Origin of the sequence: Streptomyces sp. NBC_00005, assembly GCF_045160215.1 — a bacterium.
GTDB lineage: Bacteria > Actinomycetota > Actinomycetes > Streptomycetales > Streptomycetaceae > Streptomyces.
On sequence record NZ_CP108316.1, the window covers coordinates 450955 to 507360 of the forward strand.

Consider the following 56406-nt stretch of genomic DNA (forward strand, 5'->3'; position numbering starts at 1 on the left):
TGAGGCTCGGAACCAACGTGGTCCTGGATTTCGGATGCTGGTCTCGTGATGAGAGGTCCGCGATCCGCTGGTTGGTCAAGTCTGTGGGCGCGTCCTGTCAACTTGTCTACGCGCCGGTGGACCATGAGACCCAACGTGCTCGGATCGCCTATCGCCAGTCGACCACCCCGGATCAGACCTTCGCGATGAGCCAGGCGGACCTCTTGCGCTGGAGGACTCTGTTCGAGGAGCCCGACGCCGCGGAACTCGGTGGTCATGAGATGGGCGGTCCGCCTCCTGGATCGTCGGGTTGGCTGGAGTGGGCCGCCGATCGGTGGCCGTCGCTCGCGTGACTGTCCGCCCCAACCAGCTGGCCAGCGGCAGGTTCGTCAACGAGCTGTTTTCCTTGACACACTGCCGCGACACTCCGCTGCCTGGCTGTTCACGGCAAGCCCCGCTCGCCTCTTCAACGATGCGGCGAATGCCGGCCTGGCCGCCGGCCTCGTGTTCGGACTCGTCAGCGGTCTCGCAGCCGGGGTTCACCACTGGTTGGTCCGACCGGTCGACACCGCACATGCCTCAAGCCCCTTGGCCACCCTCCCACCGACGGGTCATCCACCATCACCCGAGGCATCATCGTGACCGCCTTCGGACTCGTGGTCTTCGCCCCGCTGAACTACGCGTCCGCCTCACAGACCAGCAACTGGGAAAGCGTCTACGACCTGACCCTCCTGTGGATTCTCGTCGGGCCCCTCTCGATCTGCCTCAGCGCCTGGGGCTGGCTCAGAACGCCCCTGCGGTGAACCGTTCCGGGTTCGATAGGGACTCGATCATTTGAGAGGATCGAGTCATGGCACGCCCTTCCCCTTACCCCCTTGAGCTGCGCAAACGTGCGGTCCGCATGGTCGCCGAGGTGCGGCCCGAGTACGACACCGAGTGGTCCGCGATGAAGGCGGTCGCCGCCAAGCTGGGGATCGGGACGACCGAGACGCTGCGCAAGTGGGTCCGCCAGGACCAGATCGACAACGGAGCCCGGCCGGGGACGACGACAGAGGAGTCCGCGCAGGTCAAGGCGATGAAGAAGGAAATCGCCGAACTCAGGCGGGCGAACGAGATCTTGAAGGCGGCGGCGAGTTTCTTCGCGGCCGAGCTCGACCGGCCACACACGCGCTCGTAGCGTTCATCGACGAGCACCGGGACCGCTTCGGCGGTGTCGAGCCGATCTGCCGCGTGCTCACCCAGCACGGCTGCAAGATCGCCCCTTCCACCTACTACGCCTGCAAGAAACGCCAGTTGGCGCCCTCGCCGCGGTCCGTGCGGGACGAGGGGCTCAAGGAACAGATCAAGGAGTGGGCTGCCCCGGGTTCTCAGAAGTGGCCCGCGTTGAGCGCCTTCTGTAGCCCTTCCGTGGTCTGCTTCCCCCACTGCCCGTCCTGGGTGACTCCGACGTGTGCCTGGAGGGCCTTGATCGTCTGTGGACCGATCTGGCCGTCGACGGGCACATGGAGGTGGCTCTGGAGAGCCTTCCTGCTGTTCGGTCCGAACTGACCGTCGGGGGTCACGCCCAGCACCCACTGGAGCGCCTTGGTCGTCAGCGGCCCGAAGTCGCCGTCCACGGTGAGCGGGCAGTACGGGTTGTGGTTCGAGGGCGGCGGAGTCGGCGAGCCAGTGCCGCCGCCGGGCAGCCGGAGATAGGTGAGGGGCTCGCCCCGGTGCGAGTTCGCCTCGTCCGCCAGGGTGGTGCGGATCGGGTCGGCCTCCTGGCCGTGGGACACGCACAGTGCCCCGAGGCCCTTGGCCGCACTCTCGACGAGGATAACGACGTGCGTACCGGTGCCCGCGCCGAAGACCACGAAGTCGCCGGGCTGGGTCTCGGCAGCGGTGATGTGCTCGCAGTGGTCGAGCATCGTGCCGGTGTAGCCCTGCCCGTTGAACCCGGAGCCGTTCGGGTCCCCGGCCCCGCTCCACTTCGCCATGATCGTGGCGAAGCCCGAGCAGTCGGTCGAGAAGGGAAGCGCGTGCACGGCTATTCCGATGGGCATCGGCCGGGCCTGGGAGTAGTGGATGTCCGCGTTGTGCTGGACCCCCCAGAGACAGTTGCTCACCATCGCCTGCCGGACCTGTGCCGTGGTTGCCTGAGCGGTAGTACTCATCCTGCACTCCTGTTCGTGAACCTGTTGGACACGGTGTCAGTGCGCAGGGGGTGACGTCGTTGGCCCAGCGTCACCCGTTCATTGACGCTGTGTCCACTGCCGTACCGCCCGCCTTCAGGGCCTGGCGGCGGTAGTCGCCCGGGGGCACGCCGTGCACGGTACGGAAGGCGCGGCTGAAGTCGGCGGCGTGGTGGAAGCCCCAGCGTGCGCCGAGGGCGTGGACCGGGTGGTGACGCAGCCGCGGGTCGGCGAGGTCGGCCCGGGCACGCTCCAGGCGCAGGTGGCGTATCCAGGCCGCGACGGTATGTTCGCGGTGCTGGAAAAGCCGGTGCAGATAGCTGAGGGATATGTGGTGGTGGGCGGCGACCGCGGCGGGCGTCAACTCCGGGTCCGCGAGGTTGTGCTCGACGAACGCCTCGATCCGGGCGAGTAGCGCCTGGCGTCGGGTCTCCAGGGGCAGTCGGTCCTCGGCGTCGATGTACGAGGCCAGGGTCGCGGCGGCCAGGTCGAGGGCCACCTCGCCCAGCCGTCGGACCTCGCGCTCGCCGACCTCTCGCCGCCCGACGGCCCCGGCGACGCCGACGAGGTAGTGGGCGAAGACGGCGCTTATCCCGGTGGCGCTGGACATGCCTCGCGCGAGCAGTGGGTTCAGCCGCTCCGGGCGTAACGGCAGCGCGTTCCTGGGCAGTTGCAGCATCACCATCTCCCCCTGGCCGGCCCCGGGCAGGGCGCGGGTCTCGAAAGGCTGGGAGGTGTCGTGGAGCAGCAACTGGCCTGGGGTCAGCCGGGCCTCGTTGTCCCCCTGGGCGAAGCACAGCTCGTTCGCCATGACGACGCTGAGCCCGTACCGCTCGGGGTCCGAGCGGCGCACCAGCGCCGACGAGCGCACGGACCGCATCTCGGGGTAGTCCAGCGCCGTCAGCAGGACCGGGCCCAGCTCTGCCACTGTCACCACGGACCGGAAGTCGTCGGCGTGCGGGCTGCTGACCATCGACGGCACGATGTCCTGGGCCATCTGCTCGCACCACCACGGAAACCGGTCGGCGGCCGGCAGATCCTCACTGCGCATGGTCACGATCACGTGCTGTCCTCCCCCGGAAAGTTGCCGAAAACAGGACAGCACAGCAGATTCAACGCACCGTCATGGAAGCCCCAAACGGGTCCTTCACTCTCGCAACCACTGGGTCAACTTGCCAGCGTCTTACGTCCCGAGGGTGACCAGGATCGCTGTCTGAACTTGATCGGGTGATGTAGGTCCTGTTTGCCTGACGGTGGTCGGTTGGCAGCCGAAAGCGGCGACCCGCTCAGGCTGATACTCCTGTTAGACAAGTCCCGGATGGCGCGGCCCTGGGTCAGACCGTGCACTGCGAGGCCGATCTCGTCCTTGGGGGCGGGGCGTTCGGGGCGGGTCGACACCACGTCCCGGCCGACCATGGCGCGGACGAGCGAGGCGTCGTCCATCTCCGAGGCGGGCGCCGTCCGTACCACTTCTCCGTCCCGCAGGACGGTGAGGCGGTCGGCGACGGCCATGACCTCGTCGATGTAGTGCGAGATGTAGACGCCGGCGACGCCCTCGTCCCGCAGGGTGCGCACCAGGGCCCGTATCTGGTTCGCGGCCTCGGCGCTGAGACAGGCGGTCGGCTCGTCGAGGATGAGGATCCGTCCGCCGCGGCGGACCTCGCGGGCCACCTCCACCATGGTCTGCTCGGCGACACTGAGCGAACCCGCGGTCCGCTCCACGTCGATGTCGATGCCGAGCCCGTGCAGTGCCTCGCGCGCTTCGTCCCGGACCGCCTTCCAGCGCACGGTACGGCCCCGGGTGGGCAGGTCGCCGAGCATTACGTTCTCGGCCACCGTCAGCCCCATCGCCAGTTCGCGGCGCTGCGGGACCGTGGCGATGCCGAGGCGGCGGGCCTTGCGCACGGTCAGCCCGTGCTGGGTGTGCCCACCGATTTCGACGGTGCCGCCGTCGGGCTGGTGGACCCCGGAGAGGATCTGCACCAGAGTCGACTTGCCGGCGCCGTTCATGCCCATCAGGGCGTGGATCTCGCCGGGGTACAGGTCCAGGTCGACGCCTTTGAGGGCTGCCGCCCCGCCGAAGGTCTTGGTGACGCCCCGGACGCGGAGCACGGCGGCGGACTTCCCTTCGGTGGCCGGTGTCCCGGGGGTCACGGCTGCACCTCCCTTCGTGCCCGAGTCGGTGAGGGGAGTCACGGCTGCGGCCGGTCGTCGCCGTCCGCGGTCACGCGCGCGTAGCCGCGAACGTCCGGGAACGGCGGCTCCTTGTCGGCCTGCAGGTCCACCTGGAAGGTGTTCAGGCACATGCCGAGCATGGTGAAGTTGCCGAGCGCGCCGATGGTGTCGACCAGCCCCTTGGGGCCGAAGTGCGCCAGCGCACGGGCGAAGGTCTCGTCGGTGACGAAGTGCTCCTCCAGGACCTCGCGGCAGAATTGGTAGAAGGCCTGGTCGACTTGGTTGTCGAAGACCGCCTCGCGCTTCTCCGCGATTGCCTTGACCGCGGCCTCGGGGATGCCGGCCTCGATGGCCTGGTGCACATGCGCGTTCCACGAGTACTGCGTGTCCCAGTTCCGGGCGGCCATCAGCAGCGTCAGCTCACGCAGATGCTTCGGCAGGCTGCAGTCGAAGCGGGCGAACGCACCGAGGGATTCGGCGCGTTCACACATCTCGGGGCTGTGCAGCCAGACGCGGAACGGACCGCGGACGGCGCCGCGCCGGCCTGCGATGCGGGCGGCCAACTCCTGCTGCCGCGGGTCCATTTCCTCTTCGTCGAGAACGGGGAGCCTCATCTGGCCGATACCTGCCTTTTCTTTCCGGCGCGATTCGGGCACGGACGGGAAGCCGTGCGACGCCAGGTGACGGTACAGCCGGGTTCGAGCAGCTCAGCCCCTCTCGGATTGCAAGGTAAAGCTGCACGCTGGAGGGCACCCATTTGGGGAGACGCGACCTAACGTCGACCGACGCATCGCCTGTGAATTCCGAAAGATCGAAGAAGGATCGAAAGAGGGCTCCGGATGACCACGATCATCAAGGTCGCGTCGGTATCGCTGCTGGACCGAGGGGGTGCCGTCGTCACGACGCCGCTCATCACCACGCCGTCGGCCGGCGGGGAGAACAGGATCACCAGCGGGATGAGCGTCTATCCGGTCGGCTCCGGCGCACCACTGCACTCGCACAACTGCGACGAGCACGTGACGGTCCTCGAGGGCGAGGCGGAGGTGTGGGTCGACGGCGAGGTGACGAAGCTGGAGCAGTTCGACACCACCTATATCCCGTCACCGGTCCCCCACCTGTTCCGCAACATCGGCGACCGCCCGCTGCGCATCCTGTGGGTGTACTCCTCGGGCCATGTGACACGGACCTTCACCGAGACCGGCAGGACGGTGGAACATCTGTCGGCCGAGGACCAGATGGGTTCGGACGACTAGAAGATGTATGACCCGACCTCCCCCGGTCGAAGGTCGGCAAGGTCCTCAAGACAGAGGTGAGATCGCGTCTGCTGCCCGAACCTTCCCCCCGGCCACCCGCAGGAGATCTCATGACGGCGAAGGTGCGTGTCGCCGGAGTCGGCATGATCCCCTTCACCAAGCCGGGCAGCAGCGACAGCTATCCCGTGATGGCCGAACGCGCCGCGAGAGCCGCTCTCGACGATGCCGGGGCTTCCCTACGAAGTCCGTCCAGCAGGCCTGCGCGGGATACGTCTACGGAGACTCGACGGCAGGTCAGTCGGGCCTGTACTCCCTCGGTCTGTCCGGAATATGGGGTCTCGGTCAGATGCGGGTCGCGGGCTGGACTGCCGCTACCTGTGCCGTCCGGGCGGCGCGTCCTGCTCCTTCCGCGGGCGTACGAGGAAGACGAGGCAGACAGCGGAAGACAGAAGAGCACCCAGCATGGTGGCCGCCATCGGCAGGGCTCTGCTGGTGCCGAACGCGCCGACGAGCGGTGAGGCGAGGGCACCGAACAGGAACTGGGTCCCGCCGAGCAGCGCGGACGCGGCTCCAGACGCCTCCCGCCCGAGGGACTGTCCGAGGCTCATGCTGGCCGGGAAGATGCCGCCGATGCCGAAGGCGGCGAAGAACAGGCAGACCCACGTGCCGGTCAGACTGCCGCCGACCGTGAGTAGAAGTACCACCTGGAGCAGTGCGGCGACCAACGCGACCGCGACCGATGCGCTCAGCAGCGTTCCCAGCGTCAGGCGGCTTGAGAGTGTGCCGAACACCGCGCCGGCGAGCAGCATGCCGCCCGCGTTCGTCGCGAAGATCAGGCTGTACTGCGTTGCGGACGCCCCGTACACGTCCTGGAAGACGAAGCTGGACCCGGCGATGTAGGCGAAGAGCGCGGCGGCGGCGAACGCCAGGGTGAGCGTGCAGCCGAGGAAGGCTCGACGGCCGAGCAGTCCGCCCATGGCCCGGAATGCGCCCGCCATGCCTGCCTGGTGGCGGCGCTCCGCGGGGAGTGACTCGGGGACGCCCGGCAGGACCGCCAGGAAGAGCAGCACCCCGAAGAGAGCGAGCGCCACGAAGACGCCCCGCCAGTTTCCGGCAGACAGGATCGCGCCGCCGACCACCGGGGCCACGACCGGCGCGACACCCAGCACCATGGACAGCAGTGAGAAGTAGCGCGGTAGCTCGGGACCGTGGAACCGGTCGGTGAGAACCGCCCGCGCCAGCACCATCCCGGCAGCTCCCGCGACGCCCTGCAGGAACCGGGCGGCGGTCAGTATCTGGATGGTGGGAGCGGCGGCGCAGGCCAGCGACAGCACGGCGAACAGCGCGGTGCCGGGGATGAGAAGACGGCGGCGCCCGAGGCGGTCGCTGAGCGGCCCGATGAGCAACTGGCCCATGACGAGCCCGGCCAGGAACGCGGTCATGGACAGTTGCACGGCCGAGCCGCTCACGTGCAGCGCGCGGGCCATCTCCGGGAAGCCGGGCACGTACATGTCCGTGGCGAGCGGCGCCACGGCGGTCAGCGCCCCGAGGAGGGCAATGAGGCCGGCGGCCCGCCGCGGCGGATCCGTCGACGGGATGGAGACGGCCGCCGGCAAAGAGCCGGGGTGAGAAGTCCGGGGCGTGGATACCATGAACAAGAACGGTAACAATTAGTCTACTGGTTAACAATAGGCGGCGGCAATGACTTATTCCTCGACCTCCGTTGACTCCCGTACGGCGTGGGCAGCCGCACGCCCGGACATTGACACTTCCGCGATGGAAGTCGTGGGCCCCATCAAACGCATCGAGCGGCTGCTCGCCACTTCCGTTGAGGCGCTGTACGAGGGTGCCCCGCTGACCGCGCCCGAGCTCGACGTGCTGGTGCAGCTCCGGCACGCCGAGGGCCCGGTGATCGCGCGGCGGCTCGCCGAGAACATGCGCTGCTCCCGAGCAGCCGTCAGCAAGACGCTGGCCAAGCTGGAGAAGCACGGATTCATCGAACGCCGCCCAAGTCCTGCGGACCGCCGCGCCGCACTCGTCACCGTCACGACAGCAGGGCGCGATGCGGTCGATGCCATGTTCCCTCGCCAGCTCGCGGTCGAGGCAGCGTTGCTCAAGGGTCTCGGTGCCGACCGCGACCGGGTGGTGAAGGCGCTGAACCTGCTCGAACAAGTCCTGGAACAGCGCGCAGGAGGCCAGCACGCATGAAGGTCACTCGCACGCCCCTGACCCTTCCCACGCGCAGGCCACACGGGCGGCCTGGACTCTGCACGAGCAGCCGCCGCACTGTGCAGCGTGGCGTCCGCCCGCCGCAATCGTCAGGTGACTCGGGCAACCACCGTTGGCCCTGTTGGGCCGGTCGTGCAGAGCAACGACGCAGGGGTCACTCCTCCCGAAATGCCGGATCTCCTTCGCCGTCCGCCCTGCGTCAGGAGCGGTCGGCCTGCGTGGCCGGACCCTGTTGGGTGAGGTCGGGCCGGCCGCCTCGCAGTGCCTGATCACGCTCGTACGGCGTCTGGCCGGCACGCCGCTCTTCGAACGTCTGACCGCCCTTCATCTTGTGGCTCCACTTCGCCTCAATGATTTGCACCGTGACGGACTCCGCCGTGCAGTCAAGGTTCTCCGTCAGGGCATTGGTGATGTCGCACATCATGTTCTTCTTCTGCTCGTCGGTCTTGCCCGCGGCCATGAAAACCTGGACTTCCGGCATCTTGGTTTCTCCTCAGTGGGTCATTGCTGTAGGGGTCGTGCACCTGCTCACTCCATGTGCGAGCTGTCCCGCAAGTGCGTGAGAACTTCAGCGAGTGGCAGGTCGTACTGGTCCTTGTCCTGCTCCCACCGACGCATCACCGCCGCCGCGGCTTCGGCCATCTGGGGCGGCAGCCCGGAGGCGCACAGAGTCTCGGCGACCTCGTGCATTTCGGGGGCCCAGCGCCAGGCTCGGGCGGCGACGCCGGCGAGAGCATCGGGGTCGGACAGGAAGTCCGACGGCATGCGCCGAGCCTCGGCGGTGAGGAGATCGGCGACGCCGTGGCTGTCCGCCAGGGCGTGTGACACGGCGGCGAGCGTGCGGGCGGCCTTCTGAAAGGCCGCGAAGGACATCTTCAGAGCCGATGCGGCACCCGCCTGGTCCCCTGCCGTTTCCACCTCGACGGAGGAACTTTGGAAGACGGAGCGGAGAAGATCCACCGATTGCCCGTCCCCCGCCAGGTAGAGACGGCACGTGCGCCGGTCGCCGGGCGGCGGGCCGATGACTGCACCGTCGAGTATCGAGGAAGCGGGCCGGACCTCGCTCGCGATGCGTTCCATGCGCTCGGGGCTGATGGCGTTGGCCTCGACGTACAGACCCGTGAACCCTTGCCCGGCGACGGATACGGCGACGTCCTCAGCCGCGTGCGGAGGACAGAGGGACAGCACGACCTCGCTGGCGTCAAGGGCTTCTTTCAGGGACGGGCAGGCTGTCAGTCCGGCCTTTCGCGCCCGTTCCCGCGTCGCGGCGCTTCGGTCAACCGGCACCCAGAGGACGTCATGACCCGACCGGGACGCCTCGGCGGCTACGGCCGCTCCCATCGCGCCGGGGTGCAGAACGGTCAGTGTGGTCACTGTGTACCTCCTGGTGGAATGGTGACAGCCGGGCGTCGCCGCGTTCCCGGAGTTTGTCAGCGGTTCGCCCCGGCCATGGCGGGAGCCGCCGCGTCGGTTGCGTCGAGGCTGCGCAGGATGTCCTCGACCCGTTGCTTGGCGTCGCCGAACAGCATCTGGCTGTTGTCCCGGAAGAACAGCGGATTCTGCACGCCCGCGTATCCGGTAGCCATGGAGCGCTTGAAGACGACGACGTGGGCCGCCTCCCAGACGTGCAGCACCGGCATTCCTGCGATGGGACTGGTCGGGTTCTCGGCGGCGGCGGGGTTGACGGTGTCGTTGGCTCCGATGACCAGGACGACCGACGTCGCGGCGAAGTCGTCGTTGATCTCGTCCATTTCCAGGACGATGTCGTAGGGCACGTTGGCCTCAGCGAGCAGCACGTTCATGTGACCGGGCAGCCGGCCGGCGACCGGGTGGATGCCGAAGCGCACCTCGACGCCGCGCTCGCGCAGCTTGCGCGCCAACTCCGCGACCGGGTACTGGGCTTGGGCGACCGCCATACCGTAGCCCGGGGTGATGACCACCGAAGAGGCGTCGCGCAGGAGTTCCGCGGTGTCCTCCGCACTGATCTCCCGGTGCTCGCCGTGGTCGGTGTCGTCGCTCGTCACTGCCGGGGCCCCGAATCCGCCCGCGATCACCGAGATGAAGGAGCGGTTCATCGCCTTGCACATGATGTACGAGAGGTAGGCGCCGGAGGAGCCGACAAGCGCGCCGGTGACGATCAGCAGGTTGTTGTCGAGGAGGAAGCCGGAAGCGGCCGCGGCCCAGCCGGAGTAGCTGTTGAGCATCGAGACGACCACCGGCATGTCGCCACCGCCGATGGAGGCGACCAGATGCGCGCCGAGGGCCAGCGCCACCACGGTGACCGCGATGAGCAGTCCCATGTGGGGCCGCGCCACGAACGCCACGGTGAGCACGACGAACGCGGCGAGCGCGCCGAGGTTGAGGGCGTTCTTGCCGGGGAGCATGAGCGGGCCGGACTTCACGCGCGCCGACAGCTTCAAGTAGGCGACGACCGAACCGGTGAAGGTGACGGCGCCGATGAACACGCCGATGAAGACCTCGGCGTGATGGATGCCGAGCAGCGAACCGGTGATCTCGTGCTGAGCGCCGCCTCGGGCTTCGACATCGAGGTAGCCGTTCCAGCCGACGAGCGCGGCGGCGAGGCCGACGAAGCTGTGCATGACGGCGATCAGCTCCGGCATGCCGGTCATCTCGACCACTCGGGCGCGCCACAGTCCGATGCCCGCGCCGAGAGCCGTGGCGACGGCGATCAGCACGAGGCCGGTGCCGGTGATGCTCTGCGAGGCGAGAGCAATGGTGGCGGCCAGCGCGATGACCATGCCCGCGATGCCCCAGACGATGCCCGAGCGGGAGGTCCGGTGTTGCGAGAGTCCGGCGAGGCTGAGGATGAACAGCAGCGCGGCGACGACGTAGGCGGCCTGTGCGGCCGTGGTGGTGGTCATCCGTGGTCAGCCTTTCGAGAACATGCCGAGCATGCGGCGGGTGACGGCGAATCCGCCGAAGATGTTGATGCTCGCCAGCAGGATCGCGGCGAACGACAGCACGGTGACGACGGTGTTCGCCTGCCCGATCTGCAGCAGCGCGCCGACCACGACGATCCCGGAGATCGCGTTGGTGACCGACATCAGCGGGGTGTGCAGCGCGTGGTGCACATGGCCGATGACGTAGAAGCCGATCACGATCGCCAGGACGAAGACCGTGAAATGGGCGATGAGTTGGGGCGGCGAGAAGGCGGTCACCAGGAAGAGCGCGAGTGCTCCGGCGCCGACGAGCGTGTACCCGGACGGTGCGGAGCGTGTGGGCTTCACCGGTACGTCGGGGGGCGTGGCGGGCTCCGGGGCCGCGGCGGGGGTGGGCGCGGCGGACACCTGAACCGGTGGCGGCGGCCAGGTCTTCTCGCCGTCACGGACCACGGTGATCGACCGCTGCACCACGTCGTCGAAGTCCAGGACGAGCCGGCCGTCCTTGCCGGGGGTGAGCAGTTTCATCAGGTTGACGAGGTTGGTGCCGTACAGCTGGGACGCCTGGGCGGGGAGTCTGCCGGGCAGGTCGGTGTAGCCGATGATCGTCACGTCGTTGTCGGTGACGATCGCCTTCCCGGCGACCGTTCCGTCGACGTTGCCGCCCTGTGCCGCGGCCATGTCGACGATCACGCTGCCGGGCTTCATGCGCGCGACGTCCTCGGCGGTGACCAGCTTCGGCGCCGGCCTGCCCGGGATGAGCGCGGTGGTGATGATGATGTCGACGTCGGCGGACTGCTCGGCGTACAGCTGCGCGGCGAGCCGGTTGTAGTCGTCCGACGTGGCCTTGGCGTAACCGTCGGTACCGGCCTCCTGTTCGGACTGCACGGCCAGGAACTCCCCGCCCAGCGAGCGCACTTGCTCGGCGACCTCGGGCCGGGGGTCGGTGGCGCGGACGACGGCGCCGAGGCTGCGCGCCGCGCCGACCGCAGCGAGTCCGGCAACACCGGCGCCGGCGACCAGCACCTTGGCCGGGGGCACCTTGCCGGCGGCGGTCACCTGGCCGGTGAAGAAGCGGCCGAAAGCGTGCGCGGCCTCGACCACGGCCCGGTATCCGGCGATGTTCGCCATGGAGCTGAGGACGTCCAGGGACTGGGCGCGCGAGATGCGCGGGACGGCGTCCATGGCGAGGACGGTGACCGGCCGCCGCGCCAGCTCCTCGACCAGTTCCGGGTGGAAAGCGGGGCCGATCAGCGCGATCAGCGTCGCTCCGTCACGCAGCCGGTCGATCTCCTCGCTCGAGGGGGCGTTGACCTTCAGTACGATCTCGGCCGGCCAGGGGTCGCCGAGGCGGGCTCCCGCCTCCTCGTAGGCCGCGTCGGAGAAGCGGGACGACTCTCCCGCTCCCGGTTCGACGACCACGTGGTACCCGAGCGCGACAAGTCTGGCCACGGTGGCGGGTGTCGCCGCCACCCTCGTCTCGCCCGCAGTGGACTCGGCGGGTATGCCTATCCGCTGGGATTCCGGTTCCGATGCGGCCATCGTCTTCCTCTCTCGTCGTGAATGTGTTGGTGCCGGGCCTGTGCGCCCGGCACGACATGTGTTTGTCCATCCATCGGTGCCCACACCCTTCGCGTTCGACCCTGCCGTTCCTGTCCGACTTGCTGAGCCATGCCTGTGGATACGAGCGGATACGTGGTGGTGAGTGCTCAATCGCTCGTCGGGAAGCCGAGGTTGATCCCCCCGTGCGACGGGTCGAGCCAGCGCTGGGTGACGGCCTTGGAACGGGTGAAGAACTTCACGCCGTCCTCGCCGTAGGCGTGGGTGTCGCCGAACAGCGACGCCTTCCAGCCGCCGAACGAGTGGTAGGCGACCGGCACCGGGATGGGCACGTTGATGCCGACCATGCCGACCTCGATCTCGTGCTGGAAGCGGCGGGCGGCGCCGCCGTCGTTGGTGAACAGCGCCGTGCCGTTGCCGTACGGATTGGCGTTGATCAGCTCCAGGCCCTCGTCGTACGAGCCCACCCGGACCACGGACAGCACCGGGCCGAAGATCTCGTCGTCGTAGACGGACATGCCGGGCTTGACGTGGTCGAAGAGCGTGGGGCCGAGCCAGAAGCCGCCGGCGGTGCTGCGGCCATCGGGGGCCTCGGCCGCGATGGTGTGCTCACGGCCGTCGACCGCCAGCTCGGCGCCGTCGGCCACTCCCGCTTCCAGGTACGACGTCACCCGGTCCCGGTGCACGCCGGTGACCAGCGGGCCCATCTCTGAAGCGGGTGCGCAGCCGGGGCCGACCTTCAGCCCGGCCATACGGTCCTTGATCTTCGCGACCAGTTCGTCGCCGACCGGGTCGACAGCCACCAGGACGGACACGGCCATGCAGCGCTCGCCGGCCGCGCCGAAGCCGGCGTTGACTGCGGCGTCGGCGGCCAGGTCGAGGTCCGCGTCGGGGAGGACCAGCATGTGGTTCTTGGCGCCGCCGAGGGCCTGCACCCGCTTGCCGTGCCGGGCCCCGGTCTCGTAGACGTACTGGGCGATGGGGGTGGAGCCGACGAAGGACACGGACTTGATGCCGGGGTGTTCCAGCAGCCGGTCGACGGCCGGCTTGTCGCCGTGCACGACGTTGAACACACCGTCCGGCAGCCCAGCCTCCTTCCACAGCGCGGCCAGCCAGTTCGCGGCCGACGGGTCCTTCTCCGACGGCTTGAGGACGACGGTGTTGCCGACGGCGATCGCGAGGGGGAAGAACCACATCGGCACCATGACGGGGAAGTTGAACGGCGAGATGACCGCGACCGGGCCGAGGGGCTGGCGGACCGAGTGGACGTCGACGCCGGTGGACGCCTGCTCGGTGAAGCCGCCCTTGAGCAACTGCGGGATGCCGCAGGCGAATTCGACGACCTCGATGCCGCGGGCCACCTCGGCGAGTGCGTCGGAGTGCACCTTGCCGTGCTCGGCGACGATGATCGCGGCCAGCTCCTCGCGGCGCGCGTTGAGCAGCTCGCGGAACGCGAACAGCACCTGCACGCGCTTGGCCACCGATGTCCTGCTCCAGTGCTTGAACGCGCCGGCAGCGGCGGCCACGGCCTGATCGACCTCGTCGGTGGACGCGAAGACCACGCGGCCGGTGATCCGGCCGGTCGCCGGGTCGTGGATGTCCCCGCCGCGCTCGGCGGCACCGCTCCACGGCTGTCCGCCGATCCAGTGCGTGATGTGGGCGACCATGATGTGTTCCTTGTCAGTCGAGTGGGGGGACGCCGGGCCCGCCCGGTGGGGCGGGCACTCGGCGTCGGTGAGGGTGGGCGTGCGTTCCGCGACCTGCGCGGGCGACAGCGACGGGGACTGCCGTAGGGGATTTGGGCAGGCGTCATCGACCGCGCATGCCTGGTCGGGGAGGGGGCGAGGCCTCGGGTGCGTTCGCCTCGCTGAACGGTGGTGCGGGGACGAGCGGTTGACGGTCGTACGATCCCTAGGGGGTCGCTGCCTGGTGAACCGTTCGGTGAAGGCCTTGTGGCCTGATCGACCGCGGTGCTGGATTACGGCCTCGGAAGGGCCTGGTCCCATGGGCGACGAGCCGGGACGCGAGCATCAAGAGCGCGGTCTGCGGTGGGAGTTGGGAGGGGGAAGGGGTGACTCGGCCGTCTTCACACGGTTGAGGAGTTGCCGGCCGGGGACTTGCTGGGTGTTGCGCTTGCGGGCGCCGCGTCGACACCCGGTGTGAGGTCCATGCCTTTCGTCTCGGGAAGCACCAGGGTGATCACGATCGCGACGCTGTAACCGAGCAGCGCGACCAGTCCGATGGCCTCGGCCAAGGAGATCGACTGGGCGAGGATGCCGATGCAGGAGACCGCGAGGGCGCCGGCCGCCTTGCCGAAGTTGTAGGCGAAGCTCTGCCCGCTGCCGCGGACCGCGGTGGGGAACAGTTCCGTGAAGAACGGGCCCAGCGTCGCGTAGTTGCCGATCGTGAAGAAGCCGAACGGCACACCCATGAGGATCAACGGCCAGCCCGACAGCGGCAGGAACATGTACGCGATGGTCACCAGCCAGGAGCAGGCCAGGAACAGCTGGAACGTCCGCCGTCGGCCGATTTTGTCGGCCAGATAGGCGCTCGCGAGGAAGCCGAAGAACGAACCGCCGGTCACCAGGAACAGGTAGTACCCCGAGGCGCTGGGCGACAGTTCCCGGACCGTCTTCATGAACGTCGGCAGCCAGTTGACGATCGCCCCACCGACACCGACGACGCCGAACGCCAGCAGCGACGCCTTGATGGTGACGCCCCGCACTCCCGGCTTGAAGATCGCCCCGAGACCGGGGCCGCGGCCTTCGGCCGCTATGGCGGCGCGCGTCTGCTTGTACAGCTCCGGCTCCTCGATGGTGCGTCTCAAGTACAGCACCAGCAGACCGGGCAGCACCCCGATCATCAGCAGCACACGCCAGCCGTACTCCGCCGGTACGTGGGCGAGGACCACACCGGCCAGCAGCGACGCCGCGCTCCATCCGATGCCGAAGCCGCTCTGGACGGAGCCCACCGCCTTGCCGCGATGGGCGGGCCGGATGATCTCACCCATCAGCACCGCGCCGGCGGCCCACTCGCCGCCGAAGCCCAGCCCTTGCAGCACACGCACAATGATGAGCTGGTCGAAGTTCTGCACGAAGCCCGCGATGAGAGTGAACACCGAGAACCAGAGAATGGTGAACTGCATGACGCGGGCACGGCCGAAGCGGTCCGCCAGAAAGCCACACGCCCAACCGCCGATGGCCGCCGAAAGGAGCGTCGCCGTGGCCAGATAACCTGCCTGCGCCGTCGTCAGGCCCCAGGTCGTGATGAGCACGGGGAGCACGAAGCTGAAGAGCTGCGCGTCCATCGCGTCAACAGCCCATCCGGCGAAGCATCCCCAGAATGTGTTGCGCTCACGCGTGGTGAGCTCGCCATACCAGGAGAACATCGTTGTTCCTCCTAATTGCTGGATTTTTTTTCGGCTCGCCGCTTACACGACGAGTGGGGTCAGCGCGCCGTCCATGGTCAGCGACGCGCCGGTCACGTAGGACGCCCGGGCGCTGGAGAGATACAGCGCCGCATCGGCGACCTCCTCCGGGGTGGCGTACCGGCCGAGCGGGATGCGCTGCTGGTTCAGACGCAGCAGCTCCTCCGGCGGCTTTCCGGTCATGCGCGACTCCGCGTCCAGGGACATCTGCACCCGGTCGGTCATGGTCGCGCCGGGGTTGATGACGTTGACGCGGACCCCGGCGGGGCCCCAGGCCGCCGCCAGGCCGGCGGAAGCCAGCATCAGTGCCGCGTTCGCCGCACCGCCGGGCAGATGGATCGGAGAGGCGATCTTGCCGCCGGTACCGATGATGTTGACGACCGAGCCGGCCTGCCGCTCCACCATCCGCGGCAGCACGTAGTCCATGACGTTCATGTAGGTGAAGAACTTCGCGTCCATCGCCACACGCCACTTCACCGACGACAGCTCGGCCGGGGGCACGCGCTTGGCGCCGCCGGCCGAGTTGACCAGCACGCCGATCGGTCCGACCTGCTCCTCGGTCGCGATGACCGCCCGTTCCGCCGCCGCCACATCGGACAAGTCGGCCGAGAACGTCGTGACCTCGATGCCGTCCTCCGCGAGGAATTCCTGGGCGGCGGACAGGTTGTCCTTGCTGCGCGACACGATGACCACGCGGGCGCCCTCCTGGCCGAAGGCGCGTGCACAGGCCAGGCCGATGCCCTTGCTGCCGCCGGTGATCAGTACGACTTCGCCGTCAAGTTCAAGGTTCATTACACGTGGTCCTTTTTCAGCACATCGGGGTTGTGGACGTTGATCGGGGAGCCCTCGGCGAAGGCCACGATCTGGTCGAAGGCGTTGCCGTACGCGAATTCGTAGTTGTCGCGCTCGACGAAGCCGAGGTGCGGCGTGCACAGGGCGTTCGGCAGCCGCAGCAGGGGATCGTTCGGGTCGGTCAGCGGCTCGTGCTCGAACACGTCGATCGCCGCCTTGCCCGGCCGGCCGGCCTCCAGCGCCTTGGCGAGCGCTCCGGGCTGGATCAGCTCCGCCCGGCTGGTGTTCACCAGCAGCGCGGTCGGCTTCATCAACGCCAGGTCCTCCGCACCGATCAACCCGGTGGTCCCCTGGTTCAGGCGCAGGTGCAGGCTGAGCACATCCGACTGCTCGAACAGGGCCTGCCTGCTCTCCGCGACCGCGAAGCCCTCGGCCTTCGCCCGGTCCAGGGAGCCCTCCCGGCCCCAGACCAGCAGCTCCATCCCGAACGCCACACCGATCCGCGCCACCATCGAGCCGAGCCGGCCGAAGCCGTAGATGCCCAGCGTCCGGCCGCGCAGCCCCAGGCCGACGGTGCTCTGCCAGCGGCCCTCGCGCAGTGCGGCGCTCTCCAGCGGGATGTTGCGCATCCCGGCCAGGATCAGCCCCCAGGTGAACTCCACCGTGGGGTACGACGGACGTGAGGTCAGGGCCGAGGCCGCGACCACCCCGTGCCGCGTGCAGGCGTCGAGGTCGATATGCGGGATGTGGCCGTTCTGGCTGATCAGCTTGAGGTTCGGCAGGCGGCTGAGCAGTGATTCGTCGATCTTGGTGCGCTCGCGCAGCAGGACCAGTACGTCGGCGTCGGCCAGGCGCTCGGCCAGCTCGTCCACGTCGGCCACGGAGTCGTTCCAGATCGTGACGTCATGGCCCTGCAGCTTGCTGAAACAGTCGAGGGTACGGACGACGTCCTGATAGTCGTCGAGGACGGAAACACGCAGTCTCCGCGAGGAATAGGTCATGGCCTCACGCATTCGTCGGGAGATCGGCTACGGCGGTGCCGGCGTCGATCGCGGCACACTTCAGTTCCTCGAAGTCGGCCTTCGCCACTGCCCGTTCCAACACCTCGGCCGCCCTGGCGAGCGGGATGAAGCACACCCCGGTCTCGTCCGCCACGACGATGTCGCCGGGCGAGACGCGGACGCCGAACATCTGGATGTCGCCGTTGATCTCCACCGTCTCGATGCGCCACTTTCCTGTCACCGGGGTGAATTCGGTGGCCCAGATCGGATAGCCGACCCGCCGAGAATGGCCGACATCGCGGATGCCGCCGGAAATGACGGCACCGGCCTCGCCCTGCCGCTTGCCCGTCTGCGCCGAAATCCCGCCCATATTCGAGATGCCTGCGACTCCGTCGATCACGATGACGTCGCCGGGCAGGGCCAGATTGTGCGCCTCGAACTCCGCCATGCGATTCACATGGTCGCGCGCCGTTTCGTAAGCCGGCTCGCGCTGCACGATGTTACGCACGGTGAGCGCCGAACCGACGATGCTCGCGGACGGCAGGGTCGGCTTGAGGACCGAGGCACCGATCACTCCCGTTATGCCCAGCTCGTCCATGATGTCGGAGACGACGCTGGTCGCGTCGGCGATGCGTTTGAAGCCCTCGATCAGTTCCTGCGGCGGCCGCGGGGTGCGCATGAGACGAATCCGTTCCGGGCTGATCTTTCCGGTCAGCTTCGGTAGCACGTCTCCGGCAGGGACGTCTATCATCGTGGCGAATATCCTTTCAACGTCTTACATCTCGGACGTCGGCCATCAACTGCGACCCGGTCAGCCACAGCCCTGCACGCCCGGCGCGTTCGTGCTGCTAGCGTTGCCCAGAGTTCCGAATGGGTCCAATTCACAGTCTGGGGGGATCGCCATAACCCAGGTGAATAACGCGCGGCTTGATCTCAACCTGCTCCTGGTCATCGAAGCCGTCATGCTGGAACGGAACGTGACGCGCGCCGCGACCAGCCTGTCCATGAGCCAGCCGGCCGTCAGCAATGCTCTTCGGCGTGCTCGCAAGCTGATGCAGGACCAGTTGTTCCTCAGAGTCTCCGACGGTGTTCAGCCGACGTCGCGGATGCTGGCCATCTGGCCCGAGCTCCATCGTTCACTGGCGACGATCCGCTCCTCGATCGCACCCCAGCACTTCGATCCCCGTACGGATCCGACTGGATTCCGTCTCTCGGTCACGGACAGCCTCGCGGCCGAAGCGGTCTGTGGCATCACGCTGAAGCTGAGGGACACGTCGCCCTATGCCCGCATCGCTTTCTCGTTCCACACCAATGCCACCTCTCTGGACGGAATCGAGCGCGGCACATTGGACTGCGCGGTCGGCATGTTTCCCGCCCTTCCTCGTGACATCCACGTGCGCGTCCTTCGCGCAGAGCACTACGTGTGCGTAATGCGCCACGGACATCCGTTGATGCGAGAAATGAGTCTGGATCAGTTCGCGACGGCTGACCACATCTTGGTGACGCCATCAGGTATGGATCTGGGTGTGATTGACGGCTGGCTCGGCCTGCAGGGTCACACTCGGACGATCGTGGCCGTCGTCAATCACTTCGCTGACGCTTTGCGGATCGTTGCTGAAAGCGACCTGCTGACGTGTGTGCCGAGCGGTTTCATCGACGGGCACGGCCGAGCACTCATCGCGCAGCACGAGTTGGCGACCTGCCCGTTGCCCTTCGAAACCGAGAAGCTGAGCTACAAACTCATTTGGCACGAACGGCTCCACAACCACCCCGCACACCAATGGTTCCGCTCACTCGTCGGTGATGTGTGTGGACCGCCGACCGACAAAGCGGAGCAACCGTAAATTCCACCTTTGAAGCTCGATCCTGCATGACGGCTTGTCAGGTCAACTCGCGGGCCCTATCCGCTTGTTGGGCCGGCGGTGGTCAGCGGGAGGGCCCGGCTGTCGCGCCGAGTGGGCGCCGGGCTCCACGGCCCCGGCCGGGTGGCGCGGGTTCGCAGGGGCGGGCAAGCCTGCTGATCAGCCTGGGGTCGGCAGGTTGGTGAGCCGGGCCGGGGGCTTCGGTGACCACAACTGCTCCAGAGCCAGTGCCGGGCGAGGTGGCGACCGAAAAGCTCAGCGCGGACGGCATCGACTTCGGCGCGGAGCCAGCTTTCCGGGCCCAGTACTCCAGTACGGTTTCGTGATCCATGGCTGGAGGGTGCGGCAAGTCGTTACGGCGACGTGTCCCTGGAGCGGCAGATGTTGTCGGATGCTGCTCGCGTCCACGCTTCCGCTGGCCTGCCGTTGATTGTGTGTCCCGGATATCGGAGAACTCCCTGCATGACCGCAGGAGTTGGGGAATCCTGGGTGCCCGTGACCGAAAATACGAGCGAAACGGCTCCGGATAATGAGGTCAGGGCGCTTCTTCGGGTCCTGGCCGGGCAGCGCCGCCACGTTCTCGGCATCCTTGACGGGCTCGACACGGAGGCTCTGCGACGGCCGGTGCTGCCATCCGGATGGCACTGCCTGGGGCTGGTCCAGCACCTTGCGCTGGACGTTGAACGTTTCTGGTTCCGTGCGGTTGTCGCCGGGGACGAGGAGATCATCCGCGGCCTGACGAGCGGCGACGAAGCTTGGAACGTGGCTCCGGAAGCGCGGGCCGACGACGTGCTCGACGGATACCGGCAGGAGGCAGAACTCTCCGACACCGTCATCACCACCACTCCTGCTGACGGCGTCCTGGCGTGGTGGCCTCACGACCTGTTCGGCGAACCGCATCTGCACACCCTGCGCGACGTCCTGTTGCACGTCATCACCGAGACTGCATGCCACGCCGGCCACCTCGATGCGGCACGAGAGCTCATCGACGGCCGACGCTGGTTGGTCCTGACCTAGCACTGCGGTCCAGCTTCATGATCTCGTGTCAAGGTCGGCCGGGAACGGGTACAACCACCGCGTGATCATCGGGGGTTGTGTGGACTCCTGAAGATCGTGCGGTGGCCGCGGGCCCGGTTCCTGCAGCAGATCCAAGCTGGTGCGGACGCGGCCGGCGACATCGACTCCCTTGCCTTCCTGACCGCCATCGCCGCCGACGCGGCACCACGGCGGCCTGCCGGGCCACTGCTGAGGCCCTCGCGAAGCTGCTGGCCGGTTCGGGCGCTACTCCGGGATCTCGCCGGAGCGGCCCTGCGTCAGGTGGTTGATGAGGTCACCGGGTGCCACGGCGAGCGCAGCGGCGATGTCGACGAGAGTCAAGGCACTGCACCCGCGCGTTCACGAACCTCGACCGGCTGCACCACTCGGCGGGGACACCATCGCAGCGACGACTGTCGGGCCCCGCAAGGAGCGCAACGCACGTGCCCCGCACCCGGCGGGAGTTGGCTTACTGCCGGACCCCTGTTGAGAACAGGCACCGCACTGTACGTTTCGGTCTGACCTTTGGCATGTTTCGGGTTCGTCGAGGACGCTCAGGCGTCTCGGAGGTGTACCGCACGTGGACTTCCAGCTGACCGAGGACCAGGAGACGATCCGCAAGGCCGTCGCGGGGCTGCTCCGCGACTTCGATGACGACTACTGGATGCGCAAGGACCAACAGCACGAGTTCCCGGCCGAGTTCTACGCCGCCGTCGCCGACGGCGGCTGGCTGGGTCTGACGATTCCGGAGGAGTACGGCGGCCACGGGCTCGGGATCACCGAGGCCACGCTCCTGCTGGAGGAGGTCGCCCGGTCGGGCGGCGGCATGAACGCGGCGAGCGCGATCCATCTGAGCATCTTCGGCATGCACCCCGTGGTCGTGCACGGCTCGCAGGAACTCAAGCAGCGCACGCTGCCGCGCATCGCCACCGGCGATCTGCACGTGTGCTTCGGCGTCACCGAGCCGGGAGCCGGTCTGGACACCACGCGGATCACCACCTTCGCGCGCCGCGACGGCGACCACTACGTCGTCGACGGGCGCAAGGTGTGGATCTCCAAGGCCATGGAGTCGGAGAAGATCCTGCTCCTCACCCGCACCACACGCGCCGACGACGTGAAGAAGAAGACCGACGGCATGACGCTGTTCCTCACCGACCTGGACCGCGCGCACATCGACGTCCGGCCCATAGCGAAGATGGGGCGCAACGCCGTGACCTCCAACGAACTGTTCATCGACGGGCTGCGCGTGCCCGTCGCCGACCGGGTCGGCGAGGAGGGTCAGGGCTTCAGGTACATCCTGGACGGGCTCAATCCGGAGCGGATGCTGATCGCCGCCGAGGCGCTGGGGATCGGGCGGGTCGCGCTGGAGCGAGCGGTGCGGTACGGCAACGAGCGGGAGGTCTTCGGCCGGCCGATCGGCATGAACCAGGGGCTGCAGTTCCCGCTCGCGGACTCCCTCGCCCGGCTCGACGCCGCCGAGTTGGTACTGCGCAAGGCGACCTGGCTGTACGACAACGGCCGCGCGTGCGGGCGCGAGGCGAACACCGCCAAGTACCTGTGCGCGGACGCCGGGTTCGACGCCACCGACCGGGCGCTGCAGACCCACGGCGGCATGGGGTACGCGGAGGAGTACGCCGTCGCCCGGTTCTTCCGGGAGGCCCGCCTGCTGAAGATCGCCCCGGTCAGCCAGGAGATGATCCTCAACTACCTCGGCTCGCACACCCTCGGCCTGCCGAGGAGTTACTGAGCCCCGCCCCGCATGCGACGCCTGGATGAACTGGATGGACTGGATGCCCGTGGCCCCCGAGAACAGCGCAACTCCCGTCGCCGGGCCGCGTTTCACCGCGCTCAGCGTCCCGAAGGCGGCCGACGTACTGGCGGCCGACATACGGGAACGCATCCTCGCCGGAGAGCTCGCCGAGGGCTCGGCGCTGCCTCCGGAGCGGGAGTTGGTGGAGCGGACGGGGCTGAGCCGCGCCACGGTTCGCGAGGCACTGCGCATCCTGCAGGTGGAGAAGCTGCTGCGGATCAGACCGGGCCGGGGCGGCGGCGCGTTCGTACACCGCCCGAACCACGAATCCCTCGCCGGTGCCGTCGAGTTGGTAATCCGGGGCCAACGCATCCGGCTCGACGCACTGCACGAGACACGCGAGGCCGTCGAACCCGCCTGCGCCGCACTCGCCGCCGCCCGCCGTACCGAGGACGACCTGTCCCAACTCGACTCGGCACACCAGGAGTTGGTGGGCGCCGGAGACGCCGGAGACGTCCCGAGGTTCCTGCGCGGCAACGTCCGGTGGCACACGGTCGTGGCCCGCGCGTCGGGCAACGAGCTGCTGATCGGCTTCATGAGCGCCCTGGCCAGTTCGATCTACTCGGCCACGGACATCGAGCACTTCCTGGACGACGACATCCGCCAGGTCACCGTCCGGGCCCACGCGCGGGTCACCAAGGCGATCCGGGAGCGGGACGAGGCGGGGGCGAAGCGCCGCATGGAGCGCCACGTGTGCGCTTTCGCACGCGCGGCGGCGCGGGTGGACCGGCGGGAACGGCTGGACCTCGACGGCCTCGACAGCTGACGCGTCAGACGGCCCGGCCGCCCACGAACGCCGCCCGTACGCAATCCGCGGACAACTCCTTGATCGCCTCTCGCAGGGGTACGTGGAGCAGGCACAGATCTGCTGCGGCGCCCGGCGCCACCGTGCGCGGCGGGCCGCCCGGAGCGAGCGCATCGCCCAGGAAGAGACCGAGCGCGGCACGCGGGGTCAGGCCTTCGGGCCCCTGCCGCCCGGCGGCCGCGTGCATCACCTCCCAGGGGTCCGCCGTCCCGTACGGGGCGTCCGTGCCGGCGGCGACGGGGATCCCGGCCGCGGCGAGCGTGCCGCAGCGATACAGGTGAGGCCTGTCGTCGGGGGCCACGTCCGTCTCGTACGCGGCCGCCCGCTCCACCGGAAAGTGCGGCTGGGTGACCACGGTGACGCCGAGCCGCCGCAGCCAGTCCAGGGCTTCGGCGGGGATCACGGCGCCGTGCTCGACGCGGTCGCCGGGCACGCTGCCCACCTCGTCGAGGGCGAGCAGGGTCACGAAGAGCTGGACGCGGGTGACGCAGTGGACGGCGACGGGGCGGGGCCGGGCCCGCATGACGCTCCCCGCCAGGTCGTCGGGGGTGGGCAGCGTGAGGTCGTCCAGGCGGATCTTCACGGGGGCGGCACGGTCCAGGCCCAGGACGGTGAGGCGTTGCGGCAGGGACCGCAGGAGTGCGCGCAGGCCGGCGGCGGGGTGGGGGTCGGCGTTGGTGAACCCGGTGACGCCGCGGGCGGCGGCCCGACGCCCGACTCCTTTCAGATCCAGGGGAGTTGGCGGGAGCCCGGCGCGCAGGCGCTCGTCCGACCGCCAGAACCTGCCGTCCCCTGTGTCGTCAAGGCCCGCGGCGCGCAGCGCGGCCCCGTTCCACACCCACAGCTCGCCGCTGCGGTGCTGCACCCGCACCGGCCGGTCGGCGACGAGAGCGTCGAGTGCCGCACGGTCCAGGGCGCCCGCGACGCTCTCGTGATAGCCGACGGCCCGCACCCACTCCCCCGGTGCCCCGGCCCCAAGCGCCTTCGCCAGTCCCTCGGATCCCGGCACGTCCGTCGGCCCGACCCGCACCGAAGCCGACTCGGCGGCCAGTGCGGCGAGGTGCACGTGGTGATCGTGCAGACCCGGCAGCAGCGCACCGCCCCGCCCGTCGATCCCCGTACGCCCGCCGAGGCGCGCGCCGACCTCCACCACGCGCCCGGCCGCCACCCGTACGTCGACCCGGCCCTGCGCCTCGACCTCCACATCCCTGATCAGCACGGGCACTTGCCACCCCGGCCCGTCGAGCCGCCCGGCACCGGAGAGTTCAGGCACCGCCCGGCCCCGGCGAGTTCCGCCGCGCACGCCGCCATGGCGACGTCCACGAGGTGCCCGCCCCCGTCCCGCAGCGACCGGACGGCGGCGCGGGCCGCGTAGAGCCCGGTGACAGGGTCGGCGAGAGCGTCGCCGAGGAACGCGGGGTCCCTGCCGCCGGACGGCCGCGCCACGAGCCCGCCCGCCACCGCCGCGTCGTCGCCGAAGGCGATCCGGTCGTCGTCGCGCCCGTATCCGGTGATGCTCACCCACACCCGGCCGGGCCGCGCGGCGAGGAACCGTTGCGCATCGAGTCCGGCGCGGCGCAGGGCGCGCGGCCGGGATGCCTCGATCACGACGTCGGCTTCGGCCACCGCGGCACGCATGGCGTCCGGGTCGGCGAAGTCGAGGACGACAGCGCGGTGGCCGTGATGCAGGTGCTGGTAGAAGGCGGGGTTGCCGCGACGCGCGCCGTCGGGCCGTGTCGCGCTCTCCGCCTTCAACACCTCGGCGCCCGCGAGGCCGAGCAGGCGCGCGCACAGCGGGCCTGCCCACAGCGCCGAGAAGTCCACGACGCGCACTCCGTCGGGCGTCCGCGCCTCGCCTGCGGGCCCGACCAGTGCGCGGTGGACGGGCGCACGGCGGTGCCGCTCGGATGCGAGGACGGCGGCGGCCACGCCCAGGAGTTGGGCATGCCGGACGGTCTCCGCCGCTGGGCGCGCGGCGACCGCGTCCGTCAACTCCCGCGCACCGCCCAGCAGGTTGAGGAGTGCGGGCAGGCACGCGTGGTCGTCGGGTCGTGCCAGGTTGACGGCCACCCAGCCGTCGGCGGCCCGCAGCAGACGGCAGGAACCACCGGCCGACGTGCGCCCCGGCGGCGCGAAACCCGCGAGCCGGGCCCGCAGGAACAGCTCGGTATCGAGGTCGACCGGAACGCCGGTGAGCGCGGCGAGTTCACTGGCGACGCCGACAAGGGGCCGCAGCGGACCGTCCAGGAGCCGCGCCCCTGTGCCGGCCCATCCGAGGCGATCGCTTCCTCCCCCGGGTACGTCGGCCCCGGGCGCGTCGGCCCCGGCAACGTCAGTCCCGGCAACGTCGGCCCCAGGTACATAAAGAGCAGCGTTCTCCAATCCGGCAACCGCCCTTCTGCGAAGTCGCTCGACAAATTACACTCGCGCCGACGCGAACGGGAGACCCTGACGGGAGGACCGCTCGGTGGATCTGAACGGCGAACGGAGCACCGGCCCGCATGGGGACTCCCTGTGAACTCGTCGACCTCGACCACACCCACGCCCACGACCGCGCCCTCAACCGCGCGGCGAGGGACACCCCCTTCGAGGCGCGGCCTTCCGTCGTCATCGGCTGCGCCGCACGGCCCGTCGACGTCGCGGCAAAGGCGTACGACGTGCTCCTGACCGGCGCACCGGACGCGCCGCGCCCCTGGGTGTCCTGCGCCGACCCCCGTAGGACCGCATCCCGCCTGTGTGAGCTGGTGGAGGAGCGCGCCGACGCGGCGCTCGCGCTGGTCCAAGTCCTGCGCCTGGGGCGGAACCTGAGCGTGCCGGAGCGCCTCGTCGCCGAGTCGCTCGCCTACTCCGTGCTGCAGGCCGGCGCGGTGTTCCGGCACTGGCTCGCGACGGCACCACGCGGCACCGCCCGACCCGCCGCGCGGCCGGTGCGCCTGGACCGCGACGGCGACCGGCTGACCGTCACCCTCGACCGCCCCTGGGTGCGCAACGCGGTCGACGCGGCGACCAGGGACGCCTTGTGCGAGGCCCTGACGGTCGCCGACGCCGACCCCTCGGTGGCCCGGGTCGACCTGCGGGGCAACGGTCCCGCCTTCTGCAGTGGCGGAGACCTCACCGAGTTCGGCACCTCGCGCGACCCCGCCCGCGCCCACCGGATCCGCGTCGAGCGCAGCCCGGCCGCCCTGGTGGCGCGCTGCGCGGACCGGGTCACCGCCCATCTGCACGGCGCGTGCGTGGGCGCGGGCATCGAACTCGCGTCGTTCGCCGGCCGGGTCGTGGCCGCCTCGGACACCCGCATCCAGCTGCCCGAGGTCGCCATGGGGCTGATCCCGGGCGCCGGCGGCACGGCCGGTCTCCCCCGCCGGATCGGCCGCCACAGGACCGCCTATCTCGCCCTGTCGGGCACGGTGTTGACGGCGCGTGAGGCCCGGGCGTGGGGGTTGGTGGACGAGGTCACCGCGCGCGTTTAAGGCAGTTGACTTCCCCTCGTGTCCATGCTTCGATTCCCGCTGAACGGAAATGCGATTCTCTTTCATGCGCAACTAACCTCTGCGCAACCTACCTCTGCGAGGGGGTGGTATGTCGTGACGTCCTCGACCGTCAAGGAACAGATCGCCCTGGCCGCGGAGCGGCTGTTCGCCGAGCGCGGGCTCGACGGGGCGTCCCTGCGACAGATCAGCGCGGCCGCCGGGAACGGCAACAACACTGCGGTGCAATATCACTTCGGCTCGAAGGAGCGTCTGGTCCAGGCGATCTTCGAGTACCGGCTTCGGGATCTCAACGCACGGCGTGACGCACTGGTCGCCGAGCGGTGCCCGAACGACCTCAGGTCCTGGGTGGAGTGTCATCTCGTGCCGGCGCTCGAACAGAGCGAGCGGGAGGGCAGCCGCTACCTGAGTTTCGTGGCGAAGCTGCAGCAGCACGGCCGCCGGGACGTTCTCGCTCACCTCTCCCCCGAGCTGCTTGCGCCCACCCACCGCTTCCGTGCCCGGGTGGGCGCGCTGCTCCCTGGTGTTCCCGAGCCACTGCGGGCGCACCGCATCGCCCAGGCAACGGCCTTCAGCGTGCACGTGGGGGCGGAGCGGGAGCAGAGCCGCGCCCGCGACGAGCGGGTGCTGCCGTACGCCGTCCATGTGGGCGATCTCCTCGACGGTGTCGTCGGGTTCCTCGCGGCCCCGGTGTCCGCGGCGACGCTGGGCGCACTCGACACGCCGATGCCGTACGAAGCTGCCCTGCCACTCCATCCGTAGTCACGAGGTTCGCCGGTTCCGGCGAGTCCCGCCAAGGTCACCTACCTCCCAAGTCCCGGCAAGGACACGTCCCTTCCAAGGATTGGTCGTTCGATGAGCGTGGATCTGCACGATGCCGTCGCCGTGGTCACCGGCGCGGGCAGCGGGATCGGGCGGGCCGCCGCGCACGCCTTCGCGCGACGCGGCACGCGGGTGGTGGTCACCGATCTCGACGCCGAGCGTGCGCGCGCCGTGGCCGGCGAACTCGGCGGCCCGGCTGTCGCGGCCCCTTGCGACGTCACCCGCGTCGAGGATCTCGTGGCTGTCCGGGATCTGGCCCTTGGCCGGTTCGGACGCGTCGACCTGGTGATGAACAACGTAGGGATCCTGGCCGTCGGTCCCGTCGAGGACATCCCGCTCGACGCGTGGCAGCGCGTGATCGACGTGAATCTGCTGGGCGTGGTGCGCAGCAACCTGGTGTTCCTGCCGCTGCTCCTGGAACAGGGCTCGGGGCACGTGGTCAACACCGCCTCCACGGCGGGCCTGTTGCCCTACGGCTTCGACCGGCTGCCGTACACGGCGACGAAGCACGCGCTCGTCGGCCTGTCCGAGGCGCTCGCCCTCTATCTGCGACCGCGCGGTGTCGGGGTCACGTGTCTGTGCCCGGCCGGGGTCGCCACGAACATCGTCGAGCAGATCGCCTTCTACGGAGAACCGGCGCCGCCGCAAGGGCCGGCGTTCCCCGTCGTGGACGCCGAGTCGGTGGGCGAGCTGCTCGCCGACGGCGTCAGCGAGGACCGGTTCCTGCTGCTCACCGCGCCCGAAGCCGCCGACGAACTGCGCGCCCTGGGCGCGGACGTCGACCTGTATCTGTCCCAGTTTCCGTCCAGGCATCCGTCCCGACCGACGTAGGACCCGCACTGAAGAAGGTAGGTCGCCATGAGCAACCCCCTCGACCGTATGCGTCTCGACGGCAAGGTGGCCGTCGTCACCGGTGGCGCCGGAGCCATCGGCCAGGTCTACGCCCGGGCTCTCGCCGAGGCCGGGGCGCAGGTCGTGATCGGCGACCTCGACGCCGAGGGCGCAGACCGGGCCGCCAAGTCCCTCGTCTCCGACGGGCTGCACGCACTGGGTGTGCCTGTCGACATCACGGATCGCGCCTCGGCCGCCGCCATGTCCGCGCGGGCCTGCGAGGCGTTCGGCGGGATCGACATCCTGGTCAACAACGCGGCGCTGATGGCGGACATCCCACAGGTGGATCTCCTCGAACTGCCGGGTGAGTGGTTCGATCGGGTCATGCGGGTCAATGTGTTCGGCGCGATCGTCTGCGCGAGCGCGGTGAAGGCGTCGATGGTGGAGCGCGGCGGCGGGCGGATCATCAACCAGGTGTCGGCCGGGGCGTTCATGGGCGGCGGCGTCTACGGGGCGAGCAAGCTGGCACTGGTCAACGTGACGGTGGGGCTTGCCCGTTCGCTGGGCCCGCTGGGCATCAACGTCAACGCGATCGCGCCGGGCCTCGTCGAGAACGAACCCGGGTTCAAGAGCCTGCCCGCCGACCATCCCGCACGCGCCGCGCTCGGCTCCGCCATCCCTGGCAAGAAGCAGGCACCCGCCGAGGACCTGCTCGGCACGCTGCTCCTGCTGGCCTCGCCCGCCGGTGAATGGATCAACGGCCAGACGATCAGCGTCGACGGCGGCTGGGTCACCCGGCTCTGAGAGCACTGCGGCGCCGTGCCCGAACCATTGCGGCGCCACGTCCGAACCGGCCCGGCACAGCGAGCGACCCCCCGGCCCGAGCACGCAAGGTGTTCGTCGTCCCGAGGCACGCCCCCGCCGAGTGCCCGACGCCCCCGCGCACCCGCCCCCAGAACCCGTACCAGACGAAGGCGGCTCCGACATGACCACGACCTCGACTCCCTCGCCCACGACCGCCGAACTCGGCCTCACCGGCCCCCTCATCGACGGCACCTGGCGCAACAAGACCTCCGTCGGCGCGGTGGACCACATCAACCCCGCGACAGGCCACGTCAACGGCTCCGTTCTGCTGAGCGGCCCGCAGGAGGTCGACGATGCCGTGGCCGCCGCACGGGCCGCCCACCCCGAGTGGCGGGCGATGTCCCCGGCGCTGCGCCGCCGCATCCTCCAGCGGATCGAGGAGCTGATGCTCGAGCACGTCCCGGACCTCGGCCGGCTCACCACCCTGGAGATCGGCGCGCCGCTGACGCTGTCGTCGGCGCTCGCCCATCTGTGCGCCGGCTGGTTCGGCTACTACGCGGGCTGGGCCGACAAGATCGAGGGCCTGACGAGCCCGTCGAACCCGGTCATGGTGCCGGGCCTCGGCTACACCGTCCCCGAGCCGTACGGCGTGGTCGGCATCATCCTCACCTGGAACGGCCCCGTCATGTCGACCGGCATGAAGATCGCCCCGGCGCTCGCGGCGGGCAACTGTGTCGTGGTCAAGTCGCCCGACCTGGCACCGTTCGCCGTGGCGCGGTTCGGCGAGATCGCCCTGGAGGCAGGGCTGCCGCCCGGCGTCATGCACATCCTGCCGGGTGGTCCGGAAGCCGGTGATCACCTGGTGCGACACCCGGACGTCGACATGATCTCGTTCACCGGCGGCATTCCGACCGCGCAGAAGATCCTCGACGCGGCACGCCACACCCTCAAGCCGGTCCTGTTGGAACTCGGTGGCAAGACCGCGAGCGTGGTGTTCCCCGACGCCGACCTCGACGCGGCCGTCGCCGAGACGGTCCGCTCGTGCATGACCCTCGCCGGACAGGGCTGCAACCTCAGTACGCGCCTGTTGGTCCACCGCGACGTCTACGACGAGGTCGTGCGGGCCGCCGCGGCCGCCGCCGCCGCTGTGACCGTCGGCGACCCCTTCGCACAGACGACGACGCTCGGCCCTGTGATCGGCCCGGCGGCCAGGGACCGGATCCTCGGGGTGATCGACCAGGCAGCGGACAGCGGCAGGGTCGTCGCCGGCGGCCACGCCGTCATCCCGAGCAGCCTTCCGGCTCAGGTCCAGGGCGGCTACTTCGTCGAACCGACCGTCCTGGCCGACGTGGATCCCGGCAGCGAGGTGGCCCGGCACGAGGTGTTCGGACCAGTGCTCTGCGTCATCCCCTTCGACTCCGAGGACGAGGCGGTGGAGCTCGCGAACTCCACCCCGTACGGACTCGGAGCGGTGCTCTACACACGGGACGTGACTCGGGTGCAGCGCCTGGTTCCCCGGTTCCAGGCGGGCACGGTGCACGTCAACGGGGCGTCCGGGCAGCCGGCGAGCGCGCCGTTCGGCGGCTACAAGCACAGCGGGCACGGCCGCGAGGGCGGCAAGGAGGGCCTGTACGAGTTCCTGCAGACCAAGAACGTCTTCATCCGCGCGTGACCGTCAGGAGCCGACGATGAGCAGTTTCCCCGAAGTCATGGCCACCACCCAGCGCGAACTCCCGTCACCGGACACACCGTTCGGCCGCGCCGCACGCGACTTCCTCTACGGCGACGTGTGGGCGCGCCCGGGACTGAGCCGGCGCGACCGCCGCTGGGTCACCCTGACCTGTGTGGCCGCCGCCGACTCCCCCGAGCCGATCGAGCAGCACGTGTACGCGGCTCTCGCGAGCGGCGACATCGGGCTGGAGGAGATGCTGGAGTTCGTGCTGCACTTCGCGGTCTACTGCGGCTGGCCCAAGGCGTCGCACGTCGAAGGCGCCATCGCCCGCCAGTGGGACCGCATACACCGGGAGCGCGGCGAAGAGGCCCCTCCCTGGCCGGAGTTGACGAACAACTCGCTCGGCCCGCAGGACCACGAGAAGCGCCTGGAGCTCGGCGCGCGCGAGTTCATCGACGTCAATCTCACCCCGGCCCCGCCGCCGAACTCGCCGTACCGGCAGGCGGGCATCCTGGGCTTTGTCTTCGGCCACGTCTGGCAGCGCCCCGGCCTCGGCCGCCGCGAACGCCGGATCATCACGGTGGCGAGCGTCGCCCTCGACGACTCCCCCGTCCCGCTGCGTACGCACGTCGCGTCGGCGCTGCACTCCGGCGACCTCACCAAGGACGAGATGGACGAGATCGTGCTCCAGTTCGCGGTCTACTACGGCTTCGCGAAGGGCGACGCGCTCGCGGGCGCGGTGGAAGCGGCCTGGGCTGCCAAGCCTCAATGACCGTACGCCGTCCGGATGTTGCGGCGGCCCGACCGATGCGAGTGCGGGGCCGACAGTCATGTCGGCCCCGCATCCGTGCCGGTGGTTACTTGAGCATGGCCCCCGCGTCGATGGTCTGTGTGCTGCCCGTGACGTAGCGGCCTTCGTCCGAGGCGAGATAGAGGATGGCGTTGCTGATGTCGCGCGGCTCGACCCAGGGCGTGGGCAGGAGGTGCATTCCCTGCGACACGGCGGCGAAGTCGTCGATGGTGGGGTGCTCCAGGTCCGGGCGGAACATCCTGTACGTCCTGTCGTGCATGACCATGGGAGTGTTGACCTGGGTCGGGTGGACCGAGTTGACGCGGATGTTGTGCTCGCCGAGCTCCCAGGCAAGCGTGCGCATGAGGCCCACGACGCCGTGCTTGGCGGCGATGTAGTGCCCGATGTTGGCGTGACCCCGCAGGCCGCCGACGGAGCTGGTCAGGACGATCGAGCCGCCCCTGCCACCCGCGATGATGTGCGGGATGGAGACCTTGGCGGTCAACCACACGCCGGTGAGGTTGACGTCGATCATGTCGCGCCAGGTCTTCTCGTCCATCTCGTGCATCCGCGAGCCGTCGCTGCCGAGCCCCGCGTTGGCGCAGACGATGTCCAGGCGTCCGAACCGTTCCACGCCGTCGGCCACGGCGGTACTGAGCGCCTGGAGGTCACGTACGTCGGCCTGCACGGCGTGGATGCGCCGGCCCAGCTTCTGCACCTGCTCGACCGTCTCGTCCAGGTCTTCCGGTGTCGACATCGCGAACGTGACGCCGTCGAGCTGCTTGCACACGTCGACGGCGATGATGTCGGCGCCCTCTTCGGCGAGCCGCACGGCGTGGCTGCGCCCCTGGCCACGCGCCGCTCCCGTGATGAACGCCACTTTGCCTTCTACTCGTCCGGGCATGGAGTACCTCGTTCCTGGTGAAGGTGGTGCACGGTGTTGAGTACGCGGAATCAAGTACGGGGACGGGGATGAGGAAGGCGCGTCGAGCGCGCCACGCGCTGAACGAGTGTTCAACCAAGGTGCTGAACGACTGTTTAACACCCGCGCTTCGTGACCGTCAAGCACAATGACCGCATGACTGCCGCACCTCGCCGAATGGGCACCGAGAACTCCAAGACGCGCCTGCTGCTGCTCGACATCACGGAGCGGCTGATGCTGGAGGAGGGGTACGCGGCCGTCGGCGTACGGCGGGTGGCGCGTGAGGCCGAGGTGGCCCCGGCGCTGGTCCTGTACTACTTCCGTGCGCTCGACGACCTGTTTCTCGCCGTACTGCGGCGGCGCGCGGACCGGGAGTTGGAGCGCGTGGTCCGCGCCCTCGACGGCCCCCAGCCACTGCGCACGCTGTGGAAGCTCAACAGCCATCCCGGCAACGCGCTCACCACGGAGTTCACCGCGCTGGCCAATCACCGCAAGTCGATCCGCGCCGAACTCGCCGCCCACGCGGAGCGCTACCGGGAGGCCCAGGTCGAGGCCCTCACCCGCAGGCTCGCGGAGACCGGCGTGGAACTGCCACCCGGGATGTCCCCGGCGGTGCTCCAGATGCTCACCAACGCGCTCGGCAGGACCCTCACGATGGAGACGACCATGGGCATGTCGACCCGGCACGCGGAGACCCACGCCTTTGTGGAGAACCTTCTCAGCCGGTACGAGAACGAGAGTGCGCCCACGGAATCCGGCGAGTAGCGGGGGTTGGGACGACGCGAAGGCGGGCTCGTCGATACCGGCCTTCGCTGCGAAGGTCCGCCAGAAGCCGTCGTGCGTGACGAACGGCGCCAAGTGCCCTTCGGCGGGCGGGCGCTCACCGCAGGTCCGCGGCGATGGCAGCCACCGTTTCACGGGTCCTGCGCTTCGACGCGACCAGTTCGTCGCGCCCCTCTCCGATGGGCAGCAGCCGTACGGACAGGTCGGTCACGCCCGCGTCGGCGAACCGCTGGAAGCGGGCCCTGATCGCCACCTCATCGCCTGCCGCGCACAGATCGCCGACGTCGCGCGCGTCGCCGTACTCCAGCAGGCGCTGGTAGTTGGGCGAGATCTCTGCCTCGCCGAGGATGCGGTTGGCGCGCTCGCGCGCGGCGTCGACCTCGGAGGGGCGGCACAGGCAGACGGGGATACCGGCGACGATCCGCGGCGCCGGGCGCCCGGCGTCCTGTGCGGCCTTGGTGATGCGCGGCACCACGTGGTCGGCGACGGAGCGTTCGTCGGCCATCCACAGCACGGTCCCGTCGGCCCGCTCCCCCGCGATGCGCAGCATGACGGGGCCGAGCGCGGCGACCAGGACGGGCAGTGGCGCGACCGGTGCGAGGCCGAGCGGATTGTGGACCGTGAAGGTGGCGTTCTCGACGTCCACCGAACTCGTCCCGCCGACGGCCGGGTTGAGCACGTCGAGATAGTCACGGGTGTACGCGGCCGGCTTCTCGTAGGGCAGGCCGAGCATGTCCTTCACGATCCAGTGGTGCGAGGCGCCGACGCCGAGTGCGAGGCGCCCCTGGGCGGCGGCGTGCACGGACAGGGCCTGGCGGGCCAGGGCGACGGGGTGCTGGGCGTGGACCGGCACGACGGCCGTGCCCAGCTCGATGCGCGAGGTCACCGATCCCATGAGAGCGATGGCGGTCAGCGCGTCGAAGTCGGTGGGCACCTGTGGCACCCACACCGTGTCGAAGCCGGCCTCCTCCGCCCACCGCACGTCGTCGAGCATGCGGGCGGCCTTGCGCGCGGTGTCGCCCCGCTCGGGGCCGGACATCACTCCGATACGCATGATTGGTTTCAGTCCTCACGGTCGGCGGTCACGGTGTGCGGGGCAGGCCGGACCGGGTGCGAACGGCGGCTTTCGTCATGGGAGTCGAGGCTCCTGCTCGTGCGTCGGCGTGCCCTGGACCAGCTGGTCCTTGAGGACCTTGCCGGTGGCTCCCAGGGGAAGCGCGTCGCGGAACTCGATGTGGCGGGGCACCTTGAACCCGGCCATCCGCTCCCGGCTCCAGTCGATGAGTTCGTCGGCGGTCACCGGTTCGCGTGTCACCACGAAGGCCTTGCCGACCTGGCCCATCCGGTCGTCGGGCACGCCGATGACCGCGGCCTGGGCCACCGCGGGATGTTCGAGCAGGAAACCCTCGACCTCGGCGGGGTAGGCGTTGAAGCCTCCGACGATGAACATGTCCTTCTTGCGTCCGACGATCCGCAGCCGTCCCTCCTCGTCGAGCTCGCCCAGATCGCCGGTGTGCAGCCAGCCGTCGGGGTCGATGGCCTCGGCGGTGGCGGCGGGGTCGTCGAGGTAGCCGCGCATCACCGCGTAGCCGCGCACCAGTACCTCGCCGTCGTCGGCGATGCGCACCTCGAAGCCTTCGCACGGTCGGCCCACCGTCGTGGCGACGGCCTCGTACGGGTCGCCCGGCCGGGACGCGGACACCGTGCCCGCTTCGGTGAGGCCGTAGCCCGTCATCAGGTGGCGGAACGGGAGTTCGGTGGTGACACGGTGCACGAGCTCGACGGGGATGTCGGCCGAGCCGGTGACCGCGACGCGCAGGGAGGACAGGTCGCGCCCCGGCGGGGCCTGAAGCAGCGAGTGGTAGAGGGTGGGCGGCCCGGGCAGGACCGTCACGCGCTCGCGCTCGACCAGGTCGAGCACCACGTCGGTGTCGAACACGGGGACCGGCAGCATCGTGGCGCCGCGCAGGAACGAGGCCACGAGGCCCGCCTTGTAGCCGAAGATGTGGAAGTACGGGTTGACCATGAGATAGCGGTCGCCCTGCCGCAGACCGGCCAGTTCGCACCACTCGTCGTACAGGCGCAGTGTCTGCCCGTGGGTGGTCATGACGCCCTTGGGGCGGCCCGTGGTGCCCGAGGTGAAGACGATGTCGGCGATGTCGTCCTCGTCCACCTCTCGTTCGAACGCGCTGCCCGAGGCGAGGAATCCGGACGTCACGTCGATCACCGGGATGCCCTCGGGTCCGGTGAACTCCCGGTCCAGGAAGCCGTTCTGAACCAGTACCGCCTTGGCTCCGCTGCGGCGCACGATGTCGTGCGCCTCGGCGTCCTTGAACCGGGTGTTCACCGGTACGAGGACGCCCCCGGCGGCCGTGAGACCGAAGGCCGCGACGATCCAGGCGGCCGAGTTGGGGGCCCACAGCGCCACCCGGTCGCCCTTGCGGATGCCGAGCCCGCCTGCGTAGGCGCCCGCGGCGACCCGGATCCGCTCGGCGAGTTCGCGGAACGTGAGGCGCAGCTCACCGTCGACGACGGCCTCCGCGTCGCCGAACCGGTCGGCGGCGCTGAGTGCCATCTCGGGGATGCTGCGCCACTTCAGGGGGCCGGCGGCACTCATGGGGCCATCAGGCGGGCCAGGTTGCCACCCATCACCTTCGCCTTGTCGGTGTCATCGAGCTTGCCGAGGAAGTCCACGTACGTGACGGGGTCCGCGAGACCCTCCGGGTGCGGGTAGTCGGAGCCGAACAGGACGCGTTCGATGCCGATGAGGTCGCCGAGGGCGGCCATGTCCTCCTCCCAGAACGGGCTGATGTGGATGTGCCGCTTGAAGACCTCGACCGGATTCTCCTGGAACTCGTGCGGCATCTTCTTGTACACATCGCGAAGGCGGCCCAGCACCGGCTCCACCCAGGAGGCACCCTGCTCGATCACCGCGACCTTCAGCTCGGGGAAGCGGGAGAGCATGCCGTGGCAGATCATCGAGGCCACGGCGTCCTCGATGGGGCGCCATTCGGCGATCTGCCGGAACGCGTTGGGCTTGAAGGGCAGGAACTCGCGGGTGCCGCCCTCCCAGTCGTTGGCGTAGTTGGAGTAGCCGCTGTCGGAGGAGTGGAAGGTGACGAGCACCCCGAGCTCCTGCACGCGCTTCCAGAACGGGTCGAACTCGGGCAGCGCGAAGGAGCGGGTGACACCGCCCGGGCCCGGCACGGGCGCGGGGCGGACGAGGATCGCGCGGGCGCCGCGCTCCACCACCCAGTTCAGCTCCTCGATGGCCTTGCCCACGTACGGCAGGGTGATCACGGGCACCGTGAAGATGCGGTCCTTGTAGACGAAGCCCCAGGTTTCGTGAAGCCACTCGTTGAGTGCGTGGATGACCGCGTGGATCAGCTCCGGGTCGTCCTTCATCCGCTCCTCGATGAGGCTCGCGAGCGTGGGGAACATCAGGGAGCGCTGGATGCCGAGGTCGTCGAGGAGCTGCAGCCGCGGCCCCGGTTCACGGAAGGCCGGGATGGAACGCATCGGTTCACCGAAGATCTCCCGGCGGGTCCTGCCGTCGGGGTTGCCGAGCTTGAAGTACTCCTCCATCGCTCCCGGCCGGGCGACGACGTCGAAGGTCGGGTTCGGGATGTACTCGCTGATCTGGCCGCGGATCGCGATTTTCGTACGGCCGCGGACGTCGACGTACTCGATCGCCCCGTCGTACTGCTTGGGGAGGTACCTGGTCAGCGCCTCCCGAGTCTCGTAGAGGTGGTTGTCCGCGTCGAAGAGCGGATAGGGCAGAGTGCGGGAAGACATGGAATCCTCCTTGGCTGATTTGGAGAATCATATTCTCACCGCAAGTTCGAGGCAATGTCCCTACGGAGCACGAACTTCTTGACCTTGCCGCTGGCGGTGCGCGGGAAATCGTCGACGGCGTGCACCTCCTCGGGCCACTTCTGGCGGGCCATCCCGGCGCTCTCGAAGTGCGCGCGCAACTCCGCCAGATCCGGGACCTGTCGGCCGGGCAGCATGCGCAGCACCGCCGCCGCGTGCTCGCCCAGCCGGGCGTCGGGGGCGGCGACCACGGCGGCCTCGGCGACTCCAGGCATGCCGAGCAGCACCTCCTCGACCTCCAGGGCGCCGATGTTCTCGCCGCCGCGGATGATGACGTCGGACTTCCGGTCGGTGATCGAGAGAATGCCGTCCGCGTCGAGGACGCCGATGTCACCGGTCCGGTACCAACCCTCGGCGTCGAAACACGACTTGGTCAGTTCGGGATCGGTGTAGCCGAGGCACAGGTCGGGTCCGCGGGTGAGGATCTCGCCGTCCTCGTCGAGCCGCAGCTCCACCCCGTCGAGCGGTGCGCCGTCCGTGTGCAGCCGAAGGCGGGCAGGGCCGTCGTGCGGGGCCCAGGTGACGGAGGGATGCTCGGTCGAGCCGTAGGAGCGGAACGCCGTGATCCCAAGCCCCTCCAGACGAGTCGTCACGGCGGACGGGACGGTGGAGCCGCCGAGCCCCGCGTACTTGAGTCTGGCCACATGCTCCGGGGAGCAGTCCGGATGGTCGAGCAGGCTCGTCATGTAGTAGGTCGCTCCCCCACCCACGACCAGGTTCTCGCGCGCGATGAGGTCGAGCGCCTGCGCCGGGTCCCAAACGTCGCCGAGGTTGACGGGCGAGCCGTCGAGCACCGGGATCAGGAACGCGTTGATCATCCCGATGAAGTGGCCGACCGGGGCCACGGTGAACTGCTTCCCCCGGTCCGGCGGGTAGGCCGCCGACAGCTGGCGCGTCTCGCACAACAGCGTCTGGTGGCTGTGCACCACGCCCTTCGGGTCGCGGGTGGTCCCGGAGGTGAAGGCGATCAGGGCGGGAGCCGCCGGGTCGACGGGCAGGGTGCCGGCCATCGGTTCGTCGGCGAGCAGGTCGTCGAAGTCGCGCCCCACGACCCCCACGGTCGGTACGGCGGCGCTGAGTTCGGGACGGAACTCCTGGTGGCCGAAGCGTTCGGCGGCGAAGAAGGCGCTCGGCCGGGTCGAGCGCAGTATGTAGCCGACCTCCTTCGGCCCGTAGAAGTGCACGATGGGCACGACGACCGCGCCGAGGAGCGCCGAGGCCCAGAACACGGCCGCCGCCTCCATCCAGTTGGGCAGCTGGAACGCGATGGTGTCGCCGGGCCCGACGCCACGCTCACGCAGCCCGGCCGCGAGTCGGCGCGCCGTCCGCTCCACGTCGCCGAAGGTGCCGGACCAGGGGCGTACCCGCGAGTGCACGCGGAACTCGGTGTCGGGGCACGTCCGCAGACGCTCCGTCAGGAGGTCTCCGAGGGTCTCGCGGGTCCACAGCCCCGTCGCCTCATAGCGCTGGGCCAGCTCCCGCGGGATCGTCCTGAGTGCGGTGACCGGGATCGTCGGCATAGGAAGAACCAACCTCCTCGTGAGATGCTCACCAATGCATGAGAATTGAACTCTCTCAGACAGAGAAGGCGAGATCCATACATCGCACACGACCACGGTTCCCACCGGCCGGGACGGTGGTCCTGATCCACTCGGCACGACAGGGCCTGCGATATTAACATTCTCCTTCTGCGAGAGTAATGTTTCCGGCATGACGGAGCCGATCCGCACGTATCGCGTCGTCCAGTGGGCGACCGGCAACATCGGGAGTCGCACGCTGCGCGGGGCCGCCGAGCATCCCCGGCTCGATCTGGTCGGCGTCCTCGTGCACAGCGCGGCGAAGGCGGGCCTGGACGCGGGTGAGTTGGGCGGCTGTGCGCCGCTCGGCGTCCGTGCCACGACCGAACTCGACGACGTCCTCGCCCTGAAGCCGGACTGCGTGCTGTACGCGCCGCTCGAACTCGACGCGGACGCCGTGTGCGCGCTCCTGGCCTCCGGGATCAACATCGTCTCCACGCGCACCGACTTCCACCACCCGGCCGCCATGGACCAGGCTCTGCGCGGCCGTGTCGAGGCGGCCTGCGACGAGGGCGGCAGCAGCATTCACAGCACCGGCAGCAGCCCCGGGTTCGTGACGGAGGCCCTGCCACTCGTGCTCGCGTCCCTGCAGCGGCGCCTCGAAGGGATGGTGGTCGAGGAGTTCGCCGATCTGTCGCGGCGTCCGTCGCCGGAGCTTCTCTTCGAGGTGATGGGATTCGGCAGCCGGCAGGAGGAGTTCGACCAGTCGCGGCTGGCCTCTTTGCGGGCGAGCTTCGCGCCGTCGCTGCGCGTGGTCGCCGACGCGCTGGGGCTGCCCGTCGAACATTCCGAGGCGCACGGCGAGTTCGCGTACGCGCGCTCTCGGACCACGATCGCCGCCGGGGTGCTCGACGCGGGGACGGTCGCCGCTCAACGCGTCACGGTCGCCTGGACCCGCGCGGGGCGGCCGGTCCTGCGGTTCCGGGCGACCTGGTACTGCACCGAGGACCTGGACCGCGACTGGGAACTGCGCGACAACGGATGGCGGTTGACCGTCGACGGCGACGCCCCGCTCGACGTGTCCATCCGCTTCCCGGTGGCTCCCGAGAACGCTGCCGCCACCTACCCCGCGTACACCGCCAACCGCGCGGTCAACGCGGTGCCTTGGGTCTGCGCGGCTCCGGCCGGGATCCTGACGACGGCGGACCTGCCGCACCTGGTGTCGCCCTTCGCCTGAGAGCGCGGGCCGCGGGCCGCTCGTACGGGGCGAGGAGACCCCACCCGTGCGTCAAGCCGCTCGCGTGGGTACGCCCTCGGCGGACCCGCCATCGGGCCGGTACAGCCGGCAGATCCGCACAGAACCGGAGGATGTGTGACGATGCGATTCCTGTTTCACTACCCGGAGGCGCACGGGCCGGACGCCGACCTGCTGGACGCCGGCCGACTCACCGACGTCGCCCGCGCCGCCGAGGAGTTCGGCTTCTCCGGCCTCTCCTTCAGTGAGCATCCGGCGCCCGGGGCTCGCTGGCTGACGCACGGCGGCCACCAGACCCTGGACCCGTTCGTCGCGCTCGGCCACGCCGCCGCCGTGACCACCCGACTGCGGCTTCTCACGTATCTGGCCGTTGCCCCGTACCGCAACCCGCTGCTGCTCGCCAAGCAGGCGGCCACACTCGACCGCCTCTCCGGCGGGCGGCTGATCCTGGGGCTCGGGGCCGGGTACCTCAAGGGCGAATACCATGCTCTGGGCGTCGACTTCGAGGAGCGCAACGCCCTGTTCGACGAGGTCCTGGACGTGCTGCCGCTGCACTGGAGCGGTGAGCCGTTCAGTTACGAGGGCCGGCACTTCAGCGCCCGTGACGTGGTCGCTCTGCCGCGCCCCGCACAGCGGCCGATCCCGATCTGGATCGGCGGCAACTCCCGCCTGAGCCGACGCCGGGCCGCGCAGCGGGCGCAGGGGTGGATGCCGATGTCGGGCGGCGCGGAACTCAGCGCGACCGCACGGACCCCCACGCTCGGCCCGCTGCCCGAACTCTCCCGGTCCATCGGCGAGGTGAGGGAGGCGGCGGCGACGGCGGGACGCGATGACGCCGTCGTCGACGTGCTGTACTCGTACCACGACGACGGCCTGACGGATCCGGCTGTCGACGCGGACCGCCACCGGGAGGCGTTCGCCGCACTGGAGAAGGCCGGGGTGACGTGGACGGTCGTGTCGTGTCCGCACCGGTCGGCGACCGCGACCCTGGAATTCCTCGAGTCGTTCGGCACGACGTACGCACGCTGAGCAGAGTTCAGGCGCCCGCTGAGACCCCACGCACGAAGAGCGTCACCGCGTGGGGCGGACGGCCTCACGGTGGAGGTGGCGGACCGGGCGGATCCAGGGGGAGTTGGCGCAGGTCTGGGAGCGGTTCGTTCCGGCCGGGCGTCGACCACCTCACCAGGTGGTCCCCGGTGCGCGGGCCGAGGCAGCCGGAGGGGTCGCCGCGCCCTGCGTCTTCCCGGTGCGCGAGGACGCCGGCCACATCACGGGCCGGGCCATAGGCGTCAACCGGACCCCGCGACGCCTGACCAGCCGACCGAGCAAGTCGCGAGGGCGCGCGGATCATGCCTGTTTGATGTGCTCCTTCATCTCGTCGAGCCGGGTCAGGACCGGATAGCCGTCCACGCTCAACGCGTTGCCGTGCCCGGTCTGATGGATGTCGAACGCCGACTGCAACGCCGAGTAGAAGCCCTGCACATCGAGCGTCTGGTTCACCGCCCGCTTGGCCTGCCGCAACCCGAACGCCGGCATCCGCGCGATCCGCTCCGCCAACTCCCGCGCCGCCACATCCAACTCCCCCAGCGGCACCACCCTGTTCACCATCCCGACCCGCTCCGCCTCCCCCGCCGTCAACGCCCGCCCCGTGAACAGGATCTCCTTCGCCTTACGCGCACCCAACTCCCACGTATGACCGTGGTACTCCACCCCACCGATCCCCATCCGCACCACCGGATCCGAGAACTCCGCGTTCTCCGCCGCCACGATCAGATCGCACGGCCAGCACAGCATCAGCCCCGCCGCGATGCACTTTCCCTGCACCGCCGCGATCGACGGCTTGGGCACATTCCGCCACCTCAACGAATAGCCCAAGTAGCGCCGCGCCTCAGTGTTGTTGATCCATTCCAGGGTCAGGTCCTTCGGTTCCGGCCAGCGGTCCTTGAGGTCGTGGCCAGCCGAGAAGTGCTTTCCATTGGCGCGCAGCACGATCACCCGCACCTCGTCGTCCTCGGCCGCACGCGTCCAGGCGGCGTCGAGTTCGTCGAGCAGCGCCATCGTCTGGGCGTTGGCCGCCTCGGGGCGGTTGAGCGTGATGGCAGCGATGCCGTCGGTCACCTCGTACAGGATCTGATCCATGGGCGTCCTCACTTCGATATGGGCGATCTCGTGGCACATGGGATTCCCCGACATGGGGAGTGTGATCCTGGCCGTCCGGCCGCAGCAGGTGCTCGCTCAGCCGCGCGGCAGGCCGAGCACGCGCTGGGCGATGATGCCGCGCTGGATCTCGGACGTGCCGCCCGCGATGGTGCCGCTGAAGCTGCGCGCATAGCGGTGGAACCAGCCGGCGGAGGCGTCGTCGTAGCCCATGTGGTAGTACGGCGCGGTACGCGTGGGGTGGATGAGTCCCTCGGGCCCGGCTGCCTCCAGGGCCCGATCCAGCGCCTCCTGCAAGGCCTCCGAGCCGAGCACCTTCAGCACGGACAGCGAGGGTACGTCCGTCTCACCGCGGGCGGCGCGCGCCAGGGCGGCCACACCGAGCAGGGTCAGTGCCTGCCGGTCCATGACCAAGGTGGCGTACCAGTCCTTCTCCAGGGGCGTGGAGGGGCGGAAGTCCCGCAGCAGATCGCTCATCCGCTCGGCGTCGCCCAGCCACATCAGGGTGCGCTCGTGGCCGAGCGAGCCGTTGGCCACGCGCCAGCCCTCGTTGAGCGGGCCGACGAGGTTCTCGGCGGGAACCCTCACGTCCTCGAAGAAGACCTCGTTGAAGTCCTTGTCCTCCGGGCCGGTGAAGGAGGCGAAGGGGCGACGGGTCACACCTGGGGTGTCGGTGGGGATCAGCAGCACGCTGATCCCCTTGTGCTTGGGGGCGTCGGGGTCGGTGCGTACGAAGGTGAGCAGGACGTCGGCGTCGTGGGCGCCGGAGGTCCACACCTTCTGACCGTTGACCGTGAAGTGGGTTCCGTCGTTCGAGAGTTGAGCGCGGGTACGCAGGGAAGCGAGGTCGCTTCCCGCGCCGGGCTCGCTCATGCCGAGGGCCGCGGTGATCTCCGCGCGCAGGATCGGCACGGCCCAGCGGTGCTGCTGCTCGCTGGTGCCGAAGGAGAGCAGGGAGGCAGCGATGATGCCGACGCCCTGCGGGTTGAAGCTGTGGAAGATGCGACGCCGGGCGAGCTCCTCCAGGTGCACGTACTGCTGCACCACGGTGGCATTGCGCCCGCCGAACTCGGGCGCGTTGCCGGGCAGCAGCCAGCCCGCCTCGAACTGGGTACGCTGCCAGCGGCGGGCCCACTCGGGCAGGTGGCTTGAGGAGCGGGAGCGTTCGACAGCCTCGGCCTCGGTCGGCAGATGCGCATCCAGGAACGCCGCGAACTCGGCCCGGAAGGAATCGACTTCGCCGTCAAAGGTCAGTCGCATGGCCATCCCCCACGATGTCGGCGATGCGAGCCCGGTGCTCGGCCGCTCCGCCGAGCAGCAGTTCGCCGGCCTTGGCCCGCTTGAGCGCGAACTGCAGATCGTTCTCCCAGGTGCTCCCCATCGCCCCGAACAGCTGGACGCCGTGCCGGAACACCAGGGCCTGGCACTCCCCCGCCGACGCCTTGGCCATGGCGGCGGCCAGGCGGCGGCGCGGGTCGTCGGCCGCGATCGCCATCATCGCGAAGTAGGCCAGCGCACGGGCCCGTTCGATCGCCACGTGCATGTCGGCCGCTTTGTGCTGGACCGCCTGGAAGGATCCGATCGGAGCGTCGAACTGGCGGCGGCCGCGGACGTGTTCAAGGGTCAGGTCGAGGATCCGGCGGCACGCGCCGACCATCGTCATCGCCAGTCCGGCGAGCGCGAGGTGGTGGGCGCGCTCCGGGTCGGCCGTGCTGCGCGCGTCCTCACCGACCCGCACTCCCTCGAACGTCACGTCGGCGACGTGCAGAAGTGGATCGAACACCGGCAAGGGGGTGACGGTGACCCGATCTGCGGGTACCACGAAGACGCCCTCGCCGGTGACGACTGCGAACCGCTCCGCCCGGTCTCCGTCGAGCACATACCTGCCGGTGCCGGTGAGGGTCAGTGCGCCTGCGGTCCGGCGGGCGTCCACCCCGGTGAAGACGGCGGTGCCGCACTGCCCGTCTCCCGTCGCCGCCGGGGCGAGCGGGGCGAACTGGGTCATGGTCGCCAGGTACGGCGTCGGATCGACCGCATGCCCCAACTCCTCAAGGACGATGCCGAGTTCGACGGCGTCCGATGGGTCGGTGAACTCGGTCCAGCCCAGCTTCCGGTAGGTGCGCCACAGCGGCGCGGGGTCGACCCCGTCGTCCGAGACCGACCGGACGAGGGCGGGCGTGCACTCCTTGGACACGGCCTCCCGGACGGTCCGTTGCCACAGTCGCTGATCCGGGTCGAACTCGAAGAGCATCTCGGCCTCCCTGCCTGCGCTCCCTCACACACCCAGGGAGAATATCATTCTCACTGAACGGAAGTAATGGTCTCGCACGACCGAACGCCCGGCCGCCCCTCGCGTGCGGGTGGAAGCGGTCGTCGGCCTTCATGCCCGCTTCTCGTTGCGCCTGGTGCGGGCGATACGGGGACGCAGAGCGGCCGTCGAGCGGCCCTTGAGTGCGGAGAGCCAGACGCCGCTGCCGTAGGCGAGGTCGTCGAGACGGCGGGCGGCGGCGTAGCGGACGGGATCGAGCCGTGTGGGGGCAGAGCGCCGTTCGAGCGATTCCAGGGCGATGTCGGTGACCGCCGCGACGGCCGTGGCCCGGCGCAACCGTCGCGATGCCACACAGCCCACGACCGTCAGCGGCCACCAGTGGCGGGTCAGCAGGGCCGCGCCCTGGGTGACGGCCGAAACGGTGCCCAGGCCGGTGAGGCGGGCGGCGTGCCACAGCGGGCGCTCGATGCCCTTCAGCCTGACGGCGTTGCGGGCGGTGGCGACGGCTGCGACGCCCCCGGCGACCGGCAGGGACCAGCGGCGCTGCGCGAGCAGGGCGACGAGGAGCGCCGCGCCCCACGGCGCGAGCACGGCGGGGGCGATGTTGCCCGGGTGTCGACGGGCGAGGGGGTGGGCGCCGGTGCCGTAGACGGCCTTGCGCCGGAACCAGTCGGCGAGATCGACCCGATGTTCGTGGGCGGCCTGCACGGAGGGTTCGTAGCGGATGCGTCCTCCGGCCGCGGTCAGCCGCCAGCACAGGTCGACGTCCTCCCCCACGCGCATCGTGGCGTCGAATCCGCCCGCGCCGGCGAGCGCTTCGGTACGCAGCACCATGCAGGCACTGGGTACCCAGGAGACGGGGGTGCCGGGGCGGACGGCGGCCGGGTGACTGCCCAGGTCGAGCGACGAGCGGGCGCTCTCGTAGCGCCCGAGCCAGCGGTCGGAGCCGACGCCGGGCAGGCCGGTGATCCGGGGCACGGACATGACGACGCCGGGGTCGGCGAAGTGCCGCAGCAGCGTGGGCACCGTGTCGGGCGCGAGCACGACGTCGGAGTCGACACATGCCACGTACGGCGTGGTGACCTCGCGCAACCCGGCGTTGCGGGCGCCCGCCGGGCCGAGGTTGTCGGCGAGTGGGATCACGCGGGCGCCGTGGCGCGCGGCGACGGCGAGGACGCGGTCGGGGTGATGCGAGGCGTCGTCGACGACGATCACCGGGTCGTCCGTCGAGGCCCGGATACTCACCAGGAGCCGGTCGAGCTGCTCGGGACGGTCGCGGACCGGGATGACGTAACTGCACACCGGGGCGCCGCCGTTGGCCGTGTCGGGCACGGGTGGCAGGGCGGTGACGACGGGGTGGGCGATGCCGGTGTCGAGCAGCCGGTCGGCGAGGACGGCGCCCGCCCGGTCGCGCACACGCAGTGTGCGCGCGGACGGCAGCCGGCGGGCCCGTGGTGTCAGCCGCATCAGGCGGGTCGGATACCCGCCGAGGAGCGCGCGCCCGCCGTCGAGGACGCGGGTGTGCCGGTCAAGGGCCACGACATAGCCGTACGGGAGTGTCACGCCTCCCCCGCTCCCTGCCGAGCGGCCGTACGGAACGGGTCGACGAGGCGGCCTCGGAAGTCCGCGAGGTCCGCGGTGACGAGGCGTACGGCCCTCGACACCATCACCTCGACCAGGGCCCGGCCCTCCTCTGCGGTGGCGCCGGTCGGGTCGCCGAGCACGCCGTTCGGGGAGACGGCTCGCACGCCGTGGGCCATGAGGAGGGGCAGCAGTTCGGGCAGGGGGCGCGTGTCGCCGGGGGCCGCCTCGGACATCCGGACGTCGTCCGGGGCGAGGTGCAGCATGACGGAGGTCTCGGTGCGGCCTGCGTGGGCGTCGCCGCCGGGTGGGTCGCAGCCGAGCCAGGACACGTCGTGCCCCTCGTCGCGGAGTTGGGCGCAGGCCGCGTCGAGGGAGGTGACGTTGCCGCCGTGACCGTTGACGAACACGACGCGGCCCGCCCACAGGGACAGTGACCGTACCGTCTCCACCAGGACGGCGCGCAGTGCCTCGTGGCCGACGGAGAGGGTGCCGGGGAAGCCGGCGTGCTCGCCGCTGGCGCCATAGGCGATGGTGGGCGCCAACACACCGTCGTACGTGGGGAGTTGCCGCAGCGTCGCGCGGGCCACGGATTCGGCGACAGTGCTGTCCGTGTGGAGGGGCAGATGCGGCCCGTGCTGTTCGGTGGAGCCGACGGGTACGAGGACCAGGGCCCTCTCGGGCACCGTCGGCCATGCCATGCACGCCAGCTCCACCGGTTCACCGCGGGGCACGCGGCACACCGAGGGTGCGGGTGAAGCCGTCCGGGATCACCAGGTCGTCCGGGCCGAGGTCGTCGACGGACGCGTGCCCCAGACCGAGCACGGCGGAGTCGAGGCCGCCGCGCAGGATGTCCAGGACGTTCTCCACTCCTGCCTGCCCGTTCGCGGCCAGACCCCACAGGTAGGCGCGGCCGATGAGGACGGCGCGGGCGCCGAGGGCGAGGGCCTTGGCGACGTCGCCGCCGCGCCGGACGCCGCCGTCCAGAAGCACCTCGATCTCGTCACCGACCGCCTCGGCGATGGACGGCAGCAGCCGGATCGTCGCGGGGGTCGTGTCCAGGTTGTTGCCGCCGTGGTTGGAGACCGAGATGCCGGCGACTCCCGCGTCGACGGCCCGCTTGGCGTCGTCGACCCGTGACACTCCCTTGAGCAGGAGCGGGCCGCCCCACTCCGTGCGCAGCCACTTCACATCGTCCCAGGTGGGCGGCGGCGTCTGCATCCACTCGCCGTAGGCGCCGAAGAAGGTGGGCGCGACGCCGCCCGGCTCCTGGAGGTTGGGGGCGGTCAGGTCGGGGATGCGCCGCGCCCGGGCGAACGCCAGGAGCCAGCGCGGGTGCGGCAGCACGTCCGGCGCGAACCGCAGCGCCGTCCTGACGTCGACGCGCTCCGGGACGGGCGGGCTGCCCCAGTCACGGCCGTTGGAGAACGACCAGTCCAGGGTGACGATGAGCGCCTTGGCTCCGGCGGCCCTGGCCCGCTCCATGCGCTGCGTCATGAGGTCGCGGGTGCCCATCCAGTACATCTGGTAGAAGGTGTTCGCGCCGGTCCCGACGACCTCCTCGACGGGCTTGCTCGCGAACGAGCTGAGGCCCATGACCACACCCCGGTTCGCGGCGGCGCGGGCGACGGCCACCTCGCCGTCGGGGTGGACCGCCTGCACGCCGGTGGGCGAGATGAGGACCGGCATCGAGGACTCCACGCCGAGCACGGTCGTGGACAGGTTCCGTTCGGCCTGGTGGCCCACCACCCGTGGGGCGAAGCCGAGTTCGGCGAACGCGCCGATGTTGTCGGCGATGGTGCGGCCACGCTCGGAGCCGGCCACGAGGGAGCCGTAGACCGTGCTCGGCAGATACTTCTTCGCGCGGCGCTGCGCCTCCGCGACGGTTTCGAACCAGGGGTTTCTTCCCATGAGGCGGCTCTCTCTCGATCAGGGGCGGCCGAGACCTACGTCCGGCCAGGGCCAAACGTCGAGCCAGGGCCCCGCGTCGGGTCCAGGCCTGCCAGGGGGTCCTCGTCGCAGTCGGCGACCGGCGGCCGGCCGAGGTCGGGGCGCCGGGTGAGGACGAGGTCGACGGGACCGGTGCCGTTGTGGGCGGCGCGGGGCGATGTGTGGTGGGAGTGATCGCCGGACGGTTTGGGCACGGTGGCGCCGCGCTCGGCGAGCAGCCGCTCGCCGTGGCCTTGCACACACTCCGGGTCGGGGCCGTCCAGCGGCAGGCCGGTGAAGAACTTGGCGGCCATGCAGCCGCCCTTGCAGGTGTCGTAGAACGCGCAGGAGGTGCAGGCCCCGCCCTGCTGCGGCTCGCGCAGCCGCCGGAACAGCGGTGCCCCGCGCCACACGCCCTTGAAGCCGCCAAAGTCGCGGACGCTGCCCGCGAGGAACTCGTCGTGGATGGCGAACGGGCAGGCGTACACGTCACCCACCGGGTCGATCAGGCACACCACGCGACCCGCCCCGCACAGGTTGAGCCCGGGCAGGGCCTGCCCGTAGGCGGACAGGTGGAAGAAGGAGTCGCCGGTGAGGACCTGCTCCCCGTGCGCCAACAGCCAGTCGTAGAGCTGTCGTTGCTGCTCGGGCCGCGGGTGCAGGTCGTCCCACACATCGGCGCCCCGGCCGGAGGGACGAAGACGGGTCAGCCGCAGCTGGGCGCCGTACCGGTCGGCGAGGACCTTGAAGTCGTCCAGCTGCGGGATGTTGTGCCGGGTGCAGACGACGGAGAGCTTGAAGTTCTTAAGCCCCGCGTCGGCGAGGTGTCCCATGGCGCGCAGTGCGGTGTCGTACGAACCGTCCCCGCGCACCGCGTCGTTGACCTCGGCGGTCGCGCCGTCGAGGGAGATCTGTACGTCGACGTAGTCGTTCGCGGCGAGCCGCCGGGCCACGTCCGGGGTGATGCGCACGCCGTTGGTGGAGAACTTGACGCCGACGCGGTGGACGGTGGCGTAGTCGAGCAGCTCGAAGAAGTCGGGGCGGACGGTCGGTTCACCGCCGCCGATGTTGACGTAGAAGACCTGCATGGCCTCCAGTTCGTCGATGACGGCCTTGGCCTCGGCGGTGGTCAGCTCGCGCGGGTCGCGCCGCCCAGAACTGGACAGACAGTGGGTGCAGGACAGGTTGCAGGCGTAGGTGAGTTCCCAGGTGAGGCAGATCGGGGCGTCCAGGCCGTGCTCGAAGAGGTCCACGAGACGCTCACCGGGCTTGGTCCGCACGGGAGTTGAGGTCATGGGGTCGGGGTCCTTTCGACCAACATCGACGACCGGGCCAGGGTCGCCAGGGACCGCGCGTACCGCGCCGCGTCCTCGTCGTCGGCTCCGGCGGCCGTGCAGGCGGCACGCGCGGTGGGCGCCGTCGCGAGTGCCTGGACAACCGCGAGCAGACCGCGGTCCTTGAGGAAGGACAGCTTGCGGGTGCCGAAGTGATAGAGCAGAGCGCCGAAGGGTTCCGGGCGGACCGATACCTGCGGGTGCAGGTCCCAGGCGCGGTCCAGGTCGAGGGGCGCCATCGGGGCGGTCAGTAGACGCCGCACATGCCGTCGATCGAGACCTCCTCGACCAGTTCGTCGGCCTCGATGACGGGTTCGTCGGCCGGCGCCGCCTCGACGGCGGGACGCGCTTCGGTGGTGGTGGGGTCGAATTCGTTCATGGCGGATCTCCCTTGTGGATGCGGGCAGTTGGGGCCCACGGACGGAGACGCGGTCGCGAACGATGGTATTGGCATGGGATGCCAATAGGAAGATATTGGAAACGAGATTCTCAATATGGGAGACGAGGGCTTGCGCCCAGGCCGCGGAGCGGGCTTGGATCGCGGCCCATGAAGCGTCTCCAGCGCCCCGATGTCGTCGTGGTCGGCGGAGGTGGCTCCGGTGCCGTGCTCGCGGCGCGGCTGAGCGAGGACGCGGACCGCACCGTGCTGCTCCTCGAGGCGGGCGCGGTGCCCCGCGGAGCCGCCGAGTTCGGTCCGGCGCTGCTCGACGCATGCCGCATACCGGGCGCCCAGCCGGATCACCCCGCGACCCGCACCCACACCGTCCGGCTCACCCCACGGCGTCCGTGGCAGGTCCCGCGCGGAGCCGTCCTCGGCGGCTCCACAACGGTCAACGGCGGCTACTTCGTCCGCGCCCGCCGGGCGGACTTCGACCGGTGGGCCGCCGCGGGCAACCCCGCCTGGTCCTACGACCGCGTACTGCCGCTGCTGCGCACCCTGGAGACCGACCTGGACCTCGGTCCGAGCGCCGCGCACGGAGACCGCGGCCCGATGTGGGTCACGCGCGGGCGCCTCGACCATCCGGCCGCCGCGGCCTTCCGCGACGCCGCCCGCACCCTCGGCTTTCCCGCGGAGCCCGACAAGAACGGTGACGCGGCGCCCGGTTTCGGCCCCGTCCCCGGCAACTCCGTCGACGGCATCCGCCGCAACACCGGGCTCGGCTATCTGCCGCCCGAGGTGCGGGAGCGCCCCAACCTGACGGTTCTGGGCGGCTGTTCGGCCCGCCGGGTGGTCGTCGAGCGCGGGCGTGCCACGGGAGTCGAGGTCGAGCATGACGGCACGCGGGCCACCATCGAGGCGGGCTCCGTGGTGCTCAGCGCGGGGGCGCTCACCACGCCCCATCTGCTGCTGCTCTCCGGCATCGGGCCCCGCGCGGACCTCGAACGCTGCGGCATCCCGGTCGTCCGGGACGCCCCGGCCGTCGGCGCCCGCCTCGGCGACCATCCCCAACTCGCCCTGGACTGGCCACTTCACGAGGACCTCGCCGCTCCCGCCGACAACTGGCTCGGCGGCTGTCTGCATCTGTCGTCCGATGCCGCGGGCGGGCCCGGCGACGTGGAGATCCTCCAGACGCTGATCCCCATGGCCGGGCTTGTCGTCGGCGCCGTGAGCGCCCCCGGCGCTCCGCTGTCCTTCCTCGCTTCGGTGCAGACGCCCCGGCCCACCGGCCGACTGCGTCTGCGGTCGTGCGACCCGGCCGTGCCTTTGACCATCGACTACGACTACCTGAGCGACCCCGAGGTCCTTCGCCGGCTGCGCACGGCCGTCCGCGTCACCGGCGACCTCCTCGGCACCCCGCCCTTCACCGACCTCTCCCCCGGCCTGGCGGCCCCGCTCCGTGCCGTCCTCGACGACGACCGCGCGCTCGACGACTGGATCGGCGATCATCTCGGTACGGCCCAGCACACCTGCGGCACTGTCCCGATGGGGCCCGCCGACGCCCCGGGGACTGCGGCGGTCGACCAGTTCGGGCGGGTGCACGGGGTCCACGGACTGCGTGTCGCGGACACGTCCATGCTCCCGCACACACCGCACCGCGGTCCCGCGGCGACCGCCGTCCTCATCGGGGAACTCGTCGCCGACGCCATCCGGCACGAGCGGGCCTGATCCGGCCGGACGCTACCCGGCCGGGGGTGGGGCGACCGCTCCGAGCCCGTCGTCGAGTCGCCGGATCGCCCGGTCGAGGAGGGCGCTCAACTCAGCGTCCTCGCACGCCAGCCAGTGCTCATACGCGGTGACGGCCGCGGCGAGGAGCGCGTGCCCGAAGAGCCGGGGCAGCACGTCGGACACTGGCAGGCCGAGGCGCCGCGCCACGAACTCGGTGACGATCGCACGCCAGGAGGCGTAGCGCAGGGTGGCGTCGGCCTGGAGGGTGGGCACGGTCAGGATGAGGTCCATGCGCTGGCGATGCCAGGGCACCACGGTGGCGTCGAACCGGTTGAACTCCACGACCGCCGAACGCAGGGCCGCCATGACCGGGACGGCCGGGTCCGCGCCGTCCAACAACTCCCGGAATCCGGCCAGTTGCTGCTCGAAGTCGCCCCACACCAGATCGGCCTTGGAGGCGAAGTAGCGGAAGAAGGTGCGCCGGCCGATGCCGGCCGCCGCGGCGATGTCGTCGACCGTGGTGGCGTCGAAGCCCTGCCGCGCGAACAGTTCGAAGCCGAACCGCTCCAGGTCGGCCCGCGACGTGGCGCGCGGGCGACCGCCCCTGGCCGGCCGGGTGGCGACGCCGCTGGGCGGTGACTCCACATCCGCTCCTTCCCCCGGCGCTCCAACATACCGCCGCCCGGCGCCGACGACACCCAGGACAGGATCTCGCGAGAACAGGGTTCTCCTCATAGAGAAATGCGGATACCATCCAGACGTTCGTGCGCCCTCCCGTCCATCGAAGGAGAGGCCCCAGGCCATGACCGGATACATCCTCCACGTCGAGTCCCGGCCCGTCGGCGACGAGGTCCTGGACGAGTTCAACCGCTGGTACGAGGAGGTCCACCTGCCCGAGGTGGTGGCGCTCGACGGCTTCGTGTCGGCCGTCCGCTACTCCCCGGTGAAGAGGGGCGGGCCCTACATCACCCACTACGCCATCGAGGGCGACCCCGAGCTGGCGGTCAAGAACGTCACCGCTGCCGCGGCCGACGGCAGGCTGCGGATGTCCGACACCGTGAGCATGGATCCGGTGCCGCGCGTGCAGATCATGAAAGTCGCCGTGGAGTACCGCCCCTGACGCGGACTCGACTCGCCAGAAACCGACTTCGCCGCAGGCAAGGGGGCAGGATGCCACGCCAACTCATCGACGGACGGCTCGTGGAGGCCGACGCGAGGTACGCCTCGCTCAACCCGGCCACCGGGGAGGTGCTCGGGCACGCGCCCGACGCCACCGACGAGCAGGCACGGGCGGCGGTCGCCGCCGCCCGCAAGGCCTTCGACACCACCGCATGGGCCACCGACACGGACCTGCGCCGCCGGTGCCTGGACCAGCTGCACAACGCCCTGGTCGAACATCGCGAGGAATTCCGCGAGTTGACGATCGCGGACGCCGGATCACCGCGCATGCTGACCCACGCCGCGCAGCTGGACGAACCGATCGAGCTGGTGCGGTACTACGCAGACCTGCTCAAGAACCACTCCTTCGTCGATGACATGGGTGTGGTCGAGTACCAGGGGCAGCGGCACCACCGCTGGGTGGAGTGGGAGGCCGGCGGGGTCGCCGCGGCGATCATCCCGTACAACTACCCCAACCAGCTGGCGTTCGCGAAGCTCGCGCCCGCACTCGCCGCAGGGTGCACGCTGGTGCTCAAGGCCGCGCCGGACACCCCGCTGGTGACCTTGGCGCTCGGCGAACTCATCGCGGAGCACACCGAGATCCCGGCTGGTGTGGTGAACGTGCTCTCGTCGTCTCGGGCCTCGGTCGGCGAGATCCTCACCACCCACCCCGACGTCGACCTGGTGAGCTTCACCGGGGCCAGCCCGACCGGGCGGCGCGTCATGGCGGCGGCGAGCGACACGGTCAAGCGGGTCTTCCTCGAACTCGGCGGCAAGTCCGCCCTCGTGGTGCTCGACGACGCCGACGTCAAGGGCACGGCGACCTACGCGGCGTACATGATCTGCCTGCACTCCGGACAGGCCTGCGCGATCACCTCGCGGATGCTGGTGCCGCGCCGCCACCACGACGCCATCGTGGAGCAGGTCGCCAAGCGGATGGAGCGTGTACGCGTCGGCGACCCGAACGACCCCAAGACGTACATGGGCCCGCTCATCAGCGAGCGGCAGCGCGACAAGGTCGACGGCATGGTGCAACGGGCCGTGGCGGCCGGTGCCACGCTCGTCACCGGCGGCCGGAAGATCGACCCCGGCTTCTTCTACGCGCCGACGCTGCTCACGGGTGTCGACCCGGACAGCGAGATCGCCCAGGAGGAGGTGTTCGGCCCGGTCCTCGCGGTGATCCCGTACGACGACGATGACGACGCGGTGCGCATCGCGAACAACTCCGTCTACGGGCTTTCCGGGGCGGTGCAGAGCGCCGACCGGGAGCGGGCCCTCGCGGTGGCGCGGCGGATCCGCACCGGCACCTTCAGCATCAACGGCGGCAACTACTTCTTCTCCGACACCCCGTTCGGCGGCTACAAGCAGTCCGGCATCGGCCGGGAGAAGGGCGTCGCCGGGCTCGAGGAGTTCCTCGAGCGCAAGACCTTCGGCGAAGTCGTGGGCTGAGAAGGCGAGTTGACGAGGCCGTCGGCGCCGGGGCGGCCTGGTGATCCGGGACGGCACCGGGGTGCCGAACCGGGCGCCGCGCTACGAGCAGCCGTTGTCGCGGCTGATGCACTGCATATCCCTCGCGGGCGAGGAGGCCATCGCGTGAGCGGGACCGCACGACGTACAGCACTGGTCACCGGCGCAGGTTCGGGCATAGGGCGGGCCATCGCGCTGCGGCTCGCCTCGGACGGGTTCGCCACCGCCGTCCTCGACCTGAACAAGGAGAGCGCCGCGGCGGTGGCCGAGGAGGCCCGTGCGAGCGGGCACGAGGCGATCGCCGTCGGCGGGGTCGACGTCTGCGACCGGGCGCAGGTCAATGCCGCGGTCGAGGAGGTCCGGGGCGCGCTCGGGCCCGTCCTGGTGCTGGTCAACAACGCCGGGAAGACGGGCTTCAAGGATTTCCTGAACATCACCGACGACTCGTGGGACCACATGATGGCGGTGAACCTGAGAGGCCCGTTCTACTGCTGCCAGGCCGTCATCCCCGGCATGGTCGACGCCGGCTGGGGCCGCATCGTCAACATCTCGTCGTCCAGCGCGCAATCGGGCCAGCAGTACATGACGCACTACGTCGCGTCGAAGTCGGGCCTGGTCGGTCTCACCAAGTCCCTGGCCCTGGAGTTCGGCCCGGCGGGCATCACGGTCAACACCGTCCCGCCCGGATTCGTGGACACCCCGATGCTGCGCGGCTCGGAGAAGCGGGGGCTGCTCGGCAGCAAGGTCGAGGACATCGCGGCGGTCACTCCGGTACGGCGGGCCGGACGCCCGGAGGACATCGCGGCGGCCTGCGCGTTCCTGGTGTCCGACGAGGCCGGGTACGTCACGGGGCAGAGCATCGGGGTCAACGGGGGCCGCAACACCTGATGGGCCTCCCGCGAAGGGGCGCCGGTCTCAGGGCCGGTGCCCCTTCAGCACGTCCGACGGCACGTGGTTGGCCCAGCCGGTGCCGGGCCAGTTGAACCAGCCCGCGGAGGCGTGCGTGCCGCCGTCCGGGTGGAGGGTGGTGCCGGTGACGTACGAGGAGAGCGCCGAGGCGAGGAAGACGACGCAGCCGGACACGTCCTGCGGGCGGCCCACGCGCCCCATGGGGATGGCGGCGGCGAGTGCTTCGGGGGTGGCGAGCGGTGCGTCGTCGTGGCTCGCGAGCTGTCGCAGGCTCGGGGTGGGCACGTAGTCGGGGGCGACGTTGTTGACGCGGATGCCGTCGGGGGCGAGTTCGACGGCGAGGGTGCGGGCGAACTGTTCGACGGCGGCCTTCGCGGCGGCGTACACGGCGAACCCGGGGGCGGCGCGGTGGGCCTCGATGGTGGTGAGGTTGACGATGCTGCCGCCTCTGCCGCCGGCCTGGATGCGCGGCACGGCGAGGGAGCAGGCGTGCAGGACGTGGCTGAGGTTGGCGCGGATCAGCGCGTCCCACCCCTTGGGACGGGTGGCGGTGAAGGGAGCGCGGAAGGTGCCGCCGACGACGTTGACGAGGGTGTCGAGGCGGCCCCACCGCTCCTCGGCGGCCATGAACAGGCGTTCCAGGTCGGCCGGTTCACGGGCGTCGCCGGTGTGCACAAGGGTGTCGTGACCCGTGTCCTCCAGGGCGCCTCGCAGGGCGTGCGCGGCATCCGTGTCGCAGTCCAGGACGGCGGTGCGCACGCCCACGGCGGCCAGGTCGCGGACGATCGCCCCGCCGAGCGCGCCCGCGCCGCCGGTGATCACGGCGACGGTGTCGGCGAGGCCCGCCCGCCCGGTGAACCAGTCGTCCGTCATCAGACCTCCCTTGTATGTGGCGGGGGCGCGCCGGGTGAGCGGCTCCATGGCCCTCCCCCTCAGCTCGGCCGAATGTGGCCCGGATGTCAGATGACCAGGCCGCCGTCGACCGGCAGGATCTGCCCGGTGACGAAGGACGCGGCGTCGGAGGCGAGGAACACGAAGGCCGGTGCCACCTCGTCCGGTTCGGCCCAACGGCCCAGCGGGATGCGGGCGAGCATGCCGGGGGCGAACTTCTCGTTCGTGCGGATGGTGCTGGTCATGGGCGTCGCCGCGAGTGGGGCGAGCGCGTTGACGAGGATGTTCCTGCGGGCCAGTTCGCGGGCGAGAGACTTGGTCAGGCCGATGATGCCGGCTTTGGCGGCGGAGTAGTTGACCTGACCAAGGGTGCCGGTGAGGCCCGCCGACGAGGTGACGTTGATGATGCGTCCGGTGCCGTCGTCGGGGAGGCGGGCGAGTGCGGCCTGGGAGCATCGGAAGGCGCCCAGGACATGGATGTCGATCAGCTTGCGGACACTGTCCTCGGTGAGCTTGGGGAACATGGCGGGCTCGGTGATCCCGGCGTTGTTCACCAGGATGTGCAGGGTGCCGTCCGCGAGTGCGGCGGCCCGGGCCACGGCCTCGTCCGCCGCCGCACGGTCCCGTACGTCGAGCGCCGCGCTGTCGGCCTTGCCACCGTCCGTGCGGATCGCGGCCGCGGTGTCCGCCGCGGCGTCGCCGTCGACGTCGGTGACGAGGACGGCGGCACCGGCCGCGGCCAGCGCCCTGGCCACGGCGGCACCGATGCCTCCGGTGGCGCCGGCGCCCGTGATCAGGGCCGAGCGGCCGGTCAGGTCGAACGGGCCTTTGGATGTGGGCATGCGTGG

At 70.1% G+C, this 56406-nt stretch carries 54 protein-coding genes and 1 pseudogene (1 of these 55 only partly in view); 22 read left to right on the forward strand and 33 right to left on the reverse strand.

The features are described 5' to 3' along the window. From OG303_RS02290 to OG303_RS02300, 3 genes and pseudogenes are all read left to right on the forward strand, one after another. A protein-coding gene (locus OG303_RS02290) for an AAA family ATPase (RefSeq protein ID WP_405864167.1) crosses the window boundary here: on the forward strand, positions 1-332 show its 3' portion. The gene continues 193 nt to the left of window position 1, outside the view; 332 of the gene's 525 nt are visible here — the last part of the coding sequence; its start codon lies beyond the left edge, outside the window; the stop codon is at positions 330-332. Between the two features lie 285 nt (positions 333-617). Further along, complete coding sequence (locus OG303_RS02295) at positions 618-782, forward strand: hypothetical protein (protein ID WP_405864169.1); 165 nt, start codon at positions 618-620, stop codon at positions 780-782. Positions 783-829: 47 nt separating this feature from the next. Further along, positions 830-1332 (forward strand): annotated as a pseudogene (locus tag OG303_RS02300) (transposase); the annotation flags it as partial. A 14-nt stretch (positions 1333-1346) separates the two neighbouring features. On the opposite strand, the gene OG303_RS02305 reads toward OG303_RS02300, so the two are convergent. From OG303_RS02305 to OG303_RS02320, 4 genes are all read right to left on the reverse strand, one after another. Next, entirely contained in the window at positions 1347-2132 is a 786-nt protein-coding gene (locus tag OG303_RS02305; RefSeq protein WP_405864171.1) for a peptidoglycan-binding protein, read from the reverse strand. A gap of 70 nt (positions 2133-2202) precedes the next feature. Further along, complete coding sequence (locus OG303_RS02310) at positions 2203-3201, reverse strand: helix-turn-helix domain-containing protein (RefSeq protein ID WP_405877046.1); 999 nt, start codon at positions 3199-3201, stop codon at positions 2203-2205. A 116-nt stretch (positions 3202-3317) separates the two neighbouring features. Further along, entirely contained in the window at positions 3318-4304 is a 987-nt protein-coding gene (locus tag OG303_RS02315; protein WP_405864173.1) for an ATP-binding cassette domain-containing protein, read from the reverse strand. Positions 4305-4342: 38 nt separating this feature from the next. Continuing rightward, a complete protein-coding gene (locus OG303_RS02320) occupies positions 4343-4909 on the reverse strand; it encodes a carboxymuconolactone decarboxylase family protein (protein WP_405877048.1) in 567 nt (188 codons plus the stop codon). A gap of 255 nt (positions 4910-5164) precedes the next feature. Here OG303_RS02320 and OG303_RS02325 point away from each other — a divergent pair, with 255 nt between their 5' ends. Next, positions 5165-5578, forward strand: coding sequence for a cupin domain-containing protein (locus OG303_RS02325; RefSeq protein WP_405864175.1), 414 nt, complete (start codon positions 5165-5167; stop codon positions 5576-5578). 371 nt (positions 5579-5949) lie between these two features. On the opposite strand, the gene OG303_RS02330 is transcribed toward OG303_RS02325, so the two are convergent. Beyond that, a complete protein-coding gene (locus OG303_RS02330) occupies positions 5950-7230 on the reverse strand; it encodes a multidrug effflux MFS transporter (RefSeq protein ID WP_405864177.1) in 1281 nt (426 codons plus the stop codon). A 124-nt stretch (positions 7231-7354) separates the two neighbouring features. Here OG303_RS02330 and OG303_RS02335 point away from each other — a divergent pair, with 124 nt between their 5' ends. Beyond that, on the forward strand, positions 7355-7786 hold the full coding sequence (locus tag OG303_RS02335; protein WP_405864179.1) for a MarR family winged helix-turn-helix transcriptional regulator: 432 nt from the start codon (positions 7355-7357) through the stop codon (positions 7784-7786). Between the two features lie 220 nt (positions 7787-8006). Here the strand turns inward: OG303_RS02335 and OG303_RS02340 are convergent, their stop codons facing one another. From OG303_RS02340 to OG303_RS02380, 9 genes are all read right to left on the reverse strand, one after another. Next, positions 8007-8288 carry a 4-oxalocrotonate tautomerase family protein gene (locus OG303_RS02340; protein ID WP_405864181.1) on the reverse strand — a complete coding sequence of 94 codons (282 nt, stop codon included), beginning with the start codon at positions 8286-8288 and terminating at the stop codon, positions 8007-8009. 47 nt (positions 8289-8335) lie between these two features. Continuing rightward, the gene (locus OG303_RS02345; protein WP_405864183.1) at positions 8336-9181 is read right to left on the reverse strand and encodes a DUF1932 domain-containing protein; all 846 of its coding nucleotides are present in this window, start codon (positions 9179-9181) and stop codon (positions 8336-8338) included. Positions 9182-9237: 56 nt separating this feature from the next. After that, positions 9238-10689, reverse strand: coding sequence for a Re/Si-specific NAD(P)(+) transhydrogenase subunit beta (gene pntB, locus OG303_RS02350; protein WP_405864185.1), 1452 nt, complete (start codon positions 10687-10689; stop codon positions 9238-9240). A 6-nt stretch (positions 10690-10695) separates the two neighbouring features. After that, positions 10696-12249 carry a Re/Si-specific NAD(P)(+) transhydrogenase subunit alpha gene (locus tag OG303_RS02355; RefSeq protein ID WP_405864187.1) on the reverse strand — a complete coding sequence of 518 codons (1554 nt, stop codon included), beginning with the start codon at positions 12247-12249 and terminating at the stop codon, positions 10696-10698. 167 nt (positions 12250-12416) lie between these two features. Beyond that, complete coding sequence (locus OG303_RS02360; protein WP_405864189.1) at positions 12417-13934, reverse strand: CoA-acylating methylmalonate-semialdehyde dehydrogenase; 1518 nt, start codon at positions 13932-13934, stop codon at positions 12417-12419. Between the two features lie 419 nt (positions 13935-14353). Beyond that, complete coding sequence (locus OG303_RS02365; RefSeq protein WP_405864191.1) at positions 14354-15655, reverse strand: MFS transporter; 1302 nt, start codon at positions 15653-15655, stop codon at positions 14354-14356. Positions 15656-15697: 42 nt separating this feature from the next. Continuing rightward, entirely contained in the window at positions 15698-16486 is a 789-nt protein-coding gene (locus OG303_RS02370; RefSeq protein ID WP_405864193.1) for an SDR family NAD(P)-dependent oxidoreductase, read from the reverse strand. Beyond that, positions 16486-17487 carry a D-2-hydroxyacid dehydrogenase family protein gene (locus tag OG303_RS02375; RefSeq protein WP_405864195.1) on the reverse strand — a complete coding sequence of 334 codons (1002 nt, stop codon included), beginning with the start codon at positions 17485-17487 and terminating at the stop codon, positions 16486-16488. The genes OG303_RS02370 and OG303_RS02375 overlap by 1 nt, the downstream gene beginning before the upstream one ends. Before the next feature lie 4 nt (positions 17488-17491). Beyond that, entirely contained in the window at positions 17492-18238 is a 747-nt protein-coding gene (locus OG303_RS02380) for an RraA family protein (RefSeq protein ID WP_405864197.1), read from the reverse strand. A gap of 160 nt (positions 18239-18398) precedes the next feature. On the opposite strand from OG303_RS02380, the gene OG303_RS02385 reads away from it, so the two are divergent. From OG303_RS02385 to OG303_RS02400, 4 genes are all read left to right on the forward strand, one after another. Next, entirely contained in the window at positions 18399-19331 is a 933-nt protein-coding gene (locus tag OG303_RS02385; RefSeq protein WP_405864198.1) for a LysR family transcriptional regulator, read from the forward strand. 507 nt (positions 19332-19838) lie between these two features. Continuing rightward, positions 19839-20366 carry a DinB family protein gene (locus OG303_RS02390; protein WP_405864200.1) on the forward strand — a complete coding sequence of 176 codons (528 nt, stop codon included), beginning with the start codon at positions 19839-19841 and terminating at the stop codon, positions 20364-20366. Between the two features lie 598 nt (positions 20367-20964). Continuing rightward, a complete protein-coding gene (locus tag OG303_RS02395) occupies positions 20965-22131 on the forward strand; it encodes an acyl-CoA dehydrogenase family protein (RefSeq protein ID WP_405864202.1) in 1167 nt (388 codons plus the stop codon). A 34-nt stretch (positions 22132-22165) separates the two neighbouring features. Beyond that, positions 22166-22960 (forward strand): FadR/GntR family transcriptional regulator, encoded by a 795-nt coding sequence (locus OG303_RS02400; RefSeq protein ID WP_405864204.1) that lies wholly within the window; start codon positions 22166-22168, stop codon positions 22958-22960. Positions 22961-22964: 4 nt separating this feature from the next. Here OG303_RS02400 and OG303_RS02405 read toward each other — a convergent pair whose 3' ends face one another. Together OG303_RS02405 and OG303_RS02410 are read right to left on the reverse strand one after the other, a co-directional pair. After that, positions 22965-24218 (reverse strand): amidohydrolase family protein, encoded by a 1254-nt coding sequence (locus OG303_RS02405; protein ID WP_405864206.1) that lies wholly within the window; start codon positions 24216-24218, stop codon positions 22965-22967. Beyond that, positions 24212-25381, reverse strand: coding sequence for a CoA transferase (locus OG303_RS02410; RefSeq protein WP_405864208.1), 1170 nt, complete (start codon positions 25379-25381; stop codon positions 24212-24214). The genes OG303_RS02405 and OG303_RS02410 overlap by 7 nt, the downstream gene beginning before the upstream one ends. Before the next feature lie 119 nt (positions 25382-25500). Between OG303_RS02410 and OG303_RS02415 the strand changes: the two genes are divergently transcribed. The 6 genes from OG303_RS02415 to OG303_RS02440 all read left to right on the forward strand — a co-directional run bounded on the left by OG303_RS02415 (position 25501) and on the right by OG303_RS02440 (position 31388). After that, positions 25501-26469, forward strand: a complete 969-nt coding sequence (locus OG303_RS02415; protein WP_405864210.1) for an enoyl-CoA hydratase/isomerase family protein — start codon at positions 25501-25503, stop codon at positions 26467-26469. 114 nt (positions 26470-26583) lie between these two features. Next, the gene (locus OG303_RS02420; RefSeq protein WP_405864212.1) at positions 26584-27249 is read left to right on the forward strand and encodes a TetR/AcrR family transcriptional regulator; all 666 of its coding nucleotides are present in this window, start codon (positions 26584-26586) and stop codon (positions 27247-27249) included. A gap of 93 nt (positions 27250-27342) precedes the next feature. Beyond that, positions 27343-28140 (forward strand): SDR family oxidoreductase, encoded by a 798-nt coding sequence (locus tag OG303_RS02425; protein ID WP_405864214.1) that lies wholly within the window; start codon positions 27343-27345, stop codon positions 28138-28140. Positions 28141-28167: 27 nt separating this feature from the next. Further along, positions 28168-28944 carry an SDR family oxidoreductase gene (locus tag OG303_RS02430; RefSeq protein ID WP_405864216.1) on the forward strand — a complete coding sequence of 259 codons (777 nt, stop codon included), beginning with the start codon at positions 28168-28170 and terminating at the stop codon, positions 28942-28944. 181 nt (positions 28945-29125) lie between these two features. After that, positions 29126-30616, forward strand: a complete 1491-nt coding sequence (locus tag OG303_RS02435) for an aldehyde dehydrogenase family protein (RefSeq protein ID WP_405864218.1) — start codon at positions 29126-29128, stop codon at positions 30614-30616. 16 nt (positions 30617-30632) lie between these two features. Continuing rightward, on the forward strand, positions 30633-31388 hold the full coding sequence (locus tag OG303_RS02440) for a carboxymuconolactone decarboxylase family protein (RefSeq protein WP_405864220.1): 756 nt from the start codon (positions 30633-30635) through the stop codon (positions 31386-31388). Positions 31389-31473: 85 nt separating this feature from the next. On the opposite strand, the gene OG303_RS02445 is transcribed toward OG303_RS02440, so the two are convergent. Continuing rightward, positions 31474-32310, reverse strand: coding sequence for a mycofactocin-coupled SDR family oxidoreductase (locus tag OG303_RS02445; RefSeq protein ID WP_405864222.1), 837 nt, complete (start codon positions 32308-32310; stop codon positions 31474-31476). A gap of 174 nt (positions 32311-32484) precedes the next feature. Here OG303_RS02445 and OG303_RS02450 point away from each other — a divergent pair, with 174 nt between their 5' ends. Next, positions 32485-33093: a TetR/AcrR family transcriptional regulator gene (locus OG303_RS02450; protein ID WP_405864224.1), complete on the forward strand. Its 609-nt coding sequence runs from the start codon at positions 32485-32487 to the stop codon at positions 33091-33093. 115 nt (positions 33094-33208) lie between these two features. On the opposite strand, the gene OG303_RS02455 is transcribed toward OG303_RS02450, so the two are convergent. The 4 genes from OG303_RS02455 to OG303_RS02470 form a co-directional block, all read right to left on the reverse strand. Continuing rightward, positions 33209-34165: an LLM class F420-dependent oxidoreductase gene (locus OG303_RS02455; RefSeq protein ID WP_405864226.1), complete on the reverse strand. Its 957-nt coding sequence runs from the start codon at positions 34163-34165 to the stop codon at positions 33209-33211. 75 nt (positions 34166-34240) lie between these two features. Then, positions 34241-35728, reverse strand: coding sequence for a FadD3 family acyl-CoA ligase (locus OG303_RS02460; protein ID WP_405864227.1), 1488 nt, complete (start codon positions 35726-35728; stop codon positions 34241-34243). Further along, positions 35725-36906, reverse strand: a complete 1182-nt coding sequence (locus OG303_RS02465) for an amidohydrolase family protein (RefSeq protein WP_405864229.1) — start codon at positions 36904-36906, stop codon at positions 35725-35727. The genes OG303_RS02460 and OG303_RS02465 overlap by 4 nt, the downstream gene beginning before the upstream one ends. A gap of 35 nt (positions 36907-36941) precedes the next feature. Next, positions 36942-38504, reverse strand: a complete 1563-nt coding sequence (locus OG303_RS02470; RefSeq protein WP_405864231.1) for an AMP-binding protein — start codon at positions 38502-38504, stop codon at positions 36942-36944. Positions 38505-38694: 190 nt separating this feature from the next. Here OG303_RS02470 and OG303_RS02475 point away from each other — a divergent pair, with 190 nt between their 5' ends. Both OG303_RS02475 and OG303_RS02480 read left to right on the forward strand, forming a co-directional pair. Continuing rightward, on the forward strand, positions 38695-39738 hold the full coding sequence (locus OG303_RS02475) for a dihydrodipicolinate reductase (protein ID WP_405864233.1): 1044 nt from the start codon (positions 38695-38697) through the stop codon (positions 39736-39738). A 141-nt stretch (positions 39739-39879) separates the two neighbouring features. After that, positions 39880-40785, forward strand: coding sequence for an LLM class F420-dependent oxidoreductase (locus OG303_RS02480; RefSeq protein ID WP_405864235.1), 906 nt, complete (start codon positions 39880-39882; stop codon positions 40783-40785). A 318-nt stretch (positions 40786-41103) separates the two neighbouring features. Here OG303_RS02480 and OG303_RS02485 read toward each other — a convergent pair whose 3' ends face one another. From OG303_RS02485 to mftA, 9 genes are all read right to left on the reverse strand, one after another. Next, the gene (locus tag OG303_RS02485) at positions 41104-41934 is read right to left on the reverse strand and encodes an enoyl-CoA hydratase (RefSeq protein WP_405864237.1); all 831 of its coding nucleotides are present in this window, start codon (positions 41932-41934) and stop codon (positions 41104-41106) included. A gap of 57 nt (positions 41935-41991) precedes the next feature. Continuing rightward, positions 41992-43173 carry an acyl-CoA dehydrogenase family protein gene (locus OG303_RS02490; protein ID WP_405864239.1) on the reverse strand — a complete coding sequence of 394 codons (1182 nt, stop codon included), beginning with the start codon at positions 43171-43173 and terminating at the stop codon, positions 41992-41994. Continuing rightward, positions 43157-44164 (reverse strand): acyl-CoA dehydrogenase family protein, encoded by a 1008-nt coding sequence (locus OG303_RS02495; protein ID WP_405864241.1) that lies wholly within the window; start codon positions 44162-44164, stop codon positions 43157-43159. The genes OG303_RS02490 and OG303_RS02495 overlap by 17 nt, the downstream gene beginning before the upstream one ends. Positions 44165-44293: 129 nt before the next feature. Next, positions 44294-45745 (reverse strand): mycofactocin biosynthesis glycosyltransferase MftF, encoded by a 1452-nt coding sequence (mftF, locus tag OG303_RS02500; protein WP_405864243.1) that lies wholly within the window; start codon positions 45743-45745, stop codon positions 44294-44296. Then, complete coding sequence (gene mftE, locus OG303_RS02505; RefSeq protein ID WP_405864245.1) at positions 45742-46464, reverse strand: mycofactocin biosynthesis peptidyl-dipeptidase MftE; 723 nt, start codon at positions 46462-46464, stop codon at positions 45742-45744. Before mftE ends, mftF begins: the two co-directional genes overlap by 4 nt. A gap of 19 nt (positions 46465-46483) precedes the next feature. Beyond that, positions 46484-47674, reverse strand: a complete 1191-nt coding sequence (mftD, locus tag OG303_RS02510; RefSeq protein WP_405864247.1) for a pre-mycofactocin synthase MftD — start codon at positions 47672-47674, stop codon at positions 46484-46486. Between the two features lie 35 nt (positions 47675-47709). Then, positions 47710-48987, reverse strand: a complete 1278-nt coding sequence (mftC, locus tag OG303_RS02515) for a mycofactocin radical SAM maturase (RefSeq protein ID WP_405864249.1) — start codon at positions 48985-48987, stop codon at positions 47710-47712. Next, entirely contained in the window at positions 48984-49265 is a 282-nt protein-coding gene (mftB, locus tag OG303_RS02520; RefSeq protein ID WP_405864251.1) for a mycofactocin biosynthesis chaperone MftB, read from the reverse strand. Before mftB ends, mftC begins: the two co-directional genes overlap by 4 nt. 8 nt (positions 49266-49273) lie before the next feature. Then, on the reverse strand, positions 49274-49405 hold the full coding sequence (gene mftA, locus OG303_RS02525) for a mycofactocin precursor MftA (protein WP_405864253.1): 132 nt from the start codon (positions 49403-49405) through the stop codon (positions 49274-49276). A gap of 168 nt (positions 49406-49573) precedes the next feature. Here mftA and mftG point away from each other — a divergent pair, with 168 nt between their 5' ends. Further along, the gene (gene mftG / locus OG303_RS02530; RefSeq protein WP_405864255.1) at positions 49574-51133 is read left to right on the forward strand and encodes a mycofactocin system GMC family oxidoreductase MftG; all 1560 of its coding nucleotides are present in this window, start codon (positions 49574-49576) and stop codon (positions 51131-51133) included. Positions 51134-51145: 12 nt separating this feature from the next. Here mftG and mftR read toward each other — a convergent pair whose 3' ends face one another. Further along, positions 51146-51778, reverse strand: a complete 633-nt coding sequence (gene mftR / locus OG303_RS02535) for a mycofactocin system transcriptional regulator (RefSeq protein WP_405864257.1) — start codon at positions 51776-51778, stop codon at positions 51146-51148. A gap of 157 nt (positions 51779-51935) precedes the next feature. On the opposite strand from mftR, the gene OG303_RS02540 reads away from it, so the two are divergent. From OG303_RS02540 to OG303_RS02550, 3 genes are all read left to right on the forward strand, one after another. Next, entirely contained in the window at positions 51936-52253 is a 318-nt protein-coding gene (locus OG303_RS02540) for a hypothetical protein (RefSeq protein ID WP_405864259.1), read from the forward strand. 50 nt (positions 52254-52303) lie between these two features. Then, a complete protein-coding gene (locus OG303_RS02545; RefSeq protein ID WP_405864261.1) occupies positions 52304-53740 on the forward strand; it encodes an aldehyde dehydrogenase family protein in 1437 nt (478 codons plus the stop codon). Between the two features lie 144 nt (positions 53741-53884). Further along, positions 53885-54646, forward strand: a complete 762-nt coding sequence (locus tag OG303_RS02550) for an SDR family NAD(P)-dependent oxidoreductase (RefSeq protein WP_405864263.1) — start codon at positions 53885-53887, stop codon at positions 54644-54646. Positions 54647-54673: 27 nt separating this feature from the next. Here the strand turns inward: OG303_RS02550 and OG303_RS02555 are convergent, their stop codons facing one another. Both OG303_RS02555 and OG303_RS02560 read right to left on the reverse strand, forming a co-directional pair. Further along, complete coding sequence (locus OG303_RS02555; RefSeq protein WP_405864265.1) at positions 54674-55540, reverse strand: SDR family NAD(P)-dependent oxidoreductase; 867 nt, start codon at positions 55538-55540, stop codon at positions 54674-54676. Positions 55541-55626: 86 nt separating this feature from the next. Continuing rightward, a complete protein-coding gene (locus OG303_RS02560) occupies positions 55627-56400 on the reverse strand; it encodes an SDR family NAD(P)-dependent oxidoreductase (protein ID WP_405864267.1) in 774 nt (257 codons plus the stop codon). Positions 56401-56406: the final 6 nt, after the last annotated feature.

Excerpts from the sequence above, each read along its gene's own strand:
- OG303_RS02335 (WP_405864179.1), top strand. The coding sequence starts at position 7,355 with ATGGAAGTCGTGGGCCCCATCAAACGCATCGAGCGGCTGCTCGCCACT.
- OG303_RS02440 (WP_405864220.1), top strand. The coding sequence starts at position 30,633 with ATGAGCAGTTTCCCCGAAGTCATGGCCACCACCCAGCGCGAACTCCCG.
- mftB (WP_405864251.1), bottom strand. The coding sequence starts at position 49,265 with ATGGCGCCCCTCGACCTGGACCGCGCCTGGGACCTGCACCCGCAGGTA.
- OG303_RS02325 (WP_405864175.1), top strand. The coding sequence starts at position 5,165 with ATGACCACGATCATCAAGGTCGCGTCGGTATCGCTGCTGGACCGAGGG.
- OG303_RS02435 (WP_405864218.1), top strand. The coding sequence starts at position 29,126 with ATGACCACGACCTCGACTCCCTCGCCCACGACCGCCGAACTCGGCCTC.
- OG303_RS02460 (WP_405864227.1), bottom strand. The coding sequence starts at position 35,728 with ATGAGTGCCGCCGGCCCCCTGAAGTGGCGCAGCATCCCCGAGATGGCA.
- OG303_RS02480 (WP_405864235.1), top strand. The coding sequence starts at position 39,880 with ATGCGATTCCTGTTTCACTACCCGGAGGCGCACGGGCCGGACGCCGAC.
- OG303_RS02495 (WP_405864241.1), bottom strand. The coding sequence starts at position 44,164 with ATGCTCTTCGAGTTCGACCCGGATCAGCGACTGTGGCAACGGACCGTC.
- OG303_RS02470 (WP_405864231.1), bottom strand. The coding sequence starts at position 38,504 with ATGCCGACGATCCCGGTCACCGCACTCAGGACGATCCCGCGGGAGCTG.
- OG303_RS02370 (WP_405864193.1), bottom strand. The coding sequence starts at position 16,486 with ATGAACCTTGAACTTGACGGCGAAGTCGTACTGATCACCGGCGGCAGC.
- OG303_RS02360 (WP_405864189.1), bottom strand. The coding sequence starts at position 13,934 with ATGGTCGCCCACATCACGCACTGGATCGGCGGACAGCCGTGGAGCGGT.
- OG303_RS02540 (WP_405864259.1), top strand. The coding sequence starts at position 51,936 with ATGACCGGATACATCCTCCACGTCGAGTCCCGGCCCGTCGGCGACGAG.
- mftG (WP_405864255.1), top strand. The coding sequence starts at position 49,574 with ATGAAGCGTCTCCAGCGCCCCGATGTCGTCGTGGTCGGCGGAGGTGGC.
- OG303_RS02375 (WP_405864195.1), bottom strand. The coding sequence starts at position 17,487 with ATGACCTATTCCTCGCGGAGACTGCGTGTTTCCGTCCTCGACGACTAT.
- OG303_RS02465 (WP_405864229.1), bottom strand. The coding sequence starts at position 36,906 with ATGTCTTCCCGCACTCTGCCCTATCCGCTCTTCGACGCGGACAACCAC.
- OG303_RS02490 (WP_405864239.1), bottom strand. The coding sequence starts at position 43,173 with ATGCGACTGACCTTTGACGGCGAAGTCGATTCCTTCCGGGCCGAGTTC.
- OG303_RS02330 (WP_405864177.1), bottom strand. The coding sequence starts at position 7,230 with ATGGTATCCACGCCCCGGACTTCTCACCCCGGCTCTTTGCCGGCGGCC.
- OG303_RS02485 (WP_405864237.1), bottom strand. The coding sequence starts at position 41,934 with ATGTGCCACGAGATCGCCCATATCGAAGTGAGGACGCCCATGGATCAG.
- mftC (WP_405864249.1), bottom strand. The coding sequence starts at position 48,987 with ATGACCTCAACTCCCGTGCGGACCAAGCCCGGTGAGCGTCTCGTGGAC.
- OG303_RS02320 (WP_405877048.1), bottom strand. The coding sequence starts at position 4,909 with ATGGACCCGCGGCAGCAGGAGTTGGCCGCCCGCATCGCAGGCCGGCGC.
- mftD (WP_405864247.1), bottom strand. The coding sequence starts at position 47,674 with ATGGGAAGAAACCCCTGGTTCGAAACCGTCGCGGAGGCGCAGCGCCGC.
- mftE (WP_405864245.1), bottom strand. The coding sequence starts at position 46,464 with ATGGCATGGCCGACGGTGCCCGAGAGGGCCCTGGTCCTCGTACCCGTC.
- mftA (WP_405864253.1), bottom strand. The coding sequence starts at position 49,405 with ATGAACGAATTCGACCCCACCACCACCGAAGCGCGTCCCGCCGTCGAG.
- OG303_RS02305 (WP_405864171.1), bottom strand. The coding sequence starts at position 2,132 with ATGAGTACTACCGCTCAGGCAACCACGGCACAGGTCCGGCAGGCGATG.
- pntB (WP_405864185.1), bottom strand. The coding sequence starts at position 10,689 with ATGACCACCACCACGGCCGCACAGGCCGCCTACGTCGTCGCCGCGCTG.
- OG303_RS02545 (WP_405864261.1), top strand. The coding sequence starts at position 52,304 with ATGCCACGCCAACTCATCGACGGACGGCTCGTGGAGGCCGACGCGAGG.
- OG303_RS02450 (WP_405864224.1), top strand. The coding sequence starts at position 32,485 with ATGACTGCCGCACCTCGCCGAATGGGCACCGAGAACTCCAAGACGCGC.
- OG303_RS02415 (WP_405864210.1), top strand. The coding sequence starts at position 25,501 with ATGGGGACTCCCTGTGAACTCGTCGACCTCGACCACACCCACGCCCAC.
- OG303_RS02445 (WP_405864222.1), bottom strand. The coding sequence starts at position 32,310 with ATGCCCGGACGAGTAGAAGGCAAAGTGGCGTTCATCACGGGAGCGGCG.
- OG303_RS02310 (WP_405877046.1), bottom strand. The coding sequence starts at position 3,201 with ATGCGCAGTGAGGATCTGCCGGCCGCCGACCGGTTTCCGTGGTGGTGC.
- OG303_RS02365 (WP_405864191.1), bottom strand. The coding sequence starts at position 15,655 with ATGTTCTCCTGGTATGGCGAGCTCACCACGCGTGAGCGCAACACATTC.
- OG303_RS02430 (WP_405864216.1), top strand. The coding sequence starts at position 28,168 with ATGAGCAACCCCCTCGACCGTATGCGTCTCGACGGCAAGGTGGCCGTC.
- OG303_RS02455 (WP_405864226.1), bottom strand. The coding sequence starts at position 34,165 with ATGCGTATCGGAGTGATGTCCGGCCCCGAGCGGGGCGACACCGCGCGC.
- OG303_RS02560 (WP_405864267.1), bottom strand. The coding sequence starts at position 56,400 with ATGCCCACATCCAAAGGCCCGTTCGACCTGACCGGCCGCTCGGCCCTG.
- OG303_RS02355 (WP_405864187.1), bottom strand. The coding sequence starts at position 12,249 with ATGGCCGCATCGGAACCGGAATCCCAGCGGATAGGCATACCCGCCGAG.
- OG303_RS02380 (WP_405864197.1), bottom strand. The coding sequence starts at position 18,238 with ATGATAGACGTCCCTGCCGGAGACGTGCTACCGAAGCTGACCGGAAAG.
- OG303_RS02425 (WP_405864214.1), top strand. The coding sequence starts at position 27,343 with ATGAGCGTGGATCTGCACGATGCCGTCGCCGTGGTCACCGGCGCGGGC.
- OG303_RS02555 (WP_405864265.1), bottom strand. The coding sequence starts at position 55,540 with ATGACGGACGACTGGTTCACCGGGCGGGCGGGCCTCGCCGACACCGTC.
- OG303_RS02475 (WP_405864233.1), top strand. The coding sequence starts at position 38,695 with ATGACGGAGCCGATCCGCACGTATCGCGTCGTCCAGTGGGCGACCGGC.
- OG303_RS02400 (WP_405864204.1), top strand. The coding sequence starts at position 22,166 with ATGGACTGGATGCCCGTGGCCCCCGAGAACAGCGCAACTCCCGTCGCC.
- OG303_RS02340 (WP_405864181.1), bottom strand. The coding sequence starts at position 8,288 with ATGCCGGAAGTCCAGGTTTTCATGGCCGCGGGCAAGACCGACGAGCAG.